The sequence below is a fragment of the Acrocarpospora phusangensis genome, assembly GCF_016862995.1.
Taxonomy (GTDB): Bacteria; Actinomycetota; Actinomycetes; order Streptosporangiales; family Streptosporangiaceae; genus Acrocarpospora; species Acrocarpospora phusangensis.
Genome location: NZ_BOOA01000001.1, coordinates 227,979 through 277,017, shown reverse-complemented (window position 1 = coordinate 277,017; position 49,039 = coordinate 227,979). Strand labels below are relative to the sequence as shown.

Below are 49,039 nucleotides of genomic sequence, written 5' to 3'. Positions count from 1 at the left end.
GGGAGCCCAGGAGGGGGCGTTGATCGTCACGTTCTGGCCGGACTGGCTCCAGGAGCCCTCCCAGCCGTTCTGCAGCGTCTGGTTGCCGGAGTAGCTGTAGGTGATCTGCCAGTTGGAGACCGGGTCGCCGAGGTTCTGGAGCCTGACCTGCGCCCCGAACCCGTTACCGCCTTCCCAGGTCTTCGTGTACGTCACCTGGCACGCCACGGCGGCGTTCGCCGGCGTCGAGGGGACGGTGGCAAGGGCGAGGGCGGTGGCGACCGCGGTCGCCACCGCCATCAAACGCCCTCGCCAAGATCTTGATCTCAAACTGATCATCTCCCAGCCATATGGGGTCCACGCCGTCCCGGTTATGCGGTGTACGGCTCCATGACGCGCCCAACCCCCTCATTGGGAGCGCTCCCAATGTCCGTTGGTTTCGGGGGGGCGTACAGGGTGTTTCGCGAACATGACGGGGAGACCCCCGGTTGACGTGCGCGGTTGCGCCGGAAGCGGTGAAACGTTCACACCGCCTCCGGCGCCCGGACCGGTGAACCGCCGCCCGCGCCTTGTGCGCCCTTGGCCGCCGCGTTATTCTCATGAGGAGAAACACTCGACTTGAGAAAGACGGGCGGGATGAGCGAATCGGAATTCCTCGCGGGATACAACCCGCAGGCCTACAAACCGATGGCCGTCACGGCTGACGTCGTGGCGCTGACCATCCGGGACGGGCGGCTCCACGTCCTGCTCGTGCGGCGCGGCGAACCGCCGTTCCGCGGCGCGTGGGCGCTGCCCGGCGGGTTCGTCCGCGACGACGACCTGCAGGAGGCCGCGGAGCGCGAACTCGCCGAGGAGACCGGTCTGCTCCCGCACGATCTGGACCGGGTCCACCTGGAGCAGCTCGGCACGTACGGCAAGCCGGGACGGGACCCGCGGATGCGCGTGGTCACCGTCGCCTTCCTCGCCTTCGCGCCGTGGCTGCCCGATCCGAAGGCCGGATCAGACGCGGACGCCGCCGTCTGGACCCCCTTGACTGCCACTCGGGAGCTGGCCTTCGACCACGCGAAGATCCTCGACGACGGGCTGGAGCGGGCCCGCTCGAAGCTGGAGTACACCCCGCTGGCGACCTCGTTCGTCGGCGAGGAGTTCACCATCTCCGAGCTGCGCGCGGTCTACGACGCCGTCTGGGAGGAGCAGCTGCACGCCGGCAACTTCCACCGGAAGGTGCTGTCCGTCCCGGGGTTCGTGGAGAGCACCGGGATGACCACGGAACGCGGGGGGCCTCGTGGGGGCCCCCGCGCCCGGCTCTACCGCAAGGGCGACGCCAAGTACCTGCACCCCGCCCTGCTGCGGCCTTCGCGTGAAGACGAAATCCGCTGAATGAAGCCACCGGGATAGGAGCAGACACATGGGAAGCGGACGCTGGTCCATCGATTCCTACGACGCCGCGCAGCGGTACCGGGAGGAGAAGGGTCAGAGCGCCTTCGGTCACACCGAGGCGATGCGGCGGCTGAGCCGCCATCAGTGGCGGGTCCACCAGGCCCTCGACCCGATCGGCCTGGGCAACAAGGGCGTCCGCGAGTCCCGTGATTCGGCCGAGCATCCGGAGTCCGTGGCCATCGCCGTGCTGTTCGACGTGACCGGCTCCATGCAGCTGGTCCCGCGTCAGCTGCAGGCCACGCTGCCCCGGCTGCTCGGCACGATCACCGAGCACCTGCCCGACGCGCAGATCCTGTTCGGCGCGATCGGCGACGCCACCTGCGACCGGGCGCCGCTCCAGCTCGGCCAGTTCGAGTCCGACAACCGCATGGACGAGGACCTGCGCCGCATCCTGCTGGAGGGCGGGGGCGGCGGCAGCATGGCCGAGTCGTACGAGCTGGCCTTCTACTTCCTGGCCAGGCACACCAAGCTCGACTGCTTCGAGAAGCGCGGGGTCCGCGGCATCGCCTTCGTGATCGGCGACGAGACCGCGTACCCGGTGGTCAAGGGCGACGAGGTGGCGCAGATCTTCGGCGAGGGGCTGCCGAACAACATCCGCCTGGAGGCGATCCTCAGCCAGGCCCAGATGTCGTGGGACGTGAACTTCGTCATCCCGACGAACACCTCGCACGGCCGCGACCAGTCCGTCACGGGGTACTGGCACAACCTGCTCGGCGACCGGGTGATCCACCTCGACGACATCTCGCAGATCTGCGAGACGATCGCGCTCACCGTGGTCGACCGCGTCATGTCCCAGCGCGCACGGTAACGGGGGAGAGATGGACGAGCACGTCATCGTCGCCGACCTGGGGTACGGCGACAGCGGCAAGGGCACCATCGTGGACTGGCTCTGCTCCCGCAAGGACGCGCCGCACGCGGTGGTCCGCTACAACGGGGGCGCGCAGGCCGGCCACAACGTGGTCACCCCCGACGGGCGCCACCACACGTTCGCGCAGTTCGGTTCCGGGACGTTCTGGGGCGTCCCGACATTCCTGTCGCGCTTCATGATGGTGGACCCGCTGGCGCTGATCGCCGAGCACGCGCACCTGCGCTGGCTCGGCACGGCCGACCCGTTCGAGCTGCTCACGGTCGCGCCGGACGCGCTCGTCACCACGCCGTACCACAGGGCCGCCAACCGGGCGCGGGAGCGCGCCCGGGGGCGGAACCGGCACGGCTCGTGCGGGATGGGGGTGGGCGAGACGGCCTCCTACGCCCTCTCCCATCCCGCCGCGGCGCCCAAGGTCGCCGACTGCGGCAGCCCGCGCTCGCTCCGGCTGCTGCTGCGCCGGCTGCGGGAGTGGGTGATCGACGAGTTCGGCGAGATGCCGCTGCCGCCGGTGGACGACGTCGCCGACGCCTTCCACGCCTTCGCCACCCGGGTGCGCACCGGCCGGCTGCCCTCCGGCGGGCCGCTGCTGTTCGAGGGGGCCCAGGGCGTGCTCCTGGACGAGCGGTACGGCTTCCACCCGTACACGACCTGGTCCACGACCACGTTCGTGAACGCCTTCACGCTGCTGGACGAGGCGGGGGCCGGGGCGGGGGAGGCGCGGCGGCTCGGGGTGCTGCGCACCTACGGGACACGCCACGGGCCGGGGCCCTTCGTCACCGAGGACCCGGCGCTGGCGCTGCCGGAGCGGCACAACGACGTGGGGGAGTGGCAGGGCGCCTTCCGGATCGGCCACCTCGACCTGGTGGCCGCGCGATACGCCGTCCAGGTTTGCGGGGGCGTGGACGAGCTGGCGCTGACCCACCTGGATGTGGCCGACGAGCACCCGGAACTGCGGGTGTGCCGGTCCTACCAGCAGTCCGCGCCGCTGACGCCGGGTGAGCTCGTCCGCCAGGCCGAGCTCACCCGGCGGCTGATGACCGCCAAGCCGGTGCTGGAACCGGTGCCGGGACCGTGGCCGGCGTTCGTGGCCGAGGAGCTCGGCGTGCCGGTCACGGTCACCTCCAGCGGGCCCACCTGGCTGGACAAGCGGGTGCGCCGCATCCCCCGGGTGAGCCGCCGGATGGCGCGCGCGGCATGACGGCGGCTTAGTCCAGGAACGTGTGAGCCACCGCGACCTGATCCCCGCCGAGGAAGCCCTCCGCGCGGATCTTGGTCGCGGTGACCACGTCGGGCACGACGACCGTGGCCTCGCCGGGGGCGATGTCGTACGAGCCGCGCGGCCGGTCGTCCACGTACAGGTCGACGCGGTCGAGGCCGAGCGTGTCCAGGGTGACGGTGAGGCTCGCGCCGCCCGGCACCGCGGTCAGCCGCAGGCGGCACCGGGCCCCGCCGCTCAGGATGCTCCCGGCCAGCTCCATCAGGTCCCGGTTGCCGTGCAGCACGTCGTGGGCGGTGAGCTGGTGCCGTACCGAGGGGATCACGCCCAGGTCCTCCAGGGGCACGCCGGCGGAGCCGCCCACCCGGAGCATGCGCCGGATGGCGACGCTGAAGCCCGCCCCCGGCGGCAGTTCCCGGTACGGCTCCCGCAGCGCCTCGCGCAGCGCCGTGTGCTCCACCACGTTGCCGCCGCCCGCGCCGGTGTTGCCGTCGGTGCCGATGATCTCGCCGATCCCGTGGTCGGCGAACCCGGCGGCGAAGATGTCGGCGGTGGAGTAGCAGCGGGCGTCGGTGATCAGCACGACCGGGCCGTGGTAGTACTGGCCGAAGGCGTTGGCCAGGCCGGGCGAGGTCAGCGTGAAGGCGTCGGAGTAGACCGCGCCGGTCTCCACCGACTGCTCCAGGGAGTCCGCCCAGCGGCCGTAGTCCCCGGCGGACTCGCGGGCCAGGCGTAAGTTGAGCGGACTGCAGAGCATCTGAGCGGATTCGGGCTGGATCGTCTTCGGGGTGAGGAACTGCAGCAGGGTCTCGCCCGCCGCGATGAGGCCGCCGGGGTTGTTCCGGATGTCGATGATCAGGCCGTCTTCCGGCAGGTGGGTGGCGATGGCCACGAAGTCGTTGAGGAACGTCAGGAACGCCTGCTGGAAGGCCTCGTCAGTGGCGAACTCGCCCAGCTGGAAGCTGGTGATCCGGATGTGGCCGTACGTGCCGGCGGCGGTGGTGACCTCGCGCCAGAGGAACATCCCCGTCTGCCGGTACGCGGACGGGGACTCCTCGGCCGCCTGCGCGGGCGGGCGCAGGAACGCGCGGATGGAGGCGACCTCCTGGCCCTCCAGGTCGAACCCCTCCGGGCGTACGCCGGACGGCAGCGCGGGCGGCACGATCCGCTGGAGCACCAGCCACTCCATGCTGAAGTGCTGGGGCTTGCCGTCCAGGTCGAGGTAGTGGATCTCGACCCACTCCTCGTCCGGCGGCAGGTGCACCGCGAGGGTGCGGCTGGTGAGGGTGGCCAGGGCGCGGCGGTGCCGGGCGGCCGGGTTGCCGCCGGAGTAGCGGGAGCCGTTGAGGTCGACGGCGCGGGCGATGGGCACGCCGTTCCAGTGAGTGACGGTCACGCCGGGCACGAAGCCGGCCGGGACCAGGGCGGGCGCGTCCACGGAGGTGACCAGGTACCGGGTGCCGTCGCCGTCGGCGGCTTCTTCGATGACGAAGGGCAGGGCGGCGGCGGTGTTGCCGAACGGCTCGGGCAGCAGGTAGAGCGTGTGCAGGTCGCGGACCGAGTGGAAGATCGACAGCAGTTCGGCGTGGAAGGCGGGCTCCGGTTCCGGTTCGCCGGGCCTGGACAGTTTGGCCTGGAGCAGCCGGAGGCGCTGGAGCGGGTTGACGCCGTGCATGGCGATCTTCAGCGGCAGGTGGGCGTAGTTCTGCTCCAGGATCAGCAGGGCCTGCTCGACGATGGTGCGCCGCTGCTCGATGCTGAGCGTGCCCGCGCCGCTCAGGAACTCGCGCAGGGTGAGGCCCTGGATGAGCGTCCAGACGGGGGCGGCGCCGGGCGCGGCCGCCGGCTCCGGGGCGGCGGTCGCGGCGCGCGCCATCGCGGCCGGGTCGAACGTGGTGGACGGCATGCCTGCTCCTCATGCGATATCTGCGTATGTCCCGACATACACATTGCGCCGGAAATATCCGGCGCGCATGAGTAACCCCGTACTCAGGTGAAGACGGTGTGTGACTCGGTGCTCGCGACCACCCGGCCGGCGACGATCACGTGGCGCGGCGGGGCGTGGGCGGCCAGGGCCTGCCGTACGGTGTGGCCCCGGAGGACGACGAGGTCGGCGTCGTGGCCGGGCTCGACGCGGGGGACCGGGGCGCCGAGGACCTGGGCGGCCGTGACGGTGATCATGTCGTAGAGCGCGTCCAGGTGGGCGTCGGTCCTGGCGTCCAGCAGGTGGGCGGCCAGGAAGGCGACCTCCAGCATGTTGTGGCGGCCGAACGGGTAGTACGCGTCCTCGATGTCGTCCTGGCCGAGCGCGACCGGGAGGCCCGCCTCGCGCAGCGTGAAGACCGGCAGGTGCAGGGGGCCGGTGTGGGGGTCGCTGACGAAGCCCAGGCCCGCCTGCTCGCACAGGCCGATCAGCCGGCGCAGGTACGGCTCCGGGTAGAGGCTCATCGCGCGGGCGTGCTGGGCGCTGCCCCGGCCCGCCATGCCGTGTTCCAGGAGGGCGCTCGCCAGCATTTCGGTGGTGCGCAGGGAGGCGTCGCCGGCGTCGTCGACCAGCATGGCGACGCGTCTGCCGTACCGGTGGGCGAGGCCGACCATGCGGCGCACGTGCTCGCGGGCGGCGTCGTCGGTCCACTCGATCCAGGGGATGCCGCCGACCACGTCCGCGCCGAGCAGCACGGCCTCCTCGACCAGTTCCTCCGTGCCGGGCGAGCGGAGCACCCCGTCCTGCGGGAACGCCACCACCCGGACGTCCACCCGGTCCTTGAACTCGGCTTTCAGGTCGAGCAGGGCGCGCACTCCGGTCAGCCCGGCGACCGGGTCCACGTCGGCGAAGGCCTGGACCCGGCGGACCCCGTGGCGTACCGACTCGGTCAGGGCGGACCGGGCGCGCGCGGCGACCGCCTCGGCGGACTGGCCCGTCTTGACCGCCGCCGCCCGCTCGATGGCCCCCATCGCCGCGCCCATGTCCCCGCCCGTGTACGCCGTCAGCGCCTCCGGCCCGGCCAGATCGAGCGTGTGCGCCTTGCACAGGTGCAGATGCCCGTCCGCGAACGGCTCGGTGACCAGGTTCCCCGCGGCGTCGATCACCGTCGCCGCGGACGGCGGCGCTTCCCGGCCCTCGGGCCGTACGGCCGTCAGCCTGCCGTTCTCGGCGGAGATCGACCAGCGGCCGGGGCGGCCGCGCAGCGCGGCGTCGCGAATGAGCAGATCCACGGCTCCGACGCTACGACGGACGGGCGCGGCGCAGCAGGGCGAGAGTTGCCAACGGTGCTTCCGGGAACGGAAATGAACCATTCAATAAACTCCCGGAATTCGCGGTGAATGGTTCACGGGGAATCCCTTCAGGGAGTTTCTCATATGATTGAAAAGTACATTTTCCGCTGGCTTCGGATATCGATGCACCCCCAGGTCAAGGGCACATCGGAGCATAATTCGGCCGGGAAAACTTTTCCCTCGGCAGAGGTGGATCAACGGCAACTTATCGTTCTCGCGGGCATTGCACAGCGATTGACACGGAGGCCGAAGATGCCACATCGCGTCCCCCACGCAACCGCGTGGACAGTGTTCGACCCGGCGTTCGACCCGGCATTAGACGAAGAACGGCCGGCCCACCCCGGGCGCGCGGGCGATCTCCGCGCCCTGTTCGACCCGCGATCGGTGATCACGATCGTGCGCGGCTTCTACTCCCGCCGCATCGCCTGGCTCGTCCTGCTGATCTCCGCACTCCTGCTCTCCTACGGCGGCGGCGCCGTCATGTTCTGGTACCACGCCATCTACCTGGGCGAAGGCGGTCCCGCCATCAGCCACTGGCAGCACTGGCTGCTCGACTCCTCCGCCGCGTTCGTCGGCCTGTTCCCGGCCGTCGCCGTCATCCTCCCCCTCGCCGGCTGGGTGGCGGCCCGCGCCAAGGACGAGCAGAACCGCCCCACGCTCTTCGCCCTCGCGGGCGGAGCCGCCTTCGCCCTGGTCACCGCGCCGGGGCCGTTCCTGCACGACGCCCTGGTCGGCCGCGGCACCTGGATGGCCACCCAGGTCACCTCCTGGTGGGGTGACGGTCGCGCCCCGCTGCCCGCGGCTGAGCCGGTCGGCGCCGTGGCCGAAGTCGCGCGGCAGGTGGCCCTCGGGCTGCCGCTGTACATCCTCACCATGGCGGTGGCGCTGATCGTCGCGCGCGCCGCCGTACGGGTGGGACGCGCCGCCTGACGGAGCCCGCGGGCGGGGCGGGCGAGGGCCCCCCGCGCCGCCCGCGGCAGCCGCTCTGACCTGGGATGACGACCACAGCATTTAGGAAGATGCGACCCCGCGGAAGCCCCCGGAAGACTGACAGTCCGGGCGTTTTAGGGCGCATTTCTCGACGTGGTGGACCTGGAGCGGCAATGGCGGGGTCGTTGAAGTGCAGTGTGGTCATTCCTACCTACAACCGAGTAGAGCTGCTTCAGCACACCCTCGAAGCGATGGTCGGGCAGAGCCTGCCGAAGGACCAGTTCGAGGTGCTGGTGGTGGACGACGGGTCCACGGACTCGACCGGCGAGATGGTGGAGACCTTCCGGAGCCGGCTGAATCTCCGGTACTTCCACCAGGAGGACGAGGGCTACCGGGCGGCGAAGGCCCGCAATGTGGGCATCGCCGCCGCCGACGGCGAGATCACCGTGCTGATCGACTCGGGGGTGCTCGCGCATTCGAACTGCCTGCGGGCGCATCTGGACAGCCACGAGAAGGCGGACGGGCCGGTCGCGGTCGTCGGCTACGTGTACTGCTTCAACCTCGACAACGAGGACGCGGCGCAGATCAACCAGATCATCGACGTCAAGGACCCGGACGGGACCATCGCCTACCTCGACGAGAAGGGCAGCTGGCTGGACGTCCGGGAGATCTTCTACGGGATGTACGGGGACGACTTCGGCGGCCTTCCCGCGCCGTGGCTGAACTACTGGACCTGCAACGTGTCGGCCAGGACCGCCCAGCTGCGCGGGATCGGCATGTTCGACGAGGAGTTCAAACGCTGGGGCGGGGAGGACGTCGACCTCGGCTACCGGCTGCACCGCGACGGCGCCCACTTCGTGCTGAACCGGAAGGCCGCCGCGATCCACTGCCCGCACGAGAAGAGCTTCGACGGCAACAACGAGCAGGCCGCGAGCAACTACGAGTACATGGCGGCCAAGTACCGGACGCCCATCGTCGACCTGCTGCCACGGATCGGTGAGCTCAACTACTGGGAACTCAACAACCTCATTCGCGAGTGGAATCTGCCCCTGTGCGCGGACTACCTCGCCGCGAGTGGCCGGGAGGCGTGATGTCCGCCAACATGTCCGCGAATCCGTACGTGATGTCGGCCGGCGAGCTGGTGGCCTCCCGCTGGCGGATCGCCAAGCTGGTGCCCAGGGCCGGGACGGGGCTGGTCGCGCTGCTGGTGGCCGTCAACCTGGTGCTCGGCCTGCTGCCGGTGCTGTTCGTGATCGCCACCAGCGTGGTGCTGGGCCGGGTGCCCGCGGCCGTCCAGGGCGGCCTGGATTCGGCCGCGTGGGACTCGCTGGTCGCGGTGTTCGTGGTGGCCGCGGTGGCGTTCGTGGCGCAGCAGATCATCGCGCCGCTCCAGGCGTCGCTGGGGGAGCTGGCGGCGCGCAGGATCGACGGGCAGATGGTCGAGCGGCTGATGGAGGCGTCGCTGCGGACGCCGGGGATCGGCCCGCTGGAGGATCAGGGCGCGCTCGAGGACCTGCGGGTGGCCGCGCGGGAGCTGGAGTTCGGCGTGCAGAGCCCGGGGCAGGCCTGCGCGGGTCTGGTGGCGCTGATCGGGCGCTACACCCAGCTGGCCGGGTACGCGGTCGTGGTCGGCGTGGCGTTCTCCTGGCTCGCCAGCGCCGGACTGGTCGTCGCGGTCCTGCTCTTCCGGTACGGCCAGCGCGGCGGCCTGCGCAAATACGCCCGCGTACGGTTCGCCCTCACCTCGGCCGAGCGTAAGGGCGACTATCTGCGCACCCTGGCCATCCAGCCGCTGGCGGGCAAGGAGATCCGGGTGTTCGGCCTGGCCGGGTGGATGCGGGAGACGTTGCGGAACGCGTACTTCGACTGGCTGCGGCCGATGTGGGCGGAGCGGCGGCGGGTCTACCTGTGGCCGTTCGTCTGGTTCGGGACGTGGGCGCTGGTGGCCACGGCCGCGGTCTTCGGCCTCGTCGGATCCACCGACACGCTCACGCTGACGACGTTCATCCTGGTCATGCAGGCGTCGCTCGGGTCGCTGCGGCTGGCGGAGTACTACCCGGAGTCGGACCTGCAGACCGCCATCGGCATGGAGGCGTACGACGCGGTCCAGCGGTTCACCGTCCGCATCGACGACCGCATCGACGACCGCCTCGACGACCGAATCGACGAGGCCGAGGAAGTGCGGACGGCCGTCACGGTGCCGGAGCCGGCGCACACCATCCAGTTCGACCGGGTGACGTTCCGGTATCCGGGCCAGCGGCGCGCGGTCTTCGAGGACCTGGACCTGACCATCCCGGTCGGCCGGTGCACCGCGATCGTCGGGTTGAACGGCGCCGGCAAGACCACCCTGGTCAAGCTGCTGGCCCGGCTGTACGAGCCGACCTCGGGCGCGGTCCGGCTGGACGGCGTGGACATCTCCACCTACCCGATCGAAGCCTGGCGCGCCAAGCTTGGCGTGATATTTCAGGAATTCGCCCGGTACGAGGCGCCGGCGGCGGACAACATCGGGTTCGGCGCGGTGGCGTACCTGGACGACCGGGCCGGAATCCGGGCCGCCGCCGAGGGGGTTGGCCTCACCGCCACGCTGGAACGGCTGCCGCTCGGCATCGACACGCCACTGGCCCGGCACCTGACCGACGGCGCGGACCTGTCCGGCGGGCAGTGGCAGCGGGTCGCGCTCGCGCGGGCGCTGTTCGCCCTCCGCCACGGCTCCTCGATCGTGGTCCTGGACGAGCCCACCGCCAGCCTCGACGTCCGCGCCGAGGCCCGGTTCTTCGACGACTTCGCCGGCCTCACGCAGGGCGCGACCACCCTGCTCATCTCGCACCGCTTCTCCACCGTGCGGCAGGCCGACTTCATCGTCGTGCTGGAACACGGCCGGATCATCGAGCAGGGCAGCCACGAGGAACTGCTGGCGCTGGACGGCCGGTACGCCACCCTGTTCCACCTCCAGGCCGACCGTTTCGCCGACGGGACCGACGCCGACGAGACCGACATCGACGAGGAGGTGCCGGCGTGAAGGACCTCCTCGCCGGCTCCTGGAAGATGATCAGCACCGCGTGGCGGATGGACCGGCGCAAGACCGCGATCTCGGTGGTGCTGATGGTGGCCGGCGCGGCGGCGGCCCCCGGGCTCGCCGCCGGCCTGGCCTGGATGACCAACGCCATCGTGGCCCACGACTCAGGGCAGGCGGTCCTGGCGGGCATCGCCGTCGCGACGCTCGCCGTGATGGTGCTGACCTTCGGCCACTTCGCCCACCTGGCCTACTTCGAACTCTCCGAACTGGCGGAACTCGACTTCGACGAACAACTCATCGCGCTCTCCAACGGCTCGGTGGGCATCGAGCACCACGAGCGGGCCGAGCACGCCGACGCGCTGACCGTGCTGCAGCAGGAGAGCCGCCAGTTCCGGGTCGGCCTGGAGGCGCTGCTCAACAGCCTCGGCCTCGGCCTGGCGGTGACGCTCACCGGCGTCCTGCTGGCCCTGGTCAACCCGTGGCTGCTGCTGCTGCCGCTGGCCGCGATCCCGCCGCTGCTCACCGGCCGGGCCGCCGAACGGATCAGGGACACCGCGCGGACCGCCACCGCCGAGTCCACCCGGGTGGCGCTGAATCTGTTCCACCTGTCCACCTCGGCCAGGCTCGCGGGTGAGCTGCGCGTCTTCGGCCTGGCCGGGGAACTGCGCGGACGGCACACCCGGCTGTGGGCGGACGCCACCCGCGGCCTGTGGCGGGCGCACCTGGCCGCCACCTGGATCCGCGCCGCCGGGCAGGTGATCTTCGCGCTGGCCTACGTCGGCGCGGTCCTGCTGGTGGTGCGGGACGCGATCGCCGGGCGGCGCAGCGTCGGCGAGGTGGTGCTGGTCATCGCCCTCGCGGCGCAGGTGAACCAGCAGGTCACGACCGCCGTCACGCTGCTGCAGGATCTGCAGCGCATGTCCAGCGCGTACCGGCGGCTGGCCGGGATCAGGGAGGTGGTGGCGGCCGCGGCGCCCGGCGACGTGAGCCCGCCGGACCGGCTGCGGGACGGGATCCGGCTGGACGACGTCGGCTTCACCTATCCGGGCACCGACGCGAAGGTGCTCAGCGACGTCAACCTGCACATCCCGGCCGGATCCACGGCCGCCATCGTCGGCGAGAACGGCGCGGGCAAGACCACCCTGGTCAAGCTGCTGTGCGGGTTCTACCAGCCGACCCGCGGCCAGGTGCTCATCGACGGGGTGGACATGCGGCGCATCCCCATCGACGCCTGGCGCGAGCGCATCGCCGCCGGTTTCCAGGACTTCGTCCGGTACGAGTTCCTCGCCGGCGAGACCGTCGGCGTCGGCGACCTGCCCAACCTGCGCGACGAGTCCGCGATCAGGGGCGCGCTGGATCGGGCGCAGGGCTCCGCCGTGCTCGACCAGCTGGAGGACGGCCTCCAGACCCAGCTGGGCAAGTCCTACACCGAGGGAGTCGAACTGTCCGGCGGGCAGTGGCAGAAGCTGGCCCTGGGCCGGGCGCTGATGCGGTCCTCGCCGCTGCTCCTGGTGCTGGACGAACCCACCTCAGCGCTCGACCCGCAGGCCGAGCACGCCCTCTTCGAACGCTACGCGGAGCAGGCCAGGCGGGTCGGCGAGGCGACCGGCGCGATCACGCTGTTCGTGTCCCACCGCTTCTCCACCGTCCGGATGGCCGACCTGATCATCGTGGTGCAGGACGGCCGGGTCGCCGAGGTCGGCGACCACAGCACGCTCGCCGCCAGCGGCGGCCTCTACTCGGAACTCTTCGCGCTCCAGGCGAAGGCGTACAGCTGACGGCTGACGGCAAACGGGTAACAGCTGAGTCATTTCTAGGGAGAACGCATGCGGGTTTCAGTGATTATTCCCACCTACAATCGCGCCGAAATGCTGCGCGACACCCTTCGCAACCTCGCCCGGCAGGACATTCCCGTCGACGATTTCGAGGTCATCGTCTCCGACGACGGCTCCACCGATCACACCAAGGCCGTGGTGGACTCCTTCGCCGGGCAGCTGCACATGAAATACCACTTCATGGAGTATCTGGGATTCCGGGCCGGGCACGCCCGCAACGCGGGGGCCGGAATGGCGTCCGCGCCGCTGCTGGTCTTCCTCGACACCGGCGGCATGGTCGGCCCCGGCTTCCTCCGCGCCCACCTGGCCGAACACGCCCGTCCCGGCGGCCCGCGGGCCATCGTCGGGTACGCCTACGGCTACAACCCCGACTACGGCCACGACGAGGTGGAGGCCATCGCCGAGGCGATGTCCCGGATGCCGCCCGAGCAGGTGGTCGAGCACTTCGCCGGCAAGTCGTGGTTCCTGGACCTCCGGCACGGACTGTACGAGAAGTACGACTTCGACCTGAGCCGCATGGCCATCCCGTGGCTGCTCTTCTTCACCATCAACGTCTCCGTGCCGGCCGAGCAGTTCCACGCGACCGGCGGTTTCGACGAAGGCTTCGACCGCTGGGGCTGCGAGGACATGCACCTCGGCTTCCGGCTGTTCCGGAACGGCGTGCCGCTGGTCCTGTCCAGGACGGCCTGGGCGCTGGAGTACCCGCACGAGCGGAACCGGGCCAACGACATGCAGGACGTCGCGATCAACCTGCGCTACTTCCTGCGCGGCTGGGAGGAGCCCCAGGTCGAGCTGCTCGCCCTCCTCATCCCGCGGCTGCTCTTCGGGACCATCGACGACGAGTGCCGTGCCGTGCTCGACTGGGCGGCGAGCGTCCGCGACCTGGACGTGTCCGCCGAAATCGACGCGGCCGTGAAGGAGATCGGGCCGACCGGCCGGATCGCCGTCCTCGGCGCGGGCGGCCGGGTGCCGCCGTCACTGCCCCCGGCCACCCTGTACGACGTCGACCGCGAACTGCTCCAGCGGGCGACCGCGGGCGGCGGCCACACCGGGCACCACCGGATCGGAGTGCTCACCGGCCTCGAGGACCAGTCCGTGGACACGGTCATCATCACCTCGCGCATGGCCGGCCTCTGGGACCGCTGGGGCGAGGACCTCCTGGCCGAGGCGGGGCGGGTGGGACGGAAGATCCACCTGACATTCGATGCGCATTCTTAGAGATGCACGGTCGCTCGCGCTATTCGAGGATTAATTCACCGGAAATTTAGGAGGGACCGTGGTGACGAAGAATTCAGGGAGCCGGTCATGAAACGGCTCACATTATTCGCGGTGATCGCGGCGCTGGTGGCCCTGTTCACCTCCGCCGCCGGCCCGGCCAACGCGGGTGGCGACCTCAGGCACGGCAAGGTCACCGTGGACGGCGGCAACATCCACTACGTCCGGGCCGGGAACGGTCCGCCGCTGGTGCTCCTGCACGGCTGGCTCGGCACCTGGTACACCTGGAACAAGGTCATCCCCGAGCTGGCCCGCGACCACACGGTCATCGCGATCGACCTGCCCGGCCTGGGCGACTCCAGCGTGTACGCCGACGGCTACGACAAGGCCACCACCGCCCGCCGGGTGCGCGACGCGGTCCGCAAGATCGGGTTCCGCGGCCAGGTGGAACTGCTCGCCCACGACGTCGGCGGCCAGGTCGCCTACCCGTACGCCCGGGACTTCCCCGCCGAGGTCTCCCGGCTGATGGTGATCGAGTCGGTCCTGCCGGGCTTCGGCCAGGAGGACTTCTACGCCTGGAGCTGGCACTTCCTGTTCAACATGTCGCCCCTGGCCGAGCAGGTCATCGACCGGGACGACGTCAAGCCCGTGCTGGACTACTTCTACGACGGCGCCCGCCACCCGGAGAACATCGCCAGGCAGGAGTACTACAAGGCCTACGGCGAGCCGGGCGACCGGCACGCGGGCTACGAGTACTACCGCTCGCTGGCCGCCGACTCCGCCGACAACCAGGCCAACGCCGAGGCCAAGAAGCTGCGTGTGCCGGTCCTCGCCGCCGGCGGCCAGTACGCCCTGGGCGGCATGATCGCCGCCTCCTTCGGCCACGTCGCCGACGACGTCCGCGAGGTCATCGTCCCCGACGCCGGCCACTTCGTCCCCGAGGAGACCCCCCGCTTCACCATCGACTGCGCGAAGCTCTTCTTCGCCAACAGCCCGCAGCCGGCCCCGCCGGCGAGCCTCGCGGGCTGCGCGGCCTGACCCCCGCGGCAGGCCGATGCCCGTAATGTCGCCGTCGCTCGGATATGAGCGGCGGCGACACCATTCCCGTGAATCGACCGGACTGTCACGATAGATGGGTGAGGGGCTGGCCGTTATGGCTGCGGGTGGGGGCAACACTTGTGGTGGCGGTGGTCCTCGTCGGCGTGCTCTCGCCGCCGTGGGCCGACGACGACGCCGACGCCATCGACTGGATCCAGATCGTCGGGCTCGTGGTGGCCGTGGCCACCCTGCTCGGGCAGGTGGTCTTCGACTGGCGGGGCCGCCAGCCCGGCAGCATGAGCACGCCGGACCAGATCGCGGGAGCCGAGCAGGCGCTGCGGGAGTTCGTGCGCGCCCAGTGGCGCGAGGAGATCGAGATCCGCGAGCTGGACGACCCCGCGCCGCTCCCGGTGCGGTGGCGGATCACCGGCTTGCCCGTCATGGACCGGGCCGAGCGGATCGACCGGCCGAGGTTTCCGCTCAACTGGCTCGGCGTGGGCCGCCCCCGCTTCGACGGGCGCGCCGACCGCATGCCGGAGATGGCGGAGCGGTTCCGGCAGCTCACCCGGCGGCGGCTGGTCATCATCGGGGCGCCCGGCATGGGCAAGACCACCCTGGCCGTGCTGCTGCTCCAGGAACTGCTCGACGACCCCCGTCCCGGCGACCCCGTGCCGGTGCTGCTGTCCATGTCCGGCTGGGACCCGCAGGGCGAGTCCGTGCACCAGTGGCTGGCCCGCCGGCTGCGGGAGAACTACCCGGCGCTGCGGGCCCCCGACTTCGGCCCTGACGCCGCCCTCGGCCTGGTACGGCAGAGCCGCGTGCTCCCGGTCCTGGACGGCCTCGACGAACTGCCCGACGACGTACGCCCCAAGGTGCTGGCCGCGCTCAACGCGGTCGAGGCGCTCATCCTCACCTGCCGTACGCCCGAGTACCGCGCCGCCGTGGAGGGCCGGGGCGGCGGCCCGCTCGCGGGCGGGGCGGTGATCGAGCCGAGGCCGGTGAAGAGCGCCGACGTGGTCGCCTACATCGAGGGAAGGCTGCCCGCCGGGCAGCGTGCGGTGTGGGCGGGGCTGCTGGCGGCGGTGCGCCGCGACCCGGACGGGCCGCTGGCGGCGGCGCTGTCCACGCCGCTCGCGCTCTGGCTGCTGCGCAAGGTCTACATCGACACCAGGACCGACCCGGGCGGGCTGTGCGACCGCGCGTACTTCCCGACCGCGACCTCGCTCACCGAGCACCTGCTGGACAACCTGGTGCACGCGGCGTTCGCGACGGCGCTGCCGGAGGAGGAGCAGACGGCGGTGCGCGGCCACCCGTTCCGGCCCCGCCGCAGCTGGGACCCCGACGAGGCGAAACGCTGGCTGTCGTTCCTGGCCCGGCACATGACCGCGGAGGACCGGGACTACCGCTGGTGGGAGCTGCACCGGGCGCTGTCGCACCGCTGGGTCACCCTGGTCGGCGGCGTCACCGTGGGCCTCACGGTGGGCCTGACGGTGGCCCTGTTCAGCGGGCTCATGACGCTGCTGCTGAACCCGGCGACGATGCCGGGCCCGCTGGTCTTCTGCCTGGTCGGCGGGGTCGTCGGCGGCCTGGTGGGCGGCCTCACCGGAGGCGTGTCGCTGCTCAACAGATCGGCGCTGGAGCCCGCCTACGCCGACCTGCGGCTGCGCGGCCCGGTCCGGCAGTTCGCGGGCAGCCTGGCCTTCGGCCTGCTCACCGTGTTCCTGGTTGGCATGGTGGCCGCGCTCGGCTTCTGGCTGGTCGCGGGCTCGGGCGAACTCAGCGACGGGATCTGGTTCGGCCTGGCGGTGGTCCTCACCGGTGGTGTGATCGTCGGCATGAACCGGTGGGTGACCACCCCGCTGACCAGCGCGGGCCCGCAGACGCCCGCCGTCACCCTGCGCCGGGACATCGAGCTGGTGTACGGCCGCTCGCTGATCGGCGGCGTCACCCTCGGCCTCACCTTCGGCGTCACGGCGGCGCTGCTGCCCGGCCTCAGCGGGCCCGGCCCCGGCGCGGTGGCCGGGGTGCTGTTCGGCCTGGGCGGCGGGCTGGTCTTCATGTTCACCTTCGGCCTGAAGGGCGCGAGCTCCAGCTACCTGGTGGCGCTGATCGTGCTCCGGGTGCGTCGCCGGGTGCCGCGCCGGCTGATGGGCCTGCTGGAGGACGCCCACCGGGTCGGGCTGCTCCGCCAGGCGGGCCCGGTCTACCAGTTCCGGCACTCCCAGCTGCAGGACCGCCTGGCGCAATAGCGGGCAAAAGGGCAAATGCGCACATTCGGAGATGTCTCCCGCACATCCGGAGAAGCGCGCCCATACGCCCGATAGGCATCGTGTGAGAGGAAAGCAACCCCGGAGGAGGGACCATGCCGACCACGATCGGCTCGTTGCGCAGGCTGCTGCTCACCCCGTCGTTACGTGAGGTGACCTTCGCCGCGCGGGGCTTCCCCGCCGGGCCACCGGGCCCGACCAGGCACCTGGAGGCCATCCCGCAGGCGGTCATCTGCGGCTTCGAGTGGGGCATCGACGCCCGCGACCAGTGGGAGGTGGAGCGCCGCCTCGAACTGGTCGAACCCGAACAGCGCGGCTTCGCCTACGAGGGCGCCACGATGGCGTTCACCGTGGTGGACGCCATGGGCGGCGGGCGCGGGCACCGGACCAGGGACCTGCTCCTCGGCCCCGGGCACCCGCACATCTTCCTCACCTACATCGGCATCGGCTTCGCCATGGCACGGCTGCCCAGGCCGCTCTGGAAGAAGATCATGCCCGACCTCACCGGCTCGCCGTACTACCCGGCCATGACCTGGCTGGCCGTCGACGGGTACGGCTTCGACCGGGCCTACTTCGAGACCCCGCGCTGGGTGGACGAGCAGCGGGTGCCGGCCGCGTACCCGTGGGAGGGACGGGCGGACTACTTCCCGCGCGCCATCGACCAGGGCATCGGCCGGGCGCTGTGGTTCATCCACGCCGGGCAGGTGGCCGGCGTGGCCGCCGCGGTGGGCAGGTTCGCGGCCGATCGCCAGGCCGACCTGTGGAGTGGAGTCGGCCTGGCGGCCACCTTCGCCGGCGGCTCCGACGCGGCCGCGCTGGCCGCGCTGCGGCGGGAGGCGGGGGAGCACTGGGCGCAGCTGGCCCAGGGCGCGGTCTTCGCCGCCAAGGCGCGGCACTACGCCGGGCACGTGCCCGAGCACAGCGCCGCCGGCGTGTCCATCCTGGCCGACGTGACCGTGGAGGCGGCGGTCGCGGTGGCCGACGACTCCGCCGTGGAGCCCGCCGACACCGCCGGCAAAGGCGGCCTCCCCGCCTATGAGTTGTGGCGTAATAATGTTCGAACCCGCCTTAATTCGCGTGAGCAAGTTTGAAGTAGACGCACCTCCGAAGTCAATGGATATTTGATATGTGGCTAATATGGTGCGCGCGCTCAGGCGCAAAATTCTCACCCCCGACATGTCGGCCACGAGGCTCGACGTAAGGGGATTCCACGAAAAGAGCCCGGCCGCAAAAGAATTGCTGGAAACGGTCGGGCGATCATTTCTCACCGGATTCGCGTACGCCGCCGAGGCGCGCACGCCCGCCGACGCGGAAGAATTACTGGAAGGAATTCCCAGACGATTCCGCGGATTCGCGTACGAGGGCGCCGGGATGGCATTCACCATCGTCGACGCCCTGCCATTCGGCGGCCGCGGCAGGCTCCGGGGATTCCTCGAAGGACGCGGAAAAGACCACATTTACATGGTCTACGTCGGGGTGGGCTGGGCGATGGCCCGGCTGCCCCGCGCGGTGTGGTCCCGCGTCGAGGCCCCCGATCCGCTGCTGCGCTGGCTGGCCCTGGACGGCTTCGGCTTCCATCAGGCCTACTTCCAGACCGCCAAATACGTGCACGGCCAGTTCCAGGAGCCGAACTTCCCCTGGCCGCGCGGCGACCACGGCGACTACCCGAACCGGGCCATCGACCAGGGCGTCGGCCGGGCCATGTGGTTCGTCGGCGGCACCGACGCGGCCCTGGTCGCCTCGATGATCGAGAAGTTCCCGGAGCACCGCCGCGCCGACCTGTACGCCGGCACCGGACTGGCCGCCACCTACGCGGGCGGCGCCTCCGAGGCCGAACTGCGCGGCCTCTGGGATCGGGCCGGAGAACACCGCCCGCTGCTGGCTCAGGGCAGCGCGTTCGGCGCCACCGCCCGCGTCCAGGCCGGGCTGCTCGGCCCGCACACCGAGCTGGCCACCCGCGTCTTCTGCGGGGTGACGCCCGAGAAGGCGTCGCTGATCTGCGCGGAGGCCCTGCCGGACGGGCCGCTGGACGGCGATCCGCCCGGCTACGAGGTGTGGCGGCAGCGCATCGCCGAAGAATTCGTATCTCTTGGGAGGTGTTAGTCAGTGGCACGCACAGCTGGCTTCGTCCGCAGGCAACTGCCGGGAATCCTGGCGTTGGCCGCGCTCATCGTGGCGTACGTGATCGTCCAACTGCCCACGGCGTCGCCCGCCGAACGGGCACAGATCGCGAGCACGTACGCGTTCAAGCCGATGAACATCGCCATGCCGAGCGGGTTCAAGCAGCAGACCATCCGCCGGGTCAACCAGGACTACCAGCACATCGACGCCTGGATCTCCTCGGTCGGCGCCGGCATCTCCATGAACGACCTGGACGGTGACGGCCTGGCCAACGACCTGTGCGTCACCGACCCGCGCATCGACCAGGTCGTGGTCACGCCCGCGCCGGGCACCGGCTCCACCCGGTACCAGCCGTTCGCGCTGACGCCGGCCGGCCTGCCGATGAACGACGTGATGGCCCCGATGGGCTGCGTGCCCGCCGACCTGAACGAGGACGGCCGGATGGACCTGCTGGTCTACCTGTGGGGGCGCACGCCGATCATCTACCTGGCCAAGGAGGGCGCCACGGCGCTGAGCATGGCCGCGTACCAGCCCATCGAGGCGGTGCCGCCGCGGAGCAGCACCCCGGGCTACACCGGACCGCAGTGGAACACCAACGCCGTGGTCGTCGACGACTTCGACGGCGACGGCCACGACGACGTCTACGTGGGCAACTACTTCCCGGAGAGCCCGGTCCTGGACGACAAGATCGACGGCGGCGTCGCCATGAACCACTCGATGTCGCACGGCCTCAACGGCGGCGAGGACTACTTCCTGCGCTGGACCGGCTCAGGCACCGGCTCGGTCGCCTTCCAGCTGGTCGAGAACGCGCTGCCGCGCAACGTCTCCAAGGGCTGGGTGCTGGCCGCGGGCGCCACCGACGTGGACGGCGACATGCTGCCCGAGATGTACCTCGGCCACGACTTCGGCCCGGACCGGATGATGCACAACGCGTCCACCCCCGGGAACATCAAGTTCACCGTCACCGAGGGCACCAGGACCCCGCTGATCCCCAAGTCCAAGGTGGTCGGCCTGGACTCCTTCAAGGGCATGGGCGTCGACTTCGGCGACCTCAACGGCGACGGCCTGTACGACATGTTCGTCAGCAACATCACCACGACCTTCGGCATCCAGGAGAGCAACTTCGCGTTCATGAGCACCGCGAAGGACAAGAGCCAGGTCCGGGCCGACATGACCTCCGGGCACGCGCCCTGGGAGGACCTGTCCGCCCCCCTCGGCCTGGCCTGGTCCGGCTGGGGCTGGGACCTGAAGATCGCCGACTTCGACAACAGCGGCTCGCCCGAGGTCGCGCAGAGCACCGGCTTCGTCAAGGGCGATGTCAACCGCTGGCCGCTGCTGCAGGAGCTGGCCACCGCCAACGACCAGGTGCTCCAGTACCCGGCGTGGTGGCCGAACGTGCGGGCGGGCGACGACGTGGCCGGCAGCCAGACGCTCATGTTCTACGCCAAGGGGCCCGACGGCTACTGGAGCAACGTGGCCGGCGAGCTGGGCATGTCCATCCCGGTGCCCACCCGCGGCATCGCCACCGGTGACGCGGACGGCGACGGCAAGCTCGACATGGCCATCGCCCGGCAGTGGGACGAGCCGGTCTTCTACCAGAACGCCAGCACCACCAAGGGCGGCTTCCTCGGCCTGCGCCTCACCCACGAGTCGAGCGGGGACGTCATGCCCGGCTCGCCGGTGGTCGGCGCCCAGGTCACCGTGACCATGCCGGACGGCAGCAAGCAGATCGGCCGGGTGGACGGCGGCAGCGGCCACTCGGGCAAGCGCAGCAGCGAGGTGCACTTCGGCCTCGGCGACAAGGCGACCGGGCCGGTGCAGGTGAACCTGTGCTGGCGGGACCGTACCGGTCAGATCCGTGAACAGAACCTTCAGCTGACCCCGGGCTGGCACAACATCCAGCTGGGCGCTCAGGCGACGGAGAGGTGACACCCATGGCATCGGACACCATCGCGGCCCAGAACGGGTCGCCCAACGGCGCTCATCCCGCCGAGCCGCCACGGCATGACGTCAAGGTGATCACGGCCCTGCGCCGGTTCGCCATATCCATCACGATCTTCAACATTCTCGGCTACACCTGGCTGGGCTTCGAGCAGCCGTACCTGTGGCCGTTCCTCGCGCTGGCCACCGGCTACACGGTGGAGATCGTGCTGGAGATCATCGGGGCCCGGGCGGAGGGCCGCGCGCCGCGCTTCCGGGGCGGCGGGGTCAAGGGGATGGTGGAGTTCCTCCTCCCGGCGCACATCACCAGCCTGGCCATGAACATGCTGATCTACGTCAATGACCGGGTCTGGGTCATGATCTTCGGCGTGGCCGTCGCGGTCGGGGCCAAGTGGATCCTGCGGGCGCCCGTGCGCGGGCGGCTGCGCCACTTCATGAACCCCTCCAACTTCGGCATCGCGGTCATCCTGGTGCTGTTCCCCTGGGCCAGCATCGCGCCGCCGTACCACTTCACCGAGCACATCGACGGGCCGCTGGACTGGCTGCTCCCGCTGGGCATCATCATGGCCGGCACCATGATCAACGCCAAGCTGACCGGGCGGATGTGGCTGATCATGGCCTGGGTGGGCGGCTTCTTCCTGCAGTCCATCGTCCGCGGCGTGATCCTGGACACCAACATTCTCGGCGGCTGGGCGACCATGACCGGCGTCGCGTTCGTGCTGTTCACCAACTACATGATCACTGACCCGGGCACCAGCCCGTCCAAACCGGCGGCCCAGGTGGCCTTCGGCGGCGGCGTGGCGCTCACCTACGGCGTGCTGACCGGCTTCAGCATCCCGTACGGCATCTTCTTCGCCACCGCCATCGTCTGCCTGATCCGCGGCGGCTTCCACTGGTCCCTGTACTACGTCGAGCGGAACAAGGCCCAGCAGGAGCAGGCGGCGCTGGAGGCGGCCAAGGTCGCGCTGTCCCAGCCCGGTAAGGAGGTCGCGACCGTATGAGCGGAATCGCCATCGTCGGGATGGCCTGCCGTTACCCGGACGCGGCCTCCCCGCGCGAGCTGTGGGAGAACGTCCTCGCCGGGCGCCGGGCCTTCCGGCGGCTCCCCGACCAGCGCATGCGGCAGGCCGACTACTGGGACGCCGACCCGGCCGCCCCGGACCGGTTCTACGCCCGCAACGCTGCGGTCATCGAGGGGTACGAGTTCGACCGGGTGGCGTACAAGATCGCGGGAAGCACCTACCGCTCCACCGACCTCACCCACTGGCTGGCCCTCGACACCGCCGCCAAGGCCCTCGCCGACGCGGGGTTCCCCGGCGCCGAGGGCCTGCCCAGGGAGCGCACCGGCGTCATCGTCGGCAACACCCTGACCGGGGAGTTCTCCCGGGCCAACGTGATGCGGCTGCGCTGGCCGTACGTGCGCAGGACCGCCGCGGCCACGCTCAAGGAGCACGGCTGGGCGGACGAGAAGGTGGCGGAGTTCCTCCGCGACTACGAGACCGTCTACAAGGCGCCGTTCCCCGGCATCGACGAAGACAGCCTGGCCGGTGGCCTGGCCAACACCATCGCCGGGCGGATCTGCAACCACTTCGACCTGAAGGGCGGCGGCTACACCGTCGACGGCGCCTGCTCCTCCTCGCTGCTCTCGGTGGCCACGGCCTGCAAGTCGCTGATGGACGGCGACGTGGACGTGGCCATCGCCGGCGGCGTGGACCTGTCCATCGACCCGTTCGAGGTGATCGGCTTCGCCAAGACCGGCGCCCTGGCGCGGGGCGAGATGCGCCTCTACGACAAGGGCTCCAACGGCTTCTGGCCCGGCGAGGGCTGCGGGATCATCGTGCTGATGCGGGCGGCCGAGGCCGAGGAGGCGGGCCGCCGCGTCTACGCGAGGATCGCCGGCTGGGGCGTGTCCTCCGACGGCAAGGGCGGCATCACCCGCCCCGAGGTGGCCGGATACCAGCTCGCGCTGCGCCGCGCGTACGACCGGGCCGGCTTCGGCATCGAGACCGTGCCCATGTTCGAGGGGCACGGCACCGGCACCCAGGTGGGCGACAAGACCGAGCTCACCGCGCTGTCGCTGGCCCGCAGGACCGCCGACCCGCAGGCCCCGGCCGCGGCGATCAGCTCCATCAAGGGCATGATCGGGCACACCAAGGGCGCGGCCGGGGTGGCCGGTCTGATCAAGGCGGCGATGGCGGTGCACCAGCAGGTGCTGCCGCCGACCACCGGGTGCGTGGACCCGCACCCGGTCCTGACCGAGGAGCCGGCCGCGCTGCGCGTGCTGCGCAAGGCGGAGGCCTGGCCCGGCGGCCAGCCGGTCCGGGCCGGGGTGACCGCGATGGGCTTCGGCGGCATCAACACCCACCTGGTGCTGGAGCGCTCCGGGCCGCGCAAGCGGGTGCCCTTCGACCCGCGTACCCGGGCGCTCGCCGAGTCGGTCCAGGACGTCGAGCTGCTGCTGGTGGACGCCGGTTCCCCGGCGGAGCTGCGGGACCGGCTGGCCGAGCTGGCCGCCTTCGTGCCCGGGCTCTCGTACGCGCAGCTCGGGGACCTGGCCGCCGTGCTCCAGCGGGACCTGCGGGAACTTCCGTACCGGGCGGGTGTGATCGTGTCCTCGCCCGAGGACGCGGAGGCCCGGCTGCGGCGCGTCCTGGACGCGCTGGACGCGGGGGAGAGCAGCCTGCTGGACGGCCGGGGCTTCCTCGGCCACGTGACCGGCACCGGCCGGGTCGGCTACCTGTTCCCCGGCCAGGGCTCCGGCCGCGGCGTCAGCGGCGGCGCGCTGCGCCGCAGGTTCGCCGAGGTCGACGAGGTGTACGCCAAGGCGGCGCTGCCCGTCGGCGCGGACGTCGTCGCCACCGCCGTGGCCCAGCCGCGGATCGTGACCGGGTCGATGGCGGGCCTGCGGGCCCTGACCACGCTCGGCCTGGACGCGACCGTCGCCGTCGGCCACAGCCTGGGCGAGATCTCCGCCCTGCACTGGGCCGGCGCGATGGACGAGGAGACGCTGCTCAGCGTGGCCGCCGTGCGCGGCCAGACGATGACCGAGCACAGCTCCTCCGGCACGATGGCCGGCCTGGGGGCCTCGCCCGACGCCGCGCTGGACCTGATCGGCGACGACCCCGTGGTCATCGCCGGATACAACGGCCCCGACCAGACGGTCATCGCCGGGACCGCGGAGGCGGTCGAGGCGGTCGGCCGCAGGGCCGCCGAGGCCGGCGTCACGTTCACCCGGCTGCGGGTCTCGCACGCCTTCCACTCGCCGCTGGTCGCGCCCGCCGCCGCCGCGTTCGCGAACCGCTTGGACCGGGACGCGTTCGGGCAGATCGGCGCCCGGATCGTGTCCACGGTGACCGGCGACGCGCTGGCGGCCGACACCGACATCCCGTCCCTGCTGCGCCTCCAGATCACCGAGCCCGTGCAGTTCGCGCAGGCCGTCGAGCTGGCGGCCAAGGACATCGACCTGTTCGTGGAGGTCGGCCCCGGCCGGGTGCTGAGCGGCCTGGCCACCAGCGTCACCGGCGTGCCCGCCGTGTCCCTGGACACCGACGACGAGTCGCTGGCCGGGCTGCTGCGGGTGGTCGCCGCCGCGTACGTGACGGGCGTGCCGGTCACGCCGGAGGCGCTCTTCCACGGGCGGCTCGTCCGGCCGCTGGAGATCGGCCAGGAGTTCTCGTTCTTCACCAGCCCCTGCGAGATCGTCCCCGACGTGGACATCGCGGCCGCCCCCGTGCTGGCCGCCGCCCCCGCCGCCGGAACGGTCGAGGCCGGGGCGGGCGAGTCGATCGTGGACCTGCTGCGCCGGCTGGCCGCCGAACGGGCCGAGCTGCCCGTGGACATGGTCTCCCCGGGCAGCCACCTCCTCGACGACCTGCACCTCAGCTCCATCACCGTCGGCCAGATCGTCAACCAGGCCGCCCAGGCGCTCGGGGTGCCGCCGGCCTCCGCGCCGATGAACTTCGCCACCTCGACCGTGCAGGAGCTGGCCGAGGCGCTCGGCACGCTGGCGGAGACCGGCGGGGCGGAGACACCACGGGAGATCGCGGGCTCGGCCGCCTGGGCGCGGCCCTTCGCCCTCGATCTCGACGAGACCCCGTTGCCCCCGATTACACCCAGGGTCCCCGGGGGCAACGGGCCCTGGCGGGCGTTCGCGCCGCAGGGCCACCCGTTCGCGGAACCGCTGCGCGAGCGACTGGAACACGCCGGCGTCGGCGCCGGCATCCTGGTCTGCCTCCCGGAAGGCTGCCAGGAGCACGACCTGGCGGCGGCCTTGACCGGCGCGAAGGCCGCCGCCGTCGCCGCGCCCGGCACCCGCTTCGTCCTGGTCCAGTCGGACCCGTACGGCGCCGCCGGGCTGGCCAAGACCCTCTCCCTGGAGGCCCCGCACCTACGGGTCACCATCGTGCACATCCCGTACGGCCCGGGGGACCCCGTGGACACGGTGCTCGCCGAGGTGGCGGCCACCGACTCCTACGCCGAGGTCCACCACACCGGCGGTGTGCGCCGGGTGCCCACGCTCCGCGCCCTGCCCGTCGCCGCGGCCACGTCACGCCACCCGCTCGCCGCGGGCGACGTGCTGCTGGTCACCGGCGGCGGCAAGGGCATCACGGCCGAGTGCGCCATCGCGGTCGCCGCCGACAGCGGCGCCGGGCTGGTCATCATGGGCAGGTCCGCGCCGGAGGGGGACGCGGAGCTGGCCGGGAACCTGAGCCGGATGAGCGACCTGGGGATCGACGTCCGCTACGTGCGGGCCGACGTCACCGACCCGGCGCAGGTCAAGGCCGCGCTGGACCCCGTGCTGGCCGAGACCGGCCCGGTCACGGCGGTCCTGCACGGCGCCGGCCGCAACGAGCCGGCCGGGCTGACCTCGCTGGACGCCGACGCGTTCCGCCGCACCTTCGCCCCGAAGATCGACGGCCTGCGCGCCGTGCTCGCGGCCGTGGACCCCGACCGGCTGAAGCTGCTGGTCACCTTCGGCAGCATCATCGGCAGGGCGGGCCTGCGCGGCGAGGGGCACTACTCCACCGCCAACGAATGGCTGTGCGCCCTCACCGAGAGGTTCGCGGCCGAGCACCCGGACTGCCGCACGCTCTGCATGGAGTGGTCGGTCTGGTCGGGCGTCGGCATGGGCGAACGGCTGGCCGTGGTCGAGTCGCTGACCAGGGACGGCATCACCCCCGTCACCCCGGACCAGGGCGTCGAGATCATGCGGCGGCTGGTGAGCGACCCGGACGCGCCGGTGGTGACCGTGATCAGCGGCCGTACCGAGGGCATCGAGACGGTCCGCTACGACCGGCCCGAGCTGCCGCTGCTGCGGTTCGTGGACCGGCCGCTGATCCGCTACCACGGCGTCGAGCTGGTCACCGAGACCGAGCTCACCGCCGGCAGCGACCTCTACCTGGCCGACCACCTGCTCGACGGCAACCTGCTGTTCCCCGCGGTGTTCGGCATGGAGGCGATGACCCAGGTGGCCACCGCCGCCACCGGCTGGACCGCGCTGCCGGTCATCGAGAACGCCGAGTTCCTGCGGCCGATCGTGATCCCGCCGACCGGCTCCACCACCATCCGGGTGGCCGCCGCCGTCACCGGCGAGAACCTGGCCGAGGTGGCCATCCGCAGCTCCGAGACCGGTTTCGCGGCCGACCACTTCCGGGCCAGGCTGCGCTTCACCGGCGAGCCGGTGCAGGACGGCCCGCCCGCCCAGGTCGCCGGCGGCCTGCCCGCCGTCCCCCTGGACCCCGCCACCGACCTGTACGGCGGCATCCTGTTCCAGGGCGAGCGCTTCCAGCGCCTGACCGGCTACCACCGCGCCGCCGCCAGGCACGTGGACGCGGACGTCGCGGCCGTCCAGGCGGGCGACTGGTTCGCCGGTTACCTCTCCGGCGACCTGCTGCTCGGCGACCCGGGCATGCGCGACGCGCTGATGCACGGCAACCAGGTCTGCGTCCCGCACGCCACCCTGCTGCCACAGGGCGTCGAACGGGTGCACGCCACCCCGGCCACCGGGCCGATGCGGTACTGCGCGGTGGAGCGGGAACGCGACGGCGACACGTATATATACGACATCGTCGTACGCGACGGGACCGGCAGGCCGGTCGAGCGCTGGGACGGGCTCCGGCTGCGGGCCGTGCGCAAGGGCGACGGGCGCGGCCCGTGGGCGCCCGCGCTGCTCGGGCCGTACGTGGAGCGCATGCTGGACGACCTGATCGGCGCGGACGTCGCCGTGGCGGTGGAGCCGGGCCCCGAGCACGCCGGCGACCGGCGGGCGACGACGGCGCTGGCCGCCGGTCGCGCGGCCGGCCACCCCGTCGAGGTCAGGTACCGCCCCGACGGGCGGCCGGAGATCGACGGCGGCACGGTGTCGGCCGCGCACGGCGCCGGGCTCACGCTCGCCGTCGTCGCGGCGGGACAGCTCGGCTGCGACCTGGAACCCGTCGCCGAACGCACGGCCGAGACCTGGGCCGGGCTGCTCGGCGGGCACGCCGCGCTGGCCGAACTGGTCGCCGCCGAGACCGGGGACGGCCCCGACACGGCCGCCACCCGCGTCTGGTCCGCGATCGAGTGCCTGCAGAAGGCCGGGCTCACCCCCGCCGCGCCGCTCACCCTGGCCAGGGCCGGCCGCGACCCCTGGGTCGTGTTCGCGTCCGGGCCGCTCAGGATCGCCACCCTCGTCACCGGTGTGCGCGGCCACGCGGACCCCGTGGTCCTGGCCGTGCTCGCCGAGGGGCGCTGACCGTGGGCAACTACTTCGAGTACCTGCACACGGTCGGCTTCGAGGAGACCAACATCGTCGGCAACGTCTACTACGTCAACTACCTGCGCTGGCAGGGGCGTTGCCGGGAGATGTTCCTCAAGACCAACGCGCCGGACGTGCTCGGCGAGCTCCAGGACGACCTCAAGCTGTTCACGCTCAAGGTGGACTGCGAGTTCTACGCCGAGATCACCGCCTTCGACGAGCTCTCCATCCGGATGCGGCTGGTCGACCTGGCCCAGACCCAGCTCGAATTCAGCTTCGACTACGTCAAGCTCGACGCCCGCGGCCTGGGCGTCGGCGAGACGCTGATCGCCCGGGGACGGCAGCGGGTGGCGTGCATGCGGGGGCCCAACACCCGCACCGTGCCCGCCCGCGTGCCCGAGTCGCTGGTTCGAGCGCTCCAACCCTACGTGCCGTAGCCCTCGGGGGAATGACATGGCAGAACAGAAGATCCTTCGCCGCGCCTTCGGGAGGTTCGCCACCGGCGTCACCGTGGTGACCGTCGGCGGGACCGCCCCGCACGGCATGACCGCGAACTCCTTCACCTCCGTCTCGCTGGATCCGCCGCTCGTGCTGATCTGCGTGGACCGCGGCGCCATCATGCACGGCATGCTGCCCGCCGCCGGCTCCTTCGGGGTGAACGTGCTCGCGGCCGACCAGGAGGGGCTGGCCAGGCACTTCGCCAACCGCTGGCGGGTGCCCGGCCAGGAGCAGTTCGAGGACGTGGACTGGTTCCCCGGCACGCTCACCGGCGCGCCGATGCTCAACGCCAGCATCGCCCGCTTCGAGTGCGAGATCTGGCGCTCGTACGACGGCGGGGACCACACCATCTTCCTCGGCAAGGTGCTCTCCCACGACGAGGAGGCCGAGGAGGCGCTGCTGTTCTTCAACGGCAGGTTCCGGCACATCGACCTGAGCGAAGACCTGAGCGATCTGAGCGAGGTGAGGACATGACCGCCACGACCGGCGGCCAGTCCGGACAGCGGTCCCGGGCGGTCCCGCCCGGGCCGCCCCGGCGGGCCGCGCCCGGGCTGTTCGTCAAACTGGCCACCGACCGGCTCGCCCTGATGCGGGCCGCCGCCGACCAGTACGGCGACGCCGTCAAGATCTCCATGGGCCCCAAGACCCTCTACTTCTTCAACCACCCCGAGCACGCCAAGCACGTGCTCGCCGACAACGCCGCCAACTACCACAAGGGCATCGGCCTGGTGCAGGCCAAACGCGCCCTCGGGGACGGCCTGCTGACCAGCGAGGGCGACCTGTGGCGCAAGCAGCGCAAGATGATCCAGCCGGCCTTCCAGGCCAAGCGCATCGCCGCCCAGGCCGGCGTGGTGGCCGAGGAGGCCGCCGCGCTGGTCGGCCGGCTGCGCGCCAGGACCGGCCCCTTCGACGTGGTGGAGGAGCTGACCGCGCTCACCCTGGGCGTGCTCGGCCGTACGCTGCTGGACGCCGATCTGGGCGCCTACGGCGGGGTCGGGCACGCCTTCGAGGCGGTCCAGGACCAGGCCATGTTCGAGATGGTGACGCTCGGCGCGGTCCCGATGTGGGTGCCGCTGCCCAAGCAGCTGCGGTTCCGGCAGTCCCGCAAGGAGCTGCAGCACGTGGTGGACCGCCTGGTGGCCGAGCGCCGTACGCGCGCCGGCGACTGGGGCGACGACGTGCTGTCCAAGCTGATCCTGTCCACCGAGGCGGAGGACGACCCGGCGGTCGGGCGGCAGCGCATGACCGACGAGCTGATCACGCTCCTGCTGGCCGGGCACGAGACCACGGCCAGCACCCTCGGCTGGACGTTCTACCTGCTGGACCGCAACCCCGAGGTGGCCGAGCGGCTGCACGCGGAGGCGGTGGAGGTGCTGGGCGACCGCGCGCCGGTCTACGAGGACCTGCACCGCCTGCGGTACACCTCCATGGTGATCGAGGAGGCCATGCGGCTGTACCCGCCGGTGTGGATCCTCACCCGGCAGGCGCTCGCGGACGACGAGGTCGGCGGCTACCACGTTCCAGCGGGATCGGACGTGCTGGTGTGCCCGTACACGCTGCACCGGCATCCGGAGTTCTGGAGCGAGCCCGAGCGGTTCGATCCGGAACGGTTCAATCCCGACGTGCAGTCCGGACGGCCGCGCTACGCCTACATCCCGTTCGGGGCCGGGCCGCGCTTCTGCGTGGGCAACAACCTCGGGATGATGGAGGCGGCCTTCGTGACCGCCCTGGTGGCCAGGGACCTGCGGCTGAGCCGTGTGCCCGGCTACGAGGCCGTGCCGGAGCCGATGCTCTCGCTGCGCATGAAGGACGGCCTGCCCATGACGGTATCCCCGCGGAGCTGACATATGAGGCGCTGAAATAGGAGGGGCCACGGTCGTCCTTGACCGTGGCCTCGTCGTGCGTCCCCCATGTCACCCGGCTGATCTGAGCGCGACCTTCCGTACGTCGAGCAGCGCCATCAGGACAGGTGGGTCAAGAGGATGCGCCGGCCTGAGGTGCAGGTCGGCGGTCGTGATCCGGGCGTCGGGACCGATGGTGATCGGACCGACCCCGGCGACCGACGGCGCGTGCGCTCGGCTGAAGGGGTCACCGATGATCTCCTCTTCCCCGGGGGAGACCGCGTGCGAGAGCAGATGCCAGGAGCCCGGAGGAACATCCTCCAGCAGGTACGGGCCGGGGCTGTGCAGCACCGTGCACCGCAGCGGCCTGCCCTGGGGCACGCAGGTGGGGAAGAGCCCGACGAAGATCAGGCCGAGCCTGGCCGTCGAGGGCGCCCAGACCTCGCCCTGGATGGTGGAGGACCGGATCTCCGCGCCGATCGAACGGCTGTCGGGCACGATGCGGGTGGCGAAGCCGCCGTACTGCCGGTAGGTGGTGGGGGCGATGCCCACGCTGCTCTTGAAGCGCGAGCTGAAGGTTCCCACGCTCGTGTACCCGACCCGGTTGCTGATGTCGGCCACGCTGAGCGAGGTGGAGATGAGGAGCCGCTTGGCCTCCTGCAACCGGAGCGCGGACAGGAACCGACCGGGAGAGATCCCGGTGGCCTGACGGAAGACGCGGGAGAAGTGGAACTTGCTGAACATCGCGGTGCGAGCCATGTCATCGACTGTCAACTGCTCGCTGAGATTCTCATGCATGGTTTGAATAACTCGTCCGACGGCTCTTTCGATGGCCTCTTCCATTGCTGCTTCCCCTTGGCCAAAACGTCATTCGCGACTACATGTAGTCGGACGTTTGAAGATGTCACAGGTCCAATTATTCCCCACATGAATAGAGCTCGAATTCGCGCGCGTCCTCTGGTTAATTAGGTTTCCTTCTTCCGGGCAGCCTCCATTCACGCGTCGATGTCGAAAGGTTTGGCGGCGTCTCGGAGAATCACGCCACAGCGTTAAGAGACAATGGGTTGCCCCATCCTGTCAACCTTTCAGTTTCTGAACATGAAAGTTTCCCGTGTCACTTGCCGTGAACATTCGCGGGGGGTGCCCGGCCCGGTGCGAGACGTAATCGCACCAGGCCGTGGGCGTTTTACCGTCGGCGTTTGAAACCGCCCAGGGCCGTTGATCAGCCCGAATTCTCCCGGCGCTGGAGTTCGGTGGCGAACTGCCCCCACGCCTCGGCGCAGTCGCGGGCCAGCTGTGCCACGGAGTCCGCGCAGTGCGCCGGCACCGCGTCCACCAGGTCCTGCCAGTCGCCGACGGCGATCGACCGGGAGTGCAGCAGCCTGAGCAGCTCACGCCCGGGGTCGGTCAGCCGTAGCGAGGGGTCCTTCCGCAGGGTCTGCAGGATGCTGGGGGAGTCCTTCGGCTCCGGCCTGGGAGGCGCCGGCGCCGCTCGCGGCGGTCGCGGCCGTTCCGGGTCGGCGCCCCGGAGCAGCCGATGGCGCACGTCGTGGGCGGTGCCCAGGGAGACCCCCGCCGCTCGGGCGATCTCGCGGATGGACGCGTCCGGGTTGGCCGCGATCACCTCCGAGGCCCGCCGCCTGCCCTCCCCGCCGTCGAGCGGCCGCAGCCGCCCGTCCACGCCCAGCCGCTCGTTCGACTGCGGCGATTCCGCGGTCGAACGCCGGCGTACCGCGCCGACCGTCTTGGCGGCCAGCCCGGCGCACGCCGCGATGGCGCGATCGGAGAGCATGGGATGCGAGGCGATGATGCGCTCGGCGGCGGCCTTCCGGTCGGCCAGCGAGAGCGGCAGCCCGTGGGCCACGTTCTCCTGGACGGCCCGGAGGAACGCGTCCGCCTCGCTGCCGTCGAAGAACCGCACCTCGATGGTGTCCTGGCCGCGCATGGCGGCGGCCCGCACCCGGTGCATGCCGTCGATCACGCGCATCGTCTGGCGGTGCACGAGGATCGGCGGCAACGCGGTCTCCAGGCCCGCGAGCCGGATGAGATGGTCCGCGTCCTCCCCCGAGAGCCGGGGCGAGTCCGCGGGCCGCAGCGACGCCAGTTGAATCAGGCAGGGTGCATCGCGCCCGCCTGCCGGAGAATCAGGCGCACGTATCATCGGCCACCTCCACCGGCACGCGGCACACGTGACGGTTCCGAGTAGGACGGGTCCCCGGCCCCTCCCCACGGGGGGCTGATCTTTGCAAAATACCCCGGGCTCGCGCGGACCGGAACCCCGCGAGCCGCCGTGGCGTGAACGCCCACCGAGGACGGCATTTCGGAAGATGCACCGCAATCGGTGCTGAAACGACGATGTGGGAGTTCGATCGCGCGCGTCCACATGCCGACTCCACGGTACAAACGGGAGGAACGCTGATGCGACCCGACTTACCTCATCAAACCCACCAAACACTGACGTTAGAGGCGTTCGCCGACACTATCGTCCCCGGTGAGAAGCGGTTTCCGGACGACGTCGCCGTGGCCGGAGCCTCCTCCGGCGGCGGCGCCGTCGCGGCCGGCGCGCTCGAACTCCTGGGCGATCCGGCCACCGGCATCGCCACCGAACTCGGCGCGTTCGCGGACCTGCTCAACGAGCACGCTCGCGCGTACGCCGCCGAGCGCGGCCTGACCCCCGACCCGGAGCTGCCGCCGCTGGTCGGGCTGTCCTTCGCGGACCGGACCGAGCTGATCGCGAACCTGACCTCGCCGAGCCACCCGGAGCGGGAGATCTGGATCCTGGTCGCCCTGTTCAGCAACATGGCCTTCGACACCGGGGCCCACCTGCACACCGTCGACGCGATGGCGGCCGGCCATCCCGGCCTGGCCGCGATGGGCTTCTCCCGTCCGGACGCCGACGGGCTGTGGCGGTTCCCGGAGTACTCCTACGGCCGACCGCTGGCCGACCTCCATCCGGGCACGACCTCATCGGGGAGCCCCGCATGACCAACAGCAACGGCACGGAGCGCGTCGACGTCCTGGTCGTCGGGAGCGGGTTCGGCGGCGCCATCGCCGCCTACCACCTGGCGGCGGGCGGGGCGAGCGTGCTGGTCCTCGAACGCGGCCCCTGGCTGGAGGGCGAGGACTTCGACCACGACTTCAAGCTCGGCGCCTCCTACACGCGGATCTTCGACTTCGTGGTCGGCGACGGGATGAGCCTGCTCGGCGGCAACTGCGTCGGCGGCGGCAGCGTGGTGTACTTCGCCGCCATGCCGCGCGCCCCCCGGTTCGTCTTCGACCGGCAGGGCTCGATCGGCCGCCGGATGTGGCCGGCCTCGGTGACCAGGGACACGCTCGACCCCTGGTACGACCGGGTCACCGAGTCCCTCCCGGTCACCCGCCAGGACTGGAACGACGTCACCTACTCGGGCGGCCTGTTCGCGGCGGCCTGCGCGCACGCCGGGCGCACCGCCAACCCGGTGCCGGTGGCCATCGACGGGAGCAAGTGCACCAACTGCAACTGGATGATGGCCGGCTGCAAGTTCGACGCCAAACGCTCGCTGCTCTTCAACTACCTGCCCGCCGCGATCGCGCACGGCGCCCGGATCCGGCCCATGCACGAGGTGCAGAAGCTGACCCGCAACGCCGACGGCGGCTACCGGGTGCACTACAACGTCATCGACGACTCCGACTACCGGATCACCGTGGGCGGCGGCACCATCGACGCCAAGATCGTCATCCTGGCGGCGGGGGCCGGCGCCACGCCGGTGATCCTCCAGCGGTCCGAGCCCGAGCTCGGGAAGATGCCGCACGCGGTCGGGCGGTACTTCTCCGGCAACGGGGAGCGCCTGAACACGGCGATTCTCGACGAGGACCGGGTGCGCGACCTGCTCGGGCTGGCCAAGTCCGACGGGGTGCCGTACGCGGCGTCCCAGATCGGGAAGGGCCCGTGCGTGGCCAGCTGGGACCGTCTCGACGGCTCCCGGCCCGAGTACACCCGCTACTCGCTGGAGCAGCTCTACTTCCCGCCCGGGTTCGGCACCATCCTGGCGCAGGTGCCCGGCGCGACCGGGCCGACCTGGTTCGGCGCGGAGAAGAAGGAGATCGTCCGGCGCTGGCAGTCCTGGCTGACCATCTTCGCGATGACCGAAGACGACAACGAGGGCGTCTTCGGCCCGCCGCCGGCCACCGGGAACGCGATGCGCATCTCCCAGCAGATGCTGGGCCGGGGCCCGATCCGCTACGACCCGACCCCCAACACGCTGCGCGGCTGGGCCATGGCCGACGCCGACGTGAAGGACATCATGGAGCGCGACGGCCTGTCCCGGGTGATGCCGTGGACCAACGACGTGGTCGGCGCGTACACCGTGCATCCGCTGGCGTCCTGCCGGATCGGCGACGACCCGGCCACCTCGGCCCTGGACGACCGGCACGAGCTGCGCGGCCACCCGGGCATCTTCGTCACCGACGGATCGGCCGTGCCCGGCGCGCTGACCGTCAACCCGGCGCTCACCATCGCCGCGCTGGCCGAGCGGGCGATGCCCGGCATCGTCGCGGCGGCCCGGGCCCGCGGCGTGAACGTGGTGTACGGCGCGCCCGCCCCCGACGGCGCCACCTCGGCGCGCAACGCGGTGCTCCCGCTCCTCGTGCGGGACTGAACCGATCCCGGTACGCCGTGGCCGGGGGCAGCAACCACAGAGATGCAGCCCCCGGTCACGGATGGCAACGTCGAATACACAACCCCACCGAAAGGCAAGAGCAATGACCACTGCCCCATCCCGAGGTGCGGAACAGGCTCCCGGCCGGATCGTCGCCGCCTGGGCCAAGAACGACGGCGACGCCTTCGCGGCCGCCTGCACCGAGGACGCGAGCCTGATCCTCCCCGGCGTCTACCTGAAGAGCCGGGCCGAGATCCGCGACTTCATGACCGCCGCGTACGCGGGCCCGTTCAAGGGCACCCGGGTGCACGGCGACCCGCTCAGCCTGCGCTACCTCAGCGACGACGTGGCCGTGATCGTCACCCAGGGCGGCGTGCTGCACCCGGGCGACGAGAAGGTCACCCCCGAACGGGAGATCCGGGCGACCTGGGTGCTGACCAAGAAGGACGAGGGCTGGCTGATCGCCGCCTACCAGAACACCCCGACCGCGGCCTGACCGAGTTCTGGAGATCACTATGCAGGAGAACAAGTGCCCCGTGGCGCTCGACCCGACCGGTCGTGACTTCCACGGCGAGGCCGCGCGGCTGCGGGCCCAGGGGCCGGCCACCCAGGTCGAGCTGCCCGGCGGCGTCGTGGTGTGGGACGTCAACAGCTACGCGGTGGCCAAGAAGCTGCTGGCGGACCCGCGGGTGACCAAGAGCGCCCGCAACCACTGGCCGGCGTTCTACACCGGGCAGATCCCCCAGGACTGGGAGCTGATCAGCTGGGTGGCGATGGACAACATGGTCACCGCGTACGGCAAGAACCACCAGCGCCTGCGGAAGCTGGTCTCCAAGGCGTTCACCCCGCGCCGGTCCGAGGCCATCCGGCCGAGGATCGAGGAACTGGTCGACGAACTGCTCGACGGCCTGGCCACCGCCGCCCCCGGCGAGGTCGTGGACCTGCGCGAGCGGTTCGCCTACCCGCTCCCGGCCCGGCTGGTGGCCGACCTGATCGGCCTGCCCGAGGCGGCCAGGCGCAAGGCCAACGAGGTCATCGACATGATGGTGAACACCACCGTCACGCCGGAGGAGGCGCAGGCCACCCTGATGGGCTGGCGGATGGCGATGGAGGACCTGATCGCCGCCAAGCGCGCCACCCCCGGCGAGGACATGACCTCCGACCTGATCGCCGCCCAGGAGGAGGACGGCTCCCGCCTCAACGACGGCGAGCTGGCCGACACCATCTTCGCCATCCTCGGCGCGGGCTCGGAGACCACGATCAACTTCATGGACAACTCGGTCACCCTCCTGCTGACCCACCCCGACCAGCGCGAGCTGCTCATGTCGGGCAAGGTCACCTGGAACGACGTGATCGAGGAGGTGCTCCGGGTCGAGTCGCCCCTCGGCCACCTGCCCCTCCGGTACGCGGTCGAGGACATCGACCTGGGCGAGGGCGTGGTCATCCCGCAGGGCGACCCGATCCTGATCAACTACAGCGGGGCCGGCCGCGACCCGGCCCTGCACGGCGACTCGGCCGAGACGTTCGACCTCACCCGCGAGAACAAGGAACACCTCTCGTTCGGGTACGGCGTGCACTACTGCCTCGGCGCCTCGCTGGCCCGGCTGCTGGCGACCATCGGCCTGACCCGCCTGTGGGAGCGGTTCCCGGACATGACCCTCGCGGTCGAGCAGGACGAGCTGGAGCCGCTGCCCACGTTCATCATGAACGGCCACCGGTCGCTGCCGGTCCGGCTGACCCGCGTGCCGGCCACGGTCTAGACGGTCTAGGGAGGCAAACGTGCACACAACGGAGATACCCCAGCGTGCGGAGATGCTCCGCCGGGCCACCGACCTGGTCCCCCTGATCAGGGAACGCGCCCCGGGGGCCGAGCAGTCGCGGCGCATGGACGACGACGTGGTCGACGCCCTGACCGAGACCGGCATCCTCAAGATGCGGGTCCCGGTCCGGTACGGCGGCTTCGAGTCCGACACCCGCAGCCTGGTCGACGTCGGCATCCAGCTCGGCCGGGGCGACGGCGCGGTCGGGTTCACCGTGGCCCTGTGGTGGATCACCTCCTGGATCGTCGGGCTCTTCCCCGACCCGGTGCAGGACGAGGTCTGGGGCAGCGACCCCGACGCCCGGGTCTGCGGGACCCTCGCCCCGACGGGCATGGCCACCGCCGTGGACGGCGGCATCCTGGTGAACGGCCGGTGGGCGTTCAACAGCGGCGCCGCGCACAGCCAGTGGAAGATGCTCTCGGCGGTGCTGGCCGGACCCGACGGAGGCGGCGAGCCGGTCATGGCGCTGGTGCCGATCAAGGACATCCAGGTCGTGGACGACTGGCACGTGTCCGGGCTGCGGGCCACCGGCAGCGTCTCGATGGTGGCCGACAACCTGTTCATCCCGCAGGACCGGGTCATCGCCATCGCGCCGCTGATGATGCAGCAGTACGCGTCCAAGCTCAACGCGGACCGGCCGATCTACCGGTGCCCGATGATCCCGTCCGCGTCCGCGTCCACGATCGGCAAGGTGGTCGGCCTGATGATGAACGCCAGGGAGGCGTTCTTCGAGCGGCTGCCCGGCCGGGGCATCACGTACTCCGGCTACACCGACCAGCGCGCGGCCCCGCTCACCCACCACCAGGTGGCCGAGGCCGCGATGAAGATCGACGAGGCCGAGTTCCACGCGTACCGGCTGGCCGACCTGGTCGACGCCAAGTGCGCGGACGGCGGAACCTGGTCGGTCACCGAGCGGGCGCTGGCCCGGGTCGCGATGGGCCGGGTCTGCCAGCTGGCGCACGACGCGATCGGCGTCTACAACACGGCGAGCGGCGGCTCCTCCATCTACGACGCGGTCCCGATCCAGCGGATCACGCGGGACATGGAGGCGATCAACCTGCACGCCCTCAACCACCCGAACACCAACATGGAGCTGTACGGCCGGGTGCTCTGCGGCCTGGAGCCGGACAGCCCCTACCTGTAGGACGCGAGAACTCCAGCGAAAACGACGAGAGTCCAGGCCCGCGGGTGCGGGTCTGGACTCTCGCCGTTCGGGGATTACCAGGCGTGGCTTCAGCTGTACGCCCTGGCCTGCAGGGCGAACAATTCGGAGTAGAGCCCGCCGGATTCGGCGAGCTCGGCGTGGGACCCGGATTCGGCGATCCGGCCGTCCTGGACGACGATGATCAGATCGGCCATCCGGACGGTGGAGAAGCGGTGGGACACGAACAGGGTGATCGCGCCGGTGGCGGCGCTGACCCGGCGGGCCTGCTCGGCGTACCGCTCGAAGAGGGCGTGCTCGGCCTGCGGGTCGAGGGCCGAGGTGGGTTCGTCGAGCACCAGCAGCAGCGGCGCGGAGCGCATCAGCGCGCGGCCGAGCGCGAGCTTCTGCCACTGGCCGCCGGAGAGTTCCGCGCCGTCGGCGTAGGTCTTGCCGAGCTGGGTGCGCAGTCCGTCGTCCAGCTGGTCCAGCACGTCGCCGGCCTGGGCCCGGGTGAGCGCGTCGCGGATGCCGTCCTCGTCGGAGAGCCGGGGGAGGTCGCCGACGCCGACGGTCTCGCCGGCGGGGAACTCGTACCGGACGAAGTCCTGGAAGCCGGCCGCGATGCGCTCCCGCCAGTCCGCCATCGGGACCTCGGCCAGGTCGACGCCGTCGGCCAGGACCTGGCCGCGGGTCGGCCGGTAGAACCCGCACAGCAGTTTGACCAGGGTGGTCTTGCCGGCGCCGTTCTCGCCGACGATGGCGACCGTGCTTCCGGCGGGCAGCCGCAGGTTCACCTCACCCAGCACCGGGGTCGCGGTGCCGGGGTAGGTGAACGACACGTCCCGCAGGGCGATCCCGTCGCGCAGCCGATCGGGCGGCGACTGATCGGGCCGGCTCGGTCCGGTCGCGGTGACGACCTCGGTGAGCCCGGCCAGCCTGCGGTACGCGGCGGCCATGCGCTGCAGGTCCTGCAGCAGCGTGACGGCGGTGGTGACCTGCTGGTTCACCTGGGCCGCGAGCGCGATGACCAGCACCACGTCGCCGACCCCCCGCCGCCCGGTGATCGCGTCCCGGACCACCAGGAGGACCGCGCCGACGTACGCCAGCGCGAAGATGATCTGCCCGGCCGCGCGCACCCAGGTCGCGGCCAGGTGCGCGCGGACCAGGCCGCGCGTGGCGGTCGCCCACACCCGGCGGTGCCGCCCGCGCAGCTCGTCGGCCAGCCGGAACACGCGCAGCTCACCCGCCAGCCTGGCCGAGGTGGTCAGGTGGAACAGGTTGAGCGCGACCCGGGTGGGCTCGGCGGTGGCGGTCCTGGCGCGGTCGCTGATGCGCTCGGCGAAACGGCCGGTCAGCAGCGGCGGCAGGGCGGCGAGCGGCAGCAGCAGCAGCCACGGGTTGACCCGGGCCAGCAGCACGGCGGTGAGCGCGACGGCCAGCACCAGGCCGATGCTGTTGAGCAGGGCCTCCAGGCCGACCCGGAACTGGCGGGCCTCCTGCTGGAGCACGGTGAGGGTGTCGGCGTGTTCCGGCCGCTCGTGGTGCTCGATCCCGGCCGAGTCGTTGGAGAGCGTGATGAGCTGCTCGGCGAAGTCCAGCTCGGCCAGCTCGGAGAGCTCGAAATAGGCCAGGTGGGCGAAATGCCCGAACGTGAGGACGGCCACGGCGAGCCCGGCCACGGCCACCCCGGCCCAGGCCGCCTGCCCGGTGTCGCCCGCGACCACGGCGCCGGTCATCCAGGCCAGGGCGGCCGCGAGCGCGGGGGCGGCCACCGCGCCGGACACCATCAGGACCACCGAGACGACCGTCTTGCGGCGGTCCATGCGCCAGGCGGTCGTGATCATCTTGACCGAGCCGGTGAGCAGGTCCCTCATGCGGGCACCTCGCTGCCGGTGAAGCGGTCGGCCTGGAGCCGGAACAGGGTCGCGTAACGACCCTCCCGCGCCAGCAGGTGCTCGTGGGTGCCCTGTTCGATGATGCGGCCGTGTTCCAGGACCACGATCAGGTCGGCCTGCCGCACGGTGGAGAAGCGGTGCGAGATGAGCAGGGTCGTCGCCCCCTGGGTGAGCTCGGCGAAGGACTCGAAGAACTGGGCCTCGGCGCGGACGTCCAGGCTGGCGGTGGGTTCGTCCAGGACCACGATGGGGGAGCCGTGGCGGAGCGCGAACAGGGCCCGCGCCAGGGCGACCCGCTGCCACTGGCCGCCGGACAGCTCGGCGCCGCCGGTCAGGTGGCGGGCCAGCGGGGTGTCCAGGCCGAGCGGGAGCGCGTCCAGGGTCTCGGCCAGCCCGACCGCCTCGGCGGCCTCCCTGATCCCGGCGCGGTCGTCCATCGCGGAGACCGCGCCGAAGGCGATGTTGTCGGCGGCGGGGGCCTCGTACCGGGCGAACTCCTGGAAGATGACGCCGAGCTTGGCGCGCCAGACCTCCACCGGGTAGCTGGCGATGTCCACGCCGTCGGCGCGGATGGTGCCGGAGGTCGGCTCGTACAGGCGGGCCAGGAGTTTGACCAGGGTGGTCTTGCCGGCGCCGTTCAGGCCGACGATGGCGGTGCAGCGGCCGACGGGGAAGGTCAGGTTGAGGTTCTCGAAGATCGGGCGGCTCTGGCCCGGGTAGCGGAAGGTGACGTCCTCGAACTGGATGGTCCAGACCGGGTCGGGGATGCGCGACGGCGGCCACGGCCGGGACGCCGGTGCCGGCGGCGTCTCGATGCGGCGGGTGAAGCGCAGCACCCGGTCGTACGCCTCCATGCCCACGGCGGTCTGCAGGTCGGCCTCCGGGTAGTACTCCGACAGCCGCAGCGCGCCCAGGCAGGCCTGCATGACCAGCACGAACTGGGTGAGGGTGAGCGTGCCCGCCGCCCCGGCCGCGCCGAAGACGGCGGCCATCACGGCGAGCGTCCACAGCGCGAACCCGACGAACGGCCACAGGTAGACGCGCCTGCGTTCGGCCCACATGGGTTTCAGCCAGGCCAGGTACGACTCCCGCAACCGGCCCCGCAGCCACCCGGCCAGCCCGAAGACGCGGATCTCCTTCCCCGCGGGCGGCTGGATGGCCAGGTCGCGGAAGTAGTCGCCCTTGCGTTCCGCCGGGCCTAGGGCGAAGCGCACCTTCACGTACTTGCGCAGGCCGCCGCGCTGGCCGTACCGGAAGAGGAGGACGGCGACGGCGAGGCCGGCGGAGGCCGGCCAGGAGAACATCAGCCCGACCACGACGGCGTAGCCGGTGAGCTGGGTGTAGCGGGCCAGCAGCGCGAGCAGCCCCGCGCACGCCTGGCCGGGGCTCTGCACGCCGAACTCCAGCTCGCGGGCGGCCGTCCGGAGCGCGTCCACGGCCTCCTGGTCCTCCAGCGGCGCGACGCTCTGGCTGCGCAGCGCGGCGCCCATCAGCTCGTCGTAGATCTGCCCGTCGATGCGCCGGGCGAGCAGCTCGCCGAGCGTGGACTGGAGCGGCGCGAAGACCTGCTGCCCCACGAACGCGGCGGCGGCCACCACGAAGACGGCGACCAGCGAGTCCCAGGCGGCCGAGTCCAGGCCGTCCGTGACGGCGGCGGGCACCCGTCCCAGCACCACGCTGGTGGCCACCACGAACACCACCGGCAGCACGCCGAGCGCCAGGTTGACCAGGCACAGCAGCAGGACCAGCCCGCGCCCGCCACGCGGCACCTGCCGGGCGATCAGCCACCGGGCGGTCACCAGTTCCAGGGCGCGCATGCCACCTCCCGTTCCCGCCGGTTCCGACTCCACATGTACAGACCAGACAACCGTCTAAAACTCATCGGCCCGGCTGAAGATCAGGTAGGGACAAGCCGGGGAAGGATGATTACGGTGGGACCTGACAGTCTTGGCCGCCCGGAGCAAGGGGTGTCGGATGGCAGATCGTGTGGTAGATCGTGAGCGCGACTTCACCCGTCTGGCCGATCCGTACCGGCGCGAGCTGCTGGCCCACTGCTACGGCATCCTGGGGTCGGTGGACGAGGCGGAGGACCTGGTCCAGGAGACGTACCTGCGGGCGTGGCGGGCCTATGAGCAGTTCGAAGGGCGCTCGTCGATCCGTACCTGGCTCTACCGGATCGCCACCAACGCCTGCCTGACCGCGGTCGAGCAGCGGAACCGGCGGCCGATGCCCACCGGGCTCGGCGGCCCCTGCGAGGACCCGGAGCAACTGCCGCCGGCCCAGCCGGAGATCCCGTGGCTCCAGCCGCTGCCGGACGCGCTGATGCGCCCCGAGTGCGTGGACCCGGCCGCCATCGTCGGCTCCCGGGAGACCGTGCGGCTGGCGATGGCCGCCGCGCTCCAGCACCTGCCGCCCCGGCAGCGCGCCGTGCTGCTGCTGCGCGACGTCTTCGAGTGGCGGGCGGGCGAGGTGGCCGAACTGCTGGACACCACGACGGCGGCGGTCAACAGCATGCTGCAGCGGGCCCGCGCGCAGCTCGGCGAGGTGTCGGCGGACGACGACTACTCCGAGCCCGCCCGCAGGGACCAGCGCGAGCTGCTGGACCGGTGGGCCGCCGCGATGGAGAGCGCCGACGTGGCCGCGCTGATGCGGCTGCTCGACGAGGACGCGGTCTGGGAGATGCCGCCGTTCGCGGCCTGGTTCACCGGGCGCGCCGCGATCGGGCGCCTGATCGCCCTCCACTGCCCGGCCGGGCCCGGCGACACGCTCATGGTCCCGACCCGGGCCAACGGGCAGCCCGCGTTCGCCTTCTACCTCCGCGAGGACGCGAACGCGCACCGGGCCTACGCCATGCACGTGCTCAGCCTGCGCGCCGGATTCGTGCGCCGTGTGTCGGTTTTCTTCTCCCCTGAGCTGTTCGGTTCATTCGGACTTCCGATGGAGTACGCCGCCGTCGGCTGAACGGCATTTCAGGAGATGCGTCGCGGCCTTGCCGGGCCGACGATGAATAGGCGATGCCCGAAATGTCATGGCCTATTCTGGAAGGTGGCAGGAAATGCGTCCTTTTCGCATTGAAATCCCGCAGGCCGATCTGGACGACCTGCACGACCGGCTGGCCAGGACCCGATGGCCCGCCGAGCCGCCCGGCGCCGGCTGGAGCCGCGGCGTCCCCCTCGACTACCTGCAGGAGCTGGCCGAGTACTGGCGGACCGGCTTCGACTGGCGGGCCGCCGAGGCCAGGCTCAACGAGCACCCCCAGTTCGTCACCGAGATCGACGGCGCCAACGTGCACTTCATCCACGTGCGCTCGCCCGAGCCCGACGCCACCCCGCTCATCATCACCCACGGCTGGCCCGGCTCCGTGGCCGAGTTCCTGGACGTGATCGGCCCCCTCACCAACCCCCGCGCGCACGGCGGCGACCCCTCCCAGGCCTTCCACGTCGTCATCCCGTCGCTGCCCGGCTTCTGCCTGTCCGGCCCGATCGCCGAGACCGGCTGGGACTCCTGGCGGGTCGCCCGCGCCTGGGCCGAGCTGATGCGCCGCCTCGGCTACCAGCGGTACGTGGCCCAGGGCGGCGACTGGGGCATGATGATCTCCTTCGAGCTGGCCCAGGTGGCGCCGGAGAACGTCATCGGCGTGCACGTGAACATGCTGGTCACCTTCCCCAGCGGCGACCCGGCGGACATGGCCGCGCTCACCCCGCAGGAGATGGCCGGCCTCGGCAAGCTGCTCAACTTCGACCAGGAGATGTCGGCGTACTTCAAGCTCCAGGCCACCCGGCCGAACACGCTCGGTTACGCCCTGACGGACTCGCCCGTCGGCCAGCTCGCCTGGATCGTTGAAAGATTCATGGACTGGACCGACGCGGAGAAGGCCCCCGAGGACGCCGTGGACCGGGACCAGCTCCTCACCAACGTCGCGCTCTACTGGTTCACCCGCACCGCCATCTCCTCCGGCCACCTCTACTACGAGACCACCGACCGCACCGCCTCCAACGTGGTGGCCAAGTGGGGCGGCCCCTGGCCGGTCAGCGCGCCCGTCGGCGTGGCCGTGTTCGCCGGCGACGCCACCGCGCCGATCAGGTCCTGGGCGGACCGCCTGGTCCCCACCATCAGCCACTGGAGCGAGCTCCCGCGCGGCGGCCACTTCGCCGCCATGGAGGAGCCCGACCTGTACGTCTCCGACGTCCGCGCCTTCGGCCGGTCCCTGCGCGCCTGAACGTTTCATGCCCGCCCGGTGATCCACTCAGCCGGACACCGGCGACGCCGGCAATTCACCGCGCGAATTCCAGCCGCCGCGAATTAACGCGGCGCGCGTTTTCCGGCGCCCCGGAAAACGCCGATGCATCCGTTATTCGGAATTATTAGGAGGCCCGGGTGAAACACGCCCAAGCGCCAGCCCAGGAAGAGCTCGTCCAGCGCGCCGCGGACCTGGTTCCGCTGCTGCGGTCCCACGCGCTCGCCACCGAGGACAGCAGAGTGCTGGCCCCCGACTCGCTCGACGCGCTGCGCGACGCCGGGATCTTCCGGATGCGCGTCCCCGCCCGGTACGGCGGCTACGAGAGCGACGCCCGCACGATGGTCCGGGTGGCGTCCGAACTCGGCCGCGGCGACGGCTCCACCTCGTGGGTCGCCTCGGTCTGGTGGATCACGTCGTGGATGGCCTCGATGTTCCCCGACGCGGTGCAGGACGAGGTCTTCGACTCCCCGGACACCCGGCTGTGCGGCACGCTCAGCCCGACCGGCATGGCCGTACCGGGCAATGGCGGTTCGGTGCTGAACGGCAAGTGGAGCTTCATGAGCGGCGCCCGGCACAGCACCTGGCAGGTGATCGTCGCGGTCACCCCCACCCCGGAGGGCCACCAGCCGATCATGGCCCTGGCGCCGCTGTCGGACCTGCAGCTCGTGGACGACTGGCACACCTCGGGCCTGCGCGGCACCGGCAGCATCACCACGATCGCCCAGGACGTCTTCATCCCGGCCGAGCGCATCCTGCCCCTGGGCGGCATCCTGCACGAGCAGTACGCCTCCAAGCTCAACGCGGAGAGCGCCGTCTACCGCAACCCGCTGCTCCCGGTGGCCTCGGCCTCCTCGGTGGGCACCGTGGTCGGCATGGCCAAGGGCGCCTGGGACGCGTTCTTCGAGCGGCTGCCCGACCGGCACATCACCTACACCGCCTACACCAGCCAGCGGGAGGCCCCGCTCACCCACTTCCAGGTGGCCGAGGCGTCGCTCCTGATCGACGAGGCCGAGTTCCACGCGCTCCGGCTGGCCGGCCAGGTGGACGAGAAGTCCGGTACGGAGTGGACGCCCGAGGAGCGGGCCAGGGCCCGCGCCGACATGGGCGCGGTCTGCGACCTGGCCAAGCGGGCGGTGGACCTGCTCACCACGGCGAGCGGCGGCTCGTCCATCTACAACGACGTGCCGATGCAGCGCATCCAGCGGGACATGCAGGCGGTCAACCTGCACGCGCTCATGCATCCGGACACCAACCGGGAGCTCTACGGCCGCATCCTCTGCGGGATGCCGCCCAATACCTTCTACCTCTAGAGGAGCGGACTATGCGGAACCGCGCGGTGGTGCTGGGCGGCGGGATGGCCGGACTGGTGGCCGCCAGAGTGCTGTCGGAGCAATTCGAGGAAGTCCTGCTGGTGGACCGTGACCAGCTGGCCGGGGTGGACGAGCCGCGCCGGGGCGTACCGCAGGGCGGCCACGCGCACGGCCTGCTGGCCAAGGGCCAGGAGGTCCTGGAGGGCATGTTCCCCGGGCTCACCCGGGAGCTGGCCGACGCCGGCATCCCCATGGGCGACATGGGCGTCAACCTGCGCTGGTACTTCAACGGCCGCAGGCTCCAGCCGGCCGAGACCGGGTTGAAGGTCATCTCGGCCACCCGGCCGGAGCTGGAGAGCGCCGTGCGGGACCGGGTGCGGGCGCTGCCCAATGTCACGTTCCTGGAGCACCACGTCATCCTCTCCCTCACGGTGACGGCGGACCGGAGCCGGATCACCGGCGTCAAGATCGCGCCCGAGGGCGAGGGCGCGGAGCGGGAGATCACCGCCGACCTGGTGGTGGACGCCACCGGCCGCGGCTCCCGTACGCCCGCCTGGCTGGCCGAGATGGGCTACCCGCGCCCCGAGGAGGAGCGCTTCAAGATCGGCCTGTCCTACACCACCTGCCACTACCGGCTGCGCGAGAACGTGCTCGGCGAGGACATGGCCATCCTCTGCGTGGCCACGCCGGACAACCCGCGCGGCGCGTTCTTCTCCCGGCTGAACGACCGCTACCTGCTCTCGCTCACCGGCATGCTGGGCGACCAGGCCCCCACCGACCCGGAGGGGCACCTGGCCTTTGTCAAGTCGCTGCCGGTGCCGGACATCTACGAGGCCGTGCACGACGCGACCCTGCTGGACGAGCGGGTGGCCTTCCGCTACCCGGCCAGCGTGTGGAAGCACTACGAGCGGCTGAGCCGCTTCCCGCTGGGCCTGCTCGTGGTCGGCGACGGCGTGTGCAGCTTCAACCCGGTGTACGGCCAGGGCATGACGGTCGCCGCCCTGGAGGGCCTCACCCTGCGCGAGCACCTCAAGCACGGCGGCCTGCCGGACGCCAGGGCGTTCTTCACCGACGTGGCCAAGGTCATCGAGGCGCCCTGGGGGGTCGCGGCCGGCGGCGACCTCAGCTACCCCGGCGTGGAGGGGGAGCGGACCGAGCAGGTGCAGATGGCCAACGCGTACATGGACCGGTTGCGGGAGGCGGCCAGGAACGACGGCGCCCTCACCGCCGCGTTCATGATGGTGGCCGGGCTCATCGAGCCGGTGGAGACGCTGTTCGCCCCGGACATGATGGAACGCGTCGCCGCGGGCGCGGGCCGGAACGCCTAGTCCGGTGGTCGTCCGGAAGGCGTTGCGCAGGTCCCTCGCCCAGGTCCGGCATGTCACGCCGGTACCGCCAGGGGCGGCGAGGGGTCTGGTGGCGGACGTGTACGCCCAGGTGGAACGTGACTTCGGGATGCTGGCCCCGCCGGTGGCGCTGCACTCGGCGGCGCCGGAGGTGATGGCCGGGGTGTGGATGCTGCTGCGCGAGTCCCTGCTCGCCCGGGGGCTCGTGCCGCGCGCGGCCAAGGAGCTGGTGGCCACCGAGGTGTCCCGGGCCAACGCCTGCCCGTACTGCGTGGACGTGCACGGCGCGACCCTGCGCGGGCTCGGCGGGCCGGTCCCGGGGATGCCGGAGCCGGGACCCGAGGTCACGGGAACGCGGCTGACGTTCCACTACCTCAATCGCATGGTCAACGTGTTCCTCGGCGAATCCCCACTCCCGCCCGAGGTGCCCGGGGCCGTGCGCGGCGGCGCGCTGCGCGTCCTCGGCACCATGATGGGGGCGTCGGCGCGCCGGCCGCGGCCGCCGGGCGAGTCGCTCCGGCTGCTGCCGGCGGCGCCGCTCCCGGACGAGCTGCGCTGGGCCGAGGACAGCGCGCACGTGGCGGGCGCGGTCGCCCGGGCGACCGCGGCCGTCTCCCAGGCGGGCGAACGCTCGGTGCCGGAGCCGGTGCGGGAGCTGGTCACGGCCGAGGTCGCCAAGTGGGACGGCGCCGCGCCCGGGCTGAGCCGGCACTGGACGGACGACGCGGTGGCCGTGCTCGATTCAGGGCACCGGCCCGCCGGCCGGCTCGCCCTGCTCACCGCGATGGCCTCCTACCAGGCCGGATCGGCGGTGGCCGAGTTCCGGGAGCGCGAGCCGGGAGACCGGGCGTTGCTGGAGCTCACCGCCTGGGCGAGCATGGTGGCGGCCCGCGCTCGCGCCGGCCTCTCCTGAGCGGGTCCCCGCTGCCGATGTGACAAGCGCTGGCTTTGGAGGGACATGAACCCCTGGCGGGCTCTCGCGGTGCTCTGCGTGGCCAACTTCCTGATCCTGGTCGACACCACGATCGTGAACACGGCCGCTCCGGCCATCATGACCTCGCTGGGGGCGGGCGTCGGCCAGATCGTCTGGATCCTCAACGGGTACCTGCTCGCGTTCGCGTCCCTGCTGATCGTCTTCGGCCGGGTGGGCGACCTGTTCGGCCCCCGCAACGTGTTCGCGGCGGGCCTGGCCGTCTTCACCGGCGCGTCGCTGCTCTGCGCGCTCGCCGCCGAGCCCGGCCTGCTGGTCGCGGCCAGGGTCGCGCAGGGCGTCGGCGCGGCGGCGCTGGTGCCGCAGGCCCTCGCGCTCATCTCGGCGATCTTCCCGGCGGACCGGCGCGGCCTCGCCCTCGGCATCTTCACCGCCGTGGCCGGGGTCGCCTCCGTCGGCGGCCCGACCTTCGGCGGCCTGCTCGTCACCCGGTTCGGCTGGCAGTCGGTCTTCCTGATCAACCTGCCGGTCGGCCTGGCCGCGCTGCCGCTCGCGCTGCGCCTCATCCCGGACCTGCGCCCGCCGCGCCCGCACCGCGTCACGGCCGTGCCCGGCCTGTTCCGGCACCGCCCCTTCACCCTGGCCGTCGCGATCACCGGCATCACGTCGTTCTCGCTGTACGGCCTGCTCCTCGTCTACGTCATCCAGACGCAGACCGTCCTCGGCATGAGCCCGCTGATGTCCGGCGTGACCGCCCTGCCCATGACGCTGGCGCTCACCGCCCTGGCCCCCCTGTCCGGCAAACTGGCCGACAAGGTCGGCGGCCGGCTGCCCCTCGCCTCCGGCCTCACCCTGTACGCGCTGGGCGTGCTCGGCCTGGCCTTCCTCACCTCGACCGCGGCCACGTTCCTGCTCCCGCTGGCCCTCATCGGCGTCGGCATGGGCCTGGCCTTCGCGCCGGCGACCGTCGAAGGGCTGCGCCCGATCCCGCCGCTGCTGGCGGGCGTCGCGTCGGGCACGCTGAACACCGCGCGCCAGCTCGGCGGCGCGGCCGGGGCGTTCGTGATCGGCGCGCTACTGGGGGACGGCGACTACCTGGCCGCCGCGCGGCCCGCCCTCGGGCTGGTGGCCGGGCTGATCGCCGCCGGGGCCGCGCTGGCCCTGTTCATGCCGGCGTGCTCGGCCGCACCACCCCCCGGGCCGCGAACGCCGAGTACCCCAGCAGTCCCGCCCCCAACAGGAGCAGCAGCCCCGTGAACACCCACTCGTTGGACCCGCCGGGACCGTAGACCCAGTACGTCCTGCCGATGTCCACGGCCGGGGTGGTCGCGCCGGCCAGCATGGTCTCCCGGTCGCTGCCGTACAGGGAGACGCGTTCGCGGGCCGTCCCCGAGGCGGCCAGGAAGTCGCCCGTCCAGGTGCAGCTCTCGTGCCCGGGATGCTGGACGCAGACCAGCTCTCTGGCGGTGAAGACGCCGGAGACCCCGTCGGCCCGCGCG

Annotated in this window: 37 protein-coding genes (1 of these 37 running past the window's edge); 29 read left to right on the top strand and 8 right to left on the bottom strand. The window is 71.5% G+C overall.

Features of this window, described 5'->3' with window-relative positions; genetic code table 11:
- Nucleotides 1-279, bottom strand: a 279-nt coding sequence (locus Aph01nite_RS01145) for a cellulose binding domain-containing protein (RefSeq protein WP_204038787.1), incomplete at its 3' end; no start/stop codon positions are given.
- A gap of 336 nt (nucleotides 280-615) precedes the next feature.
- Between Aph01nite_RS01145 and Aph01nite_RS01140 the strand changes: the two genes are divergently transcribed.
- From Aph01nite_RS01140 to Aph01nite_RS01130, 3 genes are read left to right on the top strand one after another with little or no spacing between them, the layout of a single operon-like run.
- Complete coding sequence (locus tag Aph01nite_RS01140) at nucleotides 616-1,359, top strand: NUDIX hydrolase (protein ID WP_204038786.1); 744 nt, start codon at nucleotides 616-618, stop codon at nucleotides 1,357-1,359.
- 28 nt (nucleotides 1,360-1,387) lie between these two features.
- Nucleotides 1,388-2,227, top strand: a complete 840-nt coding sequence (locus Aph01nite_RS01135) for a hypothetical protein (RefSeq protein ID WP_204038785.1) — start codon at nucleotides 1,388-1,390, stop codon at nucleotides 2,225-2,227.
- Nucleotides 2,228-2,237: 10 nt separating this feature from the next.
- Nucleotides 2,238-3,485, top strand: a complete 1,248-nt coding sequence (locus tag Aph01nite_RS01130) for an adenylosuccinate synthetase (RefSeq protein WP_204038784.1) — start codon at nucleotides 2,238-2,240, stop codon at nucleotides 3,483-3,485.
- 7 nt (nucleotides 3,486-3,492) lie between these two features.
- On the opposite strand, the gene Aph01nite_RS01125 is transcribed toward Aph01nite_RS01130, so the two are convergent.
- Together Aph01nite_RS01125 and Aph01nite_RS01120 are read right to left on the bottom strand one after the other, a co-directional pair.
- Nucleotides 3,493-5,409: a S41 family peptidase gene (locus Aph01nite_RS01125; RefSeq protein WP_204038783.1), complete on the bottom strand. Its 1,917-nt coding sequence runs from the start codon at nucleotides 5,407-5,409 to the stop codon at nucleotides 3,493-3,495.
- A gap of 83 nt (nucleotides 5,410-5,492) precedes the next feature.
- Complete coding sequence (locus tag Aph01nite_RS01120; protein WP_204038782.1) at nucleotides 5,493-6,719, bottom strand: amidohydrolase family protein; 1,227 nt, start codon at nucleotides 6,717-6,719, stop codon at nucleotides 5,493-5,495.
- A gap of 312 nt (nucleotides 6,720-7,031) precedes the next feature.
- Here Aph01nite_RS01120 and Aph01nite_RS01115 point away from each other — a divergent pair, with 312 nt between their 5' ends.
- The 15 genes from Aph01nite_RS01115 (at nucleotide 7,032) to Aph01nite_RS01045 (ending at nucleotide 30,220) form a co-directional block, all read left to right on the top strand.
- The gene (locus Aph01nite_RS01115) at nucleotides 7,032-7,709 is read left to right on the top strand and encodes a hypothetical protein (protein WP_204038781.1); all 678 of its coding nucleotides are present in this window, start codon (nucleotides 7,032-7,034) and stop codon (nucleotides 7,707-7,709) included.
- Nucleotides 7,710-7,774: 65 nt separating this feature from the next.
- A complete protein-coding gene (locus Aph01nite_RS01110; RefSeq protein WP_307836756.1) occupies nucleotides 7,775-8,800 on the top strand; it encodes a glycosyltransferase in 1,026 nt (341 codons plus the stop codon).
- Entirely contained in the window at nucleotides 8,800-10,728 is a 1,929-nt protein-coding gene (locus Aph01nite_RS01105) for an ABC transporter ATP-binding protein (RefSeq protein ID WP_204038779.1), read from the top strand. Before Aph01nite_RS01110 ends, Aph01nite_RS01105 begins: the two co-directional genes overlap by 1 nt.
- Entirely contained in the window at nucleotides 10,725-12,503 is a 1,779-nt protein-coding gene (locus Aph01nite_RS01100; protein WP_204038778.1) for an ABC transporter ATP-binding protein, read from the top strand. The genes Aph01nite_RS01105 and Aph01nite_RS01100 overlap by 4 nt, the downstream gene beginning before the upstream one ends.
- A 48-nt stretch (nucleotides 12,504-12,551) precedes the next feature.
- Nucleotides 12,552-13,778: a glycosyltransferase family 2 protein gene (locus Aph01nite_RS01095; RefSeq protein WP_275418202.1), complete on the top strand. Its 1,227-nt coding sequence runs from the start codon at nucleotides 12,552-12,554 to the stop codon at nucleotides 13,776-13,778.
- Between the two features lie 87 nt (nucleotides 13,779-13,865).
- On the top strand, nucleotides 13,866-14,813 hold the full coding sequence (locus Aph01nite_RS01090; protein ID WP_204038776.1) for an alpha/beta fold hydrolase: 948 nt from the start codon (nucleotides 13,866-13,868) through the stop codon (nucleotides 14,811-14,813).
- A 98-nt stretch (nucleotides 14,814-14,911) separates the two neighbouring features.
- A complete protein-coding gene (locus Aph01nite_RS01085) occupies nucleotides 14,912-17,062 on the top strand; it encodes an NACHT domain-containing protein (protein WP_204038775.1) in 2,151 nt (716 codons plus the stop codon).
- A 113-nt stretch (nucleotides 17,063-17,175) separates the two neighbouring features.
- Nucleotides 17,176-18,171, top strand: a complete 996-nt coding sequence (locus tag Aph01nite_RS01080) for a DUF1702 family protein (RefSeq protein WP_204038774.1) — start codon at nucleotides 17,176-17,178, stop codon at nucleotides 18,169-18,171.
- Nucleotides 18,172-18,217: 46 nt separating this feature from the next.
- Nucleotides 18,218-19,183 (top strand): DUF1702 family protein, encoded by a 966-nt coding sequence (locus tag Aph01nite_RS01075; RefSeq protein ID WP_275418212.1) that lies wholly within the window; start codon nucleotides 18,218-18,220, stop codon nucleotides 19,181-19,183.
- A gap of 3 nt (nucleotides 19,184-19,186) precedes the next feature.
- The gene (locus tag Aph01nite_RS01070; RefSeq protein WP_204038773.1) at nucleotides 19,187-21,130 is read left to right on the top strand and encodes a CRTAC1 family protein; all 1,944 of its coding nucleotides are present in this window, start codon (nucleotides 19,187-19,189) and stop codon (nucleotides 21,128-21,130) included.
- Nucleotides 21,131-21,135: 5 nt separating this feature from the next.
- Nucleotides 21,136-22,143, top strand: a complete 1,008-nt coding sequence (locus Aph01nite_RS01065; protein WP_204038772.1) for an enediyne biosynthesis protein — start codon at nucleotides 21,136-21,138, stop codon at nucleotides 22,141-22,143.
- On the top strand, nucleotides 22,140-27,875 hold the full coding sequence (locus Aph01nite_RS01060; protein WP_204038771.1) for a type I polyketide synthase: 5,736 nt from the start codon (nucleotides 22,140-22,142) through the stop codon (nucleotides 27,873-27,875). The genes Aph01nite_RS01065 and Aph01nite_RS01060 overlap by 4 nt, the downstream gene beginning before the upstream one ends.
- 2 nt (nucleotides 27,876-27,877) lie before the next feature.
- Nucleotides 27,878-28,315, top strand: coding sequence for an acyl-CoA thioesterase (locus Aph01nite_RS01055; RefSeq protein WP_204038770.1), 438 nt, complete (start codon nucleotides 27,878-27,880; stop codon nucleotides 28,313-28,315).
- A gap of 16 nt (nucleotides 28,316-28,331) precedes the next feature.
- Nucleotides 28,332-28,850 carry a flavin reductase family protein gene (locus tag Aph01nite_RS01050; protein WP_204038769.1) on the top strand — a complete coding sequence of 173 codons (519 nt, stop codon included), beginning with the start codon at nucleotides 28,332-28,334 and terminating at the stop codon, nucleotides 28,848-28,850.
- Nucleotides 28,847-30,220 (top strand): cytochrome P450, encoded by a 1,374-nt coding sequence (locus Aph01nite_RS01045; protein ID WP_204038768.1) that lies wholly within the window; start codon nucleotides 28,847-28,849, stop codon nucleotides 30,218-30,220. Before Aph01nite_RS01050 ends, Aph01nite_RS01045 begins: the two co-directional genes overlap by 4 nt.
- A 69-nt stretch (nucleotides 30,221-30,289) precedes the next feature.
- On the opposite strand, the gene Aph01nite_RS01040 is transcribed toward Aph01nite_RS01045, so the two are convergent.
- Both Aph01nite_RS01040 and Aph01nite_RS01035 read right to left on the bottom strand, forming a co-directional pair.
- Nucleotides 30,290-31,015, bottom strand: coding sequence for a helix-turn-helix transcriptional regulator (locus tag Aph01nite_RS01040; protein WP_275418196.1), 726 nt, complete (start codon nucleotides 31,013-31,015; stop codon nucleotides 30,290-30,292).
- 424 nt (nucleotides 31,016-31,439) lie between these two features.
- Nucleotides 31,440-32,378: a ParB/RepB/Spo0J family partition protein gene (locus tag Aph01nite_RS01035; RefSeq protein WP_204038766.1), complete on the bottom strand. Its 939-nt coding sequence runs from the start codon at nucleotides 32,376-32,378 to the stop codon at nucleotides 31,440-31,442.
- A 257-nt stretch (nucleotides 32,379-32,635) separates the two neighbouring features.
- On the opposite strand from Aph01nite_RS01035, the gene Aph01nite_RS01030 reads away from it, so the two are divergent.
- The 5 genes from Aph01nite_RS01030 (at nucleotide 32,636) to Aph01nite_RS01010 (ending at nucleotide 37,818) form a co-directional block, all read left to right on the top strand.
- Nucleotides 32,636-33,202, top strand: coding sequence for a DUF5987 family protein (locus tag Aph01nite_RS01030; RefSeq protein ID WP_204038765.1), 567 nt, complete (start codon nucleotides 32,636-32,638; stop codon nucleotides 33,200-33,202).
- On the top strand, nucleotides 33,199-34,854 hold the full coding sequence (locus tag Aph01nite_RS01025; protein WP_204038764.1) for a GMC family oxidoreductase N-terminal domain-containing protein: 1,656 nt from the start codon (nucleotides 33,199-33,201) through the stop codon (nucleotides 34,852-34,854). The genes Aph01nite_RS01030 and Aph01nite_RS01025 overlap by 4 nt, the downstream gene beginning before the upstream one ends.
- Before the next feature lie 103 nt (nucleotides 34,855-34,957).
- The gene (locus Aph01nite_RS01020; protein ID WP_204038763.1) at nucleotides 34,958-35,350 is read left to right on the top strand and encodes an SgcJ/EcaC family oxidoreductase; all 393 of its coding nucleotides are present in this window, start codon (nucleotides 34,958-34,960) and stop codon (nucleotides 35,348-35,350) included.
- Nucleotides 35,351-35,369: 19 nt separating this feature from the next.
- On the top strand, nucleotides 35,370-36,614 hold the full coding sequence (locus Aph01nite_RS01015) for a cytochrome P450 family protein (RefSeq protein WP_204038762.1): 1,245 nt from the start codon (nucleotides 35,370-35,372) through the stop codon (nucleotides 36,612-36,614).
- Between the two features lie 19 nt (nucleotides 36,615-36,633).
- Complete coding sequence (locus tag Aph01nite_RS01010; RefSeq protein ID WP_204038761.1) at nucleotides 36,634-37,818, top strand: acyl-CoA dehydrogenase family protein; 1,185 nt, start codon at nucleotides 36,634-36,636, stop codon at nucleotides 37,816-37,818.
- Nucleotides 37,819-37,907: 89 nt separating this feature from the next.
- Here the strand turns inward: Aph01nite_RS01010 and Aph01nite_RS01005 are convergent, their stop codons facing one another.
- Both Aph01nite_RS01005 and Aph01nite_RS01000 read right to left on the bottom strand, forming a co-directional pair.
- Nucleotides 37,908-39,692 carry an ABC transporter ATP-binding protein gene (locus tag Aph01nite_RS01005; RefSeq protein WP_204038760.1) on the bottom strand — a complete coding sequence of 595 codons (1,785 nt, stop codon included), beginning with the start codon at nucleotides 39,690-39,692 and terminating at the stop codon, nucleotides 37,908-37,910.
- Nucleotides 39,689-41,530 (bottom strand): ABC transporter ATP-binding protein, encoded by a 1,842-nt coding sequence (locus Aph01nite_RS01000; protein ID WP_204038759.1) that lies wholly within the window; start codon nucleotides 41,528-41,530, stop codon nucleotides 39,689-39,691. The genes Aph01nite_RS01005 and Aph01nite_RS01000 overlap by 4 nt, the downstream gene beginning before the upstream one ends.
- 157 nt (nucleotides 41,531-41,687) lie before the next feature.
- On the opposite strand from Aph01nite_RS01000, the gene Aph01nite_RS00995 reads away from it, so the two are divergent.
- The 6 genes from Aph01nite_RS00995 (at nucleotide 41,688) to Aph01nite_RS00970 (ending at nucleotide 48,797) form a co-directional block, all read left to right on the top strand.
- Nucleotides 41,688-42,674 (top strand): sigma-70 family RNA polymerase sigma factor, encoded by a 987-nt coding sequence (locus tag Aph01nite_RS00995; protein WP_204038758.1) that lies wholly within the window; start codon nucleotides 41,688-41,690, stop codon nucleotides 42,672-42,674.
- 94 nt (nucleotides 42,675-42,768) lie between these two features.
- Nucleotides 42,769-43,932, top strand: a complete 1,164-nt coding sequence (locus tag Aph01nite_RS00990) for an epoxide hydrolase family protein (RefSeq protein WP_204038757.1) — start codon at nucleotides 42,769-42,771, stop codon at nucleotides 43,930-43,932.
- A 158-nt stretch (nucleotides 43,933-44,090) separates the two neighbouring features.
- Entirely contained in the window at nucleotides 44,091-45,263 is a 1,173-nt protein-coding gene (locus tag Aph01nite_RS00985) for an acyl-CoA dehydrogenase family protein (protein ID WP_204038756.1), read from the top strand.
- Nucleotides 45,264-45,274: 11 nt separating this feature from the next.
- Nucleotides 45,275-46,591 (top strand): FAD-dependent oxidoreductase, encoded by a 1,317-nt coding sequence (locus Aph01nite_RS00980; RefSeq protein ID WP_204038755.1) that lies wholly within the window; start codon nucleotides 45,275-45,277, stop codon nucleotides 46,589-46,591.
- A 4-nt stretch (nucleotides 46,592-46,595) separates the two neighbouring features.
- Nucleotides 46,596-47,522, top strand: a complete 927-nt coding sequence (locus Aph01nite_RS00975; protein WP_204038754.1) for a carboxymuconolactone decarboxylase family protein — start codon at nucleotides 46,596-46,598, stop codon at nucleotides 47,520-47,522.
- Between the two features lie 45 nt (nucleotides 47,523-47,567).
- A complete protein-coding gene (locus Aph01nite_RS00970) occupies nucleotides 47,568-48,797 on the top strand; it encodes an MFS transporter (RefSeq protein WP_204038753.1) in 1,230 nt (409 codons plus the stop codon).
- Here the strand turns inward: Aph01nite_RS00970 and Aph01nite_RS00965 are convergent.
- A protein-coding gene (locus Aph01nite_RS00965; RefSeq protein ID WP_204038752.1) for a hypothetical protein crosses the window boundary here: on the bottom strand, nucleotides 48,706-49,039 show its 3' portion. 104 nt of this gene lie beyond the right edge of the window; only the last 334 of its 438 coding nucleotides appear in the window; its start codon lies beyond the right edge, outside the window; its stop codon occupies nucleotides 48,706-48,708. The genes Aph01nite_RS00970 and Aph01nite_RS00965 overlap by 92 nt on opposite strands.

Bases quoted from the DNA above. Each gene is read 5' to 3' on its own strand.
- Aph01nite_RS01140 (WP_204038786.1), top strand. From the start codon at position 616: ATGAGCGAATCGGAATTCCTCGCGGGATACAACCCGCAGGCCTACAAA.
- Aph01nite_RS01135 (WP_204038785.1), top strand. From the start codon at position 1,388: ATGGGAAGCGGACGCTGGTCCATCGATTCCTACGACGCCGCGCAGCGG.
- Aph01nite_RS01130 (WP_204038784.1), top strand. From the start codon at position 2,238: ATGGACGAGCACGTCATCGTCGCCGACCTGGGGTACGGCGACAGCGGC.
- Aph01nite_RS01125 (WP_204038783.1), bottom strand. From the start codon at position 5,409: ATGCCGTCCACCACGTTCGACCCGGCCGCGATGGCGCGCGCCGCGACC.
- Aph01nite_RS01115 (WP_204038781.1), top strand. From the start codon at position 7,032: ATGCCACATCGCGTCCCCCACGCAACCGCGTGGACAGTGTTCGACCCG.
- Aph01nite_RS01110 (WP_307836756.1), top strand. From the start codon at position 7,775: ATGACGACCACAGCATTTAGGAAGATGCGACCCCGCGGAAGCCCCCGG.
- Aph01nite_RS01105 (WP_204038779.1), top strand. From the start codon at position 8,800: ATGTCCGCCAACATGTCCGCGAATCCGTACGTGATGTCGGCCGGCGAG.
- Aph01nite_RS01095 (WP_275418202.1), top strand. From the start codon at position 12,552: ATGCGGGTTTCAGTGATTATTCCCACCTACAATCGCGCCGAAATGCTG.
- Aph01nite_RS01090 (WP_204038776.1), top strand. From the start codon at position 13,866: ATGAAACGGCTCACATTATTCGCGGTGATCGCGGCGCTGGTGGCCCTG.
- Aph01nite_RS01080 (WP_204038774.1), top strand. From the start codon at position 17,176: ATGCCGACCACGATCGGCTCGTTGCGCAGGCTGCTGCTCACCCCGTCG.
- Aph01nite_RS01075 (WP_275418212.1), top strand. From the start codon at position 18,218: ATGGTGCGCGCGCTCAGGCGCAAAATTCTCACCCCCGACATGTCGGCC.
- Aph01nite_RS01065 (WP_204038772.1), top strand. From the start codon at position 21,136: ATGGCATCGGACACCATCGCGGCCCAGAACGGGTCGCCCAACGGCGCT.
- Aph01nite_RS01060 (WP_204038771.1), top strand. From the start codon at position 22,140: ATGAGCGGAATCGCCATCGTCGGGATGGCCTGCCGTTACCCGGACGCG.
- Aph01nite_RS01050 (WP_204038769.1), top strand. From the start codon at position 28,332: ATGGCAGAACAGAAGATCCTTCGCCGCGCCTTCGGGAGGTTCGCCACC.
- Aph01nite_RS01045 (WP_204038768.1), top strand. From the start codon at position 28,847: ATGACCGCCACGACCGGCGGCCAGTCCGGACAGCGGTCCCGGGCGGTC.
- Aph01nite_RS01040 (WP_275418196.1), bottom strand. From the start codon at position 31,015: ATGCATGAGAATCTCAGCGAGCAGTTGACAGTCGATGACATGGCTCGC.
- Aph01nite_RS01035 (WP_204038766.1), bottom strand. From the start codon at position 32,378: ATGATACGTGCGCCTGATTCTCCGGCAGGCGGGCGCGATGCACCCTGC.
- Aph01nite_RS01030 (WP_204038765.1), top strand. From the start codon at position 32,636: ATGCGACCCGACTTACCTCATCAAACCCACCAAACACTGACGTTAGAG.
- Aph01nite_RS01025 (WP_204038764.1), top strand. From the start codon at position 33,199: ATGACCAACAGCAACGGCACGGAGCGCGTCGACGTCCTGGTCGTCGGG.
- Aph01nite_RS01020 (WP_204038763.1), top strand. From the start codon at position 34,958: ATGACCACTGCCCCATCCCGAGGTGCGGAACAGGCTCCCGGCCGGATC.
- Aph01nite_RS01015 (WP_204038762.1), top strand. From the start codon at position 35,370: ATGCAGGAGAACAAGTGCCCCGTGGCGCTCGACCCGACCGGTCGTGAC.
- Aph01nite_RS01005 (WP_204038760.1), bottom strand. From the start codon at position 39,692: ATGAGGGACCTGCTCACCGGCTCGGTCAAGATGATCACGACCGCCTGG.
- Aph01nite_RS01000 (WP_204038759.1), bottom strand. From the start codon at position 41,530: ATGCGCGCCCTGGAACTGGTGACCGCCCGGTGGCTGATCGCCCGGCAG.
- Aph01nite_RS00995 (WP_204038758.1), top strand. From the start codon at position 41,688: ATGGCAGATCGTGTGGTAGATCGTGAGCGCGACTTCACCCGTCTGGCC.
- Aph01nite_RS00990 (WP_204038757.1), top strand. From the start codon at position 42,769: ATGCGTCCTTTTCGCATTGAAATCCCGCAGGCCGATCTGGACGACCTG.
- Aph01nite_RS00980 (WP_204038755.1), top strand. From the start codon at position 45,275: ATGCGGAACCGCGCGGTGGTGCTGGGCGGCGGGATGGCCGGACTGGTG.
- Aph01nite_RS00970 (WP_204038753.1), top strand. From the start codon at position 47,568: ATGAACCCCTGGCGGGCTCTCGCGGTGCTCTGCGTGGCCAACTTCCTG.